Below are 57671 nucleotides of genomic sequence, written 5' to 3'. Positions count from 1 at the left end.
TCGATGCCCAGGCTCATGTCATCCAGACGCCCCGCCGCGTTCAGGCGCGGGCCGACGATGAAGCCCAGGTCGGTGGAGGTGATGCGTGTGTGATCACGCTTGGCCACTTCGAGGATCGCTTTGATCCCCGGTCGGGCACGTCCGACGCGAATCCGTTCCAGGCCCTGATGCACCAGAATCCGGTTGTTGGCATCCAGCGGCACCACGTCGGCCACGCTGCCCAAGGCCACCAGATCGAGCAGTTCGCCGATATTCGGCTGCGGCTTGCTTGTGTACCAGCCAAGTTCGCGCAATCGCGCGCGCAAGGCCATCAGCACATAAAAAATCACCCCGACACCGGCCAGTGCCTTGCTCGGAAACTCGCAACCAGGCTGGTTGGGATTGACGATGGCATCGGCCAACGGCAGCTCGTCACCGGGCAAGTGGTGATCCGTAACCAGCACCTTGAGTCCGGCCTTTTTCGCCGCGGCCACGCCTTCGACGCTGGAGATGCCGTTGTCGACGGTGATCAGCAAATGCGGCTGACGCTCAAGCGCCACTGCGACGATCTCCGGTGTCAGGCCGTAGCCGTAGTCGAAACGGTTTGGCACCAGATAATCGACATGCGCCGCGCCCAGCAAACGCAGGCCCAGCGTGCCCACGGTGCTGGCCGTCGCGCCGTCGGCATCGAAGTCGCCGACGATCAGAATGCGCTGGCGCTGTTCGAGCGCCGTCACCAGCAGATCCACGGCGGCATCGATGCCCTTGAGCTGCTGGAACGGAATCAACCGCGCCAGGCTCTTGTCCAGTTCTGCCTCGGATTGCACACCCCGCGCCGCGTACAGGCGGGTCAGCAGCGGCGGAATATCACCGAGGAATGGCAGGGTGTCGGGCAGCAGGCGAGGTTCGATGCGCATGGGGTGAAAGATGCTTCTCTTCAATACGTAGGATAAAACCGGGTGATGCGCTAAAGCAGCGAAAAATCAGCCGCGCTCACCGGCCAGCCACTGCAACTGGACTTCGTGCTGTCCACGGTCGTCGGTGACGAAGATCGTCCCTTCGCTGATCATCACGTCCCACTTGATAACTCGGGGCATGTCTTTGGCCAGGGTTTCCAGGACTTCCTGAGGCACGGCAGCGATGTTGACGTTCTTCAGGTTTTTCACCGCCGGCACCACTTTGCCTTCCCACACGCGCAAGCTGCCATAGGCCAGCAGGCTGGTACGTTCAGTGCGACGCGAACACCAGGTCAGGCGCTCGGCATCCGGCTGGCCGACTTCGATCCAGTGCAGGACGCGGTCATCCAGGCTTTTTTCCCACAAGGCAGGTTCATCCACTTCCGACAGACCACGGCCAAACGACAGCTGCTCGTTGTACCAGAGGGCGTACGCCAACAGGCGAACGCTCATGCGCTCTTCGGTTTCCGAAGGGTGACGGGCAATGGTCTGCTTCACGTTCTCATAGACGCTGCGGTCAAGGTCGGTGAGGTTCAGTTCAAACTTGTAGGTCGTGGACGGCTGGGCCATGAACGGGCTTCTTGATACTAGGAAAGGCGGCAAGTCTAACCGATGCGCAAGGCAATCCACGAATTGAAGATGATCAACCTGAAGCGCCTGACAGTCGGCTATGTTAAAACGCTCTAATCGCTCATCCCTTGTCCTGCAGGATCCCGCATGCCGCTCACCGCCAAACCGCTTTCCGGTCTGAAAGTCATCGAATTGGGTACCTTGATTGCCGGCCCGTTTGCTTCGCGCATTTGCGCTGAATTCGGTGCCGATGTGATCAAGGTCGAGTCTCCGGACGGCGGTGATCCATTACGTAAGTGGCGCAAGTTGTATGAAGGCACTTCGTTGTGGTGGTTCGTCCAGGCCCGCAATAAAAAGTCCCTGACCCTCAATCTCAAGCACCCCGACGGTCAGGCGATCCTGAAACAGCTGCTGGGTGAAGCGGACATTCTGATCGAAAACTTTCGTCCCGGCGTCCTGGAAAAACTCGGCCTGGGCTGGGACGTCCTGCACGCCTTGAACCCGAAGCTGGTCATGGTGCGGCTGTCGGGTTTCGGCCAGACCGGTCCGATGAAAGATCAGCCCGGCTTTGGTGCGGTTGGTGAATCCATGGGCGGTCTGCGCTACATCACCGGCTTCGAAGACCGGCCACCGGTGCGCACCGGCATTTCCATCGGCGACTCGATTGCCGCGCTCTGGGGCGTGATCGGCGCGCTAATGGCCTTGCGCCATCGCGAAGTCAACGGCGGCCAGGGGCAAGTGGTGGACGTGGCGCTGTATGAAGCCATCTTCGCGATGATGGAAAGCATGGTCCCTGAGTTCGACGTGTTCGGCTTCATTCGCGAACGCACGGGCAACATCATGCCGGGCATCACCCCGTCCTCGATCCACACCAGCGCCGATGGCAAGCACGTGCAGATCGGCGCCAATGGCGACGCGATTTTCAAACGCTTCATGCTCATCATTGACCGGGAAGACCTGGCCAACGATCCTCTGCTGGCCAGCAACGATGGCCGCGATGCCCGACGCGACGAGATTTATGGCGTCATCGATCGCTGGGTCAACTCGTTGCCGCTGGACACGGTGCTGGCGCGGCTCAATCAGGCCGAGGTGCCGGCCAGCCGGATCTTCAGCGCCGAAGACATGTTCAATGACCCTCAGTACCTGGCGCGGGAAATGTTCCTGCAGGCCAAGCTGCCGGATGGCAAAGACTTCAAGATGCCGGGCATTGTGCCGAAACTCTCAGAGACACCCGGTGAATGTGAATGGGTCGGGCCACAACTGGGTGAGCACAACGCACAGGTACTCCAGGAACTTGGCTATGACGCGACGCAGATCGCAGAGTTGCGCAAAGACGGAGCCATCTAAACTGAGGCGCCTGCCTCGATGCTGCCCGTCGCGCGGCGGGCAGTTGCTGTGCATGCTGGCGATTTTGCTCTTGCTCCTTGAAACGGTTCCATCAGCCCTGGCGCAAACCAGGGAAACCCTGATCTGGCTCAAGCGCGACCTGCCGCCGCTGACGATCTTCGACGGCCCGAAAAAAGGACAGGGCGTTATCGATCAACTGCTTCCACTGTTGATTGCCGGCATGCCGCAGTACCAGCACAACGTGATGAGGGTCAATCGCGCGCGTGGATTGCAAATGCTCCACGAACCGTCCCTCGTTTGCGACGCGGCGCTGAACTGGAGCAAGGAACGGGAAAAGTGGATCGCCTTTTCCATCCCGGTCTTCCGCGCCATGAGCAATGGCCTGGCCGTGCGGCGCGTCGACCAGAAAGTGTTGGCGCCCTTTATCAAGGACGGCGAAGTGGACCTGGCGGCGCTGCTTGCCAGCGGCAGCGAAAAACTGGGGATTATTGCCGAGCGCAATTACGGCGAATACCTCGACGGACTGCTCAAGCAAGCACCAGCCGACGCGCTGACCGCTCATTACGGCAATGACGCCTTGGGCAGCCTGCTGCAAATGCAGCGCCTGGGACGCTTGCGTCTGCTGCTGGGTTATCGCCCGGAAATTCGCTACCAGGCCTCACTGCAAGGCATTGCCGAAGATGAATTGCAGTTCTATCCAATTCGTGGCACGGGCAAATACTTGTCCGGTTACATCGGCTGCACCGACACGCCAGAGGGCCGGCGGGCCATTGTCGAGATCAACCAGGTGCTGCGCACCCTTCCCCGTGAACGCCTTGACGAGGCCTACGCCGCCTGGCTGGATCCGGAGAGTCGCAGCGATTACCTGAAAGACACCAAGGCGTTTTTTGACAATCTGGCGCAACCCTGACAAATCCCGGGCAAAAAGAAACCCCGGGAAGTGGGGAGACGACCCGGGGTTAAACGTGGTCTACCTGGAGACCAGTAGCAGCAAGCTACAAGCACCGGAGCACAATGCTTGATCCTGCTGTTATAGAGTCTGACTGACCTGGGCGCGGGAAGGTTCCCACAAAAATCCCTTCAATTGCGGCTGGCCAGAAGCTTGTCCTGCGCCGCATTACGCAATGCCGCGATGACACAAGGCTCAAGGCGTCCTTCAGCGATCAGCACGTCGCGATGCAAACCGTCGACCACATCCGTCAGTAGCCGTTTGTCATCCAACTGGACCTGATTGAACTCGTGCTCGACCACCGTCGCGCCGATAGCATTCTTCAGGGTTACCCGGCATTCGCCACGAATGCCTGACGGGGTCAACGTGACCTGATACGGGCTCAGCGCCTCACCGAGCAACAAACTGATACTTTCCATCCCGATCACCACTCAATAGTCCGAAACAACGTGCCTGGGGCATGCCTGAAAAAGATGACCGCTGACCCGAGAAGAAAGTTCTGGATACTGACCGCAAGCGAACCTGCAGCCCAGTCAAGAGAGCATGCACGTCGAACATGACAGAGAAAAAACGCAACCATCACGTCTGTCGGGTACGTCGGGCGATGTCGGCCCAGCCCCCCAACAATCCTCGTAGCTGGCCATCCGCCGTGTAAAACGGCACCGTCCACTGGTAAATATCCCTGACGCCGTCCTTGAACATCAATTGACGCTCGAAGAAGCGCGTCCTGCGCGTACTCAACTGCGCCAGAAACTCGGCGTGCAGCAGTTCCGCGGTTTGCCTGGGCATGACGTCGACCTCGATCAACTGCCGCCCCTGCATCCGGTCAAAACGTGTCGACAAAGCGTCCTCATAACTTTTGTTGCACATGATCAAGCGCCCTTGCAGATCTCGGACAAACATCGGGTCAGGCATGGCATCCATCAAGGCATGCTGGAAGGCGAGCTGATCGCGCAGACTGCTTTGGGCCTCGACCCGTTGCCTGACCACCACCGCCAACCGCCGATTCCAGAGCAGGGACAACAGGCCGAACAGGCTGAGCACAAACATGCCCCAGCAGACCCACTGGTCAATCCGCTGCCAAAGACCAGGCGGCTGTGGCACGGTAGCGCCGCCGAACCACTTCAGGCGAAGGTCGCGCAGCTCCTGCGCAGGAAACGCCTCAAGCGCCTTGTTGAGGATACTCAGCAACTGCGGCTGACCTTTGCGCAACGTCAGATAATCCGCATCCCATTTGCCCGGCACCACAGCCCCGATCTGCAGCCGACCCGACGGAAAATGCTGGGCGCCGATTTCGTTTTCGATGGTGACGCAGGCTTCGTCGCTTTCAACCCAGGCACGGGCTTCGGCGTAGGTTTTGACCGAACGCAATTCGATGGACGGATAATCACGGCGGATCACCGCTTCCAGTGCATGCCGGGTCGGCAGCACCAGTACCCGCTTCGCCATATCCTCCAGCGACTGCACCGGCGGCGTCCCAGCCTGCCCGACAAAGACCCATCCGGCACCGCCGAACGCATGGCTGAAATCGAGAAATACCTTGCGTTCGTCATTCATCGCCAAGGTCGTACTCAAATGCGCCGCTCCGCTTTCCAGATGGGCCAGCATCTGTTCGGTGGAAAAAGACTGTTCGTAAACGAACTGCAACCCCGTCATGTCACTGATGCGTTTGAGCAGGTCACTGTTCAAGCCCGTCCATTGACCATGTTCATCCTTGAACAGGTACAACGGATATTCCAGTGCCGTGACCACGACCCGTGGATGGCTGGCCATCCATTGCAACTCCTGGTCATTCAGCACGACCTTTGAGCGGGGGGCAGACATCCCGCGTTCCGGAATCGATGCAGGGTTCGCCCCTCCCCATTCGGCGATTCCCAGCATGCCGAATAAAAACAGCCAGCGTGCAACTGGCTTGAACACACTTGTAAACAGCATTCCCACTTCCTTGGTGATCCATTCGCCTGTCCCTTCGCGGCGATAACACGACAAGTGTGCATGCAGAAATGAAAAAGCCCGTCATGAGACGGGCTTCAAAATGTTACAGCGCTGACCGGTTACAGCGGCTTGCCGCGATTGCCATGCTGACTGACAAAGGCCTGCACGGCCTTCAGGTCATTTGGCAATACGGTGCAACGTTCGTCTCGTTCAAACAAATCAGAAAGATGTGCAGGCAACTCGAGCTCTTTTCCTACGCCGGCTTTTTCCACGGCATCCGGGAATTTGACCGGGTGGGCAGTGCCCAGGATCACCATTGGAATGTCCAGGCTGCGACGGCATTCCCGCGCAGCTTTCACGCCGATGGCCGTGTGTGGATCCAGCACTTCGCCAGTCTGCTCGTAGACTTCGGCGATGGTTTCGCAGGTTTGCGCGTCATCCACGGCCAGCGAGTCGAACAACTTGCGGGCTTCGGTCCAGCGCTCTTGCTCGACGCTGAAACCGCCGCCCTGCTTGAACGAATCCATCAGCCCGGCGATGGCCGCGCCGTTGCGACCATGCAGGTCGAACAGCAAGCGCTCGAAGTTCGACGACACCATGATGTCCATGGACGGCGACAGCGTGGCGTGCAGGGTTTCCTTGACGTACTGGTTGCCGCTCATGAAGCGGTGCAGGATGTCGTTGCGGTTGGTGGCGACGATCAACTGGTTGATCGGCAGGCCCATGTTGCGCGCCAGGTAACCGGCGAAAATGTCGCCGAAGTTGCCGGTCGGCACCGAGAACGACACCGAACGTGCCGGGCCGCCCAGTTGCAGGGATGCGTGGAAGTAGTAAACGATCTGGGCCATGATCCGCGCCCAGTTGATCGAATTCACCGCCACCAGGCGCGTGCCCTTGAGGAAGCCCTGGTCGGCGAAGCTCGCCTTGACCATTTCCTGGCAGTCATCGAAGTTGCCTTCGATGGCGATGTTGTGGATGTTCTCACCGAAGATGGTGGTCATCTGCCGACGCTGCACTTCGGACACCCGGTTGTGCGGGTGCAGGATGAAGATGTCGACGTTTTCGCAATGCTTGCAGCCTTCGATGGCGGCCGAGCCGGTGTCACCGGAGGTGGCACCGACGATCACCACGCGCTCGCCGCGCTTTTCCAGCACGTAGTCGAGCAAACGACCGAGCAGTTGCAGGGCGAAGTCCTTGAACGCCAGAGTCGGGCCGTGGAACAGCTCCAGCACCCATTCATTGCCGTTCAGCTGACGCAGCGGCGCAACGGCGCTGTGGGCAAATACGCCGTAGGTTTCTTCGAGGATCTTTTTGAAATCGGCATCCGGAATGCTGCCGGTGACGAACGGGCGCATGACGCGAAAAGCCAGTTCGTGATACGGCAGGCCGGCCCAGGAAGCGATTTCTTCCTGGGTGAATCGTGGCAGGTTTTCCGGGACGTACAGACCGCCGTCGGTGGCAAGACCTGCCAGCAGGACGTCTTCGAAATTCAGGGCCGGTGCCTGGCCGCGGGTACTGATGTAACGCATGACTGACTCCAATGGACAGTGTTCGTAGTGCCGGGCCCGCAAGCGAGCCCGGTCAACGATATCGGCTTAGTTCAGGTGCTCGACACGGATCCGTACAACCGGACCGACCACACCCGCCAAGGCTTCCAATGCAGCGATGGCATCGTTGATGTGCTGTTCCAGCACGCGGTGGGTCAGCAGGATCATCGGCACCAGGCCGTCGTGCTCCTCGGCTTCCTTCTGCATGATCGACTCGATGTTGATGCCGCGCTCCGAGAGGATGCTCGCGACCTGAGCCAGTACGCCCGGATGGTCCTTGGCCTGAATACGCAGGTAGTAGGCGCTTTCGCAGGCTTCGATCGGCAGGATCGGGTGAGCCGACAGCGAATCCGGCTGGAACGCCAGGTGCGGTACGCGGTTTTCCGGGTCGGAAGTCATGGCGCGGACCACGTCCACCAGGTCGGCGATCACCGACGAAGCGGTCGGTTCCATGCCGGCGCCAGCGCCGTAGAACAGGGTCGAACCGGCGGCATCGCCATTGACCATCACCGCGTTCATTACGCCGTTGACGTTGGCGATCAGGCGATCAGCCGGGATCAGCGTCGGGTGCACGCGCAGTTCGATACCGGCCGCGGTGCTGCGCGCCACGCCCAGGTGCTTGATGCGGTAACCCAGCGCTTCGGCGTAGTTGACGTCGGCGGTGGTCAGCTTGGTGATGCCTTCGGTGTAGGCCTTGTCGAATTGCAGCGGGATACCGAACGCGATGGACGCCAGGATCGTCAGCTTGTGAGCGGCGTCGATACCCTCGACGTCGAAGGTCGGATCGGCTTCGGCGTAACCCAGTGCCTGGGCTTCGGCCAATACGTCTTCGAAGGTGCGACCCTTCTCGCGCATTTCCGTCAGGATGAAGTTGCCGGTGCCGTTGATGATGCCGGCTACCCAGTTGATGCGGTTGGCCGACAGGCCTTCGCGGATCGCCTTGATCACAGGGATGCCACCGGCCACCGCCGCTTCGAACGCAACGATCACGCCCTTCTCGCGAGCCTTGGCGAAAATTTCATTACCGTGAACGGCGATAAGTGCCTTGTTCGCGGTGACCACATGCTTGCCATTCTCGATGGCCTTGAGTACCAGCTCGCGGGCAACGGTGTAGCCGCCCATCAGCTCTATGACGATGTCGATCTCAGGGTTCGTGGCCACTTCGAAGACATCGTTGGTAATCGCAATACCGGTCGTTTGGAACTGAGGCTTTGGCGTGCGCATGGCGATTTGTGCCACTTCGATCCCACGCCCGGCACGACGAGCAATTTCCTCGGCGTTGCGCTGAAGTACGTTGAAGGTACCGCCACCGACGGTCCCTAACCCACAGATGCCTACTTTGACCGGATTCACTGTGAACTCCCCATAAAACGGCCGACTCGAGGCCGGCCGTGAAAACAACCGCAGACTCGCGGCTCTCTATTGATGGCCCGGCGAATGTCGCTACCGGACCATGATCGTCAAGGCTTGCCGTGACGATGCGAATTACTTCGCGCCCAGTGCCAGTTTGGCGACTTGTGGCGCAGGCTGGTAGCCCGGAATGACCTGACCGTCGGCCAAAACGATGGCCGGTGTGCCGTTCACGCCGATCGACTGGCCGAGGGCGAATTGTTTGGAAACCGGGTTATCGCACTTGGCGGCCTTGATTTCCTTGCCGTCGACCATTTTGTCCATGGCCGCTTTCTTGTCTTTCGAGCACCACACCGCTTGCAGCTGTTCGTCACCCGGCGAGCCCAGGCCCTGGCGCGGGAACGCGACGTAACGCACTTCGATGCCGCGCTTGTTCAGCTCAGGCACTTCGGCATGCAGTTTGTGGCAGTACGGGCAGGTGGTGTCGGTGAATACGGTGATGTGCGACTTGGTTTCGCCAATGGCCGGGTAGACAACGGTTTCGGCAACCGGGATGTCGTTGATCAGCTTGGAGATCCCCAGGCGCTCGGTCTTCTCGGTCAGGTTGACCGGCTTGCCGTCCTTGAGATCGAACAGGTAGCCCTGAACCACGTACTGGCCGTCGGCACTGGCATACAGCACGCGACTGCCTTTGAGCTTGACTTCGTACAGGCCGGGCAACGGGCTGGCGGTGATGCTTTCCACTGGCACTTCGAGCTGGAGATTTTCCAGGCTTTTACGAATGGCTTTGTCTGCCGCGTCATCGGCGACGGCAAAGGTGCTGACCAACGCAATGGCTGCGGCGGCGAAAATCTGGGTCAGACGCATGAGAACTCCTGAAGGCGAACATATGGGACGATCAGAACGCCCGTGCCGAAACACCGGGTCATAACCGCCCATCGTGCAAACCGGTCCAGCCTATCACATAAGGTCCGCAGGGCCGAATGCACCTGTCGCAAGACATCTCGGTGCAGGCGAACAACAATTATTCCTGTGGCGAGGGAGCTTGCTCCCGTTCGGCTGCGAAGCAGTCGCAATCAGGAAAACCTTAGGGTTGCTGCGCAACCCAGCGGGAGCAAGCTCCCTCGCCACAAAAGCTGCCCACTAACCCCGTGGGTGATGTTTGGCATGCAAATCCTGCAGGCGCGCCCTGGCGACATGGGTATAAATCTGGGTCGTCGACAAGTCGCTGTGCCCCAACAGCATCTGCACCACCCGCAGGTCTGCACCGTGGTTGAGCAGGTGCGTGGCGAAGGCATGACGCAAGGTGTGCGGCGACAGCGACTTGCCGATCCCCGCCACCTTGGCCTGATGCTTGATTCGGTGCCAGAAGGTCTGGCGGGTCATCTGCTCGCCACGCTGACTGGGAAACAACACATCGCTGGGACGCCCACCCAGCAGTTCACTGCGCGCATCACGCATGTAGCGCTCGACCCAGACAATCGCCTCCTCGCCCATTGGCACCAGTCGCTCCTTGCTGCCCTTACCCATCACTCGCAACACACCCTGGCGCAAATTGACCTGTTCCAGGGTGAGGCTGATCAGCTCGGTCACCCGCAAGCCGCAAGCGTAAAGCACTTCGAGCATGGCGCGGTCGCGCTGACCGATGGCTTCGCTCAGATCCGGCGCCTTCAGCAGCGCTTCCACGTCTGCTTCCGACAGGGATTTCGGCAACGGTCGTCCGAGCTGCGGCATATCGACGCGTAACGTCGGATCGACTGCAATCAACTTTTCCCGTAGCAAGTAGCGATAAAAGCCACGCACACCCGAGAGAAATCGCGCAGTGGAACGGGGCTTGTAGTTTTGCTCCAGACGCCAGGCCAGATGATCAAGGATCAACTCGCGCCCGGCGCTGATCAACTCCAGCCCATTCTCCTGCAACCAACCGTTGAACAGCGCGAGGTCACTGCGATAGGCGTCTCGAGTGTTATCGGAGAGACCTTTCTCCAGCCAAAGAGCGTCGAGAAACTGGTCAATCAGGGGATGATCAATGGCAGGCATAAAGGCTCAGGCAAGACCGGCAATACGGCCTGGGAAGATAAATCGCGGGCAACAAAAAAGCAGCCCGCAGGCTGCTTTTTTTTGCATCGGAAGCTGGACTTAAGCCAGTTTTTCCTTGATGCGAGCTGCTTTACCCGACAGGTCGCGCAGGTAGTACAGCTTGGCTTTACGTACGTCACCGCGACGCTTGACAGCCATGCTGTCGATTTGCGGGGAGTAGGTCTGGAAAGTACGCTCTACGCCAACACCGTTGGAGATTTTACGAACGGTGAATGCACTGTTTACGCCGCGGTTACGCTTGGCGATAACAACACCTTCGAACGCTTGCAGACGCGAACGGTCGCCTTCCTTCACTTTCACCTGAACGACAATGGTGTCGCCCGGGGCAAAGGTAGGGATCTCTTTGGTCATCTGCTCTGCTTCGAGTGCAAGGATGATTTTGTTAGTCATGCTGTGCTCCTAAGGTAAATCGTCTGATCTACCATCGATACGTTGTTAACTATCGTCCCGCTCGCGGATGTATTCCTCGAGCAGCTTCTTCTCTTCTCCAGAAAGCGAGCGGCTTTCCAGAAGATCGGCGCGTCGTTCATAGGTCCGACCAAGGGACTGCTGTAAACGCCAACGCCGGATGTGCGCGTGATTGCCACTTAGCAATACGTCGGGAACACGCTGATCCGCATACACCTCCGGTCGGGTGTAGTGCGGGCAATCCAGCAAACCATCCGTAAAGGAATCTTCCTCGGCGGAGTCCGCATGCCCTAAAGCTCCAGGCAGCAGTCGTGTAACCGCATCGATCAGGACCATCGCCGGCAGCTCGCCGCCAGACAGTACATAGTCGCCAATCGACCACTCTTCATCGACATGAGCATCAATAAAACGCTCGTCAATGCCTTCATAGCGGCCGGCAATCAGGATCAATGCATCCAGATTCGCCAACTCGCGTACCGCCGACTGAGTCAGTTGACGGCCTTGGGGGGACAGGTAAATCACCTTCGCCGCCTCCCCGGCTGCTGCCTTGGCCTGAACCAGAGCATCTTCCAGGGGCTTGATCTTCATCACCATGCCCGGACCACCGCCAAACGGGCGATCGTCCACAGTGTGATGTCGATCCGTCGTGTAGTCTCGCGGATTCCAACAGGTGAGCTGCAAGAGCCCCTGTTTCACCGCACGACTGGTGATGCCGTACTCGCTGATGGCAGAGAACATCTCGGGAAACAGACTGATCACTTCTACGCGCAAGTTAGCCACGTTAGAAATCCGCGTCCCAATCCACCTTCATCTCGCCTGCTGCCAGGTCGATGGCCAACACGCATTGCTCGGTATAGGGCAACAGGCGTTCGCGATCATCCAGGCTGCCAGCGCAAGGCTTGACCACCATGACATCGTTCGAGCCGGTCTCCAGCAGGTGATCGATTTTCCCGAACAGTTGCCCGAGAGTGTCGATGACCTTGAGACCTTCCAGCTGGTACCAGTAGTACTCGCCGTCGGTGAGTTCAGGGAACAGGTTGCGCGGCACGCAGATCTCATAACCGGCCAGAAGACGAGCTTCTTCGCGATCATCGAGATCCTTGAGCTTTGCGACCAGGAACTTGTCGTTCCCGCGTCCGCTGACCAGCTCTACCTGCTTTACATTGCCGTCACGCTTGAGCGTCCAGGTTTTGTAATCCAGCAGGTTCTTGATCGGATCAGTAAAGGAGTACACCTTCACTTCGCCGCGAACGCCGTGAACAGAATAAATCTTGCCGATAACGATCAAATCATCAGCAATGGCTGGCGTCGCGTTCATATCGCTCAGGCCGCAGCCTTAGCAGTTTCCTTCAACAACTGAGCAACGCGCTCAGAAGGTTGTGCACCAACGCTCAGCCAGTAGGCTACGCGCTCTTGGTTCACGGACAGACGAACTTCCTGACCACGAGCAACAGGGTTGAAGTAGCCAACCTGTTCCTTGTGCGAACCGTCGCGCGGGTTGCGGCTGTCGGTTACGGTCAAGTGGTAAAACGGGCGCTTTTTGGAGCCGCCAAGGGCAAGACGGATTGTTAGCATGTGAACATCGTTCCTGTAGTCGGTGCTGCAAATCTAAAGGCACAGCGGGCATGGGTGCCCGAAAGGCCGCATATTCTAAGGAATATCCGGACTTTTGCAAATGACTTTTTCCAGCGGTCTATCGGCCGCCATGCAGATTTGCTATAGAGCCGTCGTTGAAAACGGCCGATCAGCTCCCGCCAAGTGCGGGTTTGCTGTGTATCCCACGTCCGTGTGGGTTAGCGCCGGTGCGACGACCAGCGCCAATTTTTTACATTTTCGGCATGCCGCCGCCGGGCAACATACCGCCCATGCCGCGCATCATCTTGGCCATTCCGCCTTTCGCGGAGAATTTCTTCATCATCTTCTGCATCTGCTTGTGCTGCTTGATCAAGCGGCCGATGTCCTGCACCTGGGTGCCGGAGCCCATGGCGATCCGGCGCTTGCGCGAACCGCTGATCATCTCAGGGTCGCGGCGCTCGGCCGGGGTCATGGAGTTGATGATGGCTTCCATCTGCTTGAATTGTTTCTCTGCCGCGCCCTGGGCGTTGCCCATCTGCGCCAGGTTCACGCCGCCCATGTTCGGCAGCTTGTCCATCAGGCCGCCGAGGCCGCCCATGTTTTTCATTTGTTGCAACTGATCGCGGAAGTCTTCGAGATCGAAGCCCTTGCCCTTCTTCAGTTTCTTGGCCAGTTTGTCGGCCTTGTCCTTGTCGAGGGTCGCTTCCGCCTGCTCGATCAGGCTGAGCACATCACCCATGCCGAGGATGCGCGAGGCGATACGCTCAGGATGGAACGGATCGAGCGCTTCGCTCTTTTCGCCCATACCGATGAACTTGATCGGCTTGCCGGTGATCGCACGCACCGACAGAGCGGCACCGCCACGGGCGTCGCCGTCGACCTTGGTCAGGATCACACCGGTCAGCGGCAGAGCATCGCCAAAGGCCTTGGCCGTGTTGGCGGCGTCCTGACCAGTCATGGCGTCGACCACGAACAGGGTTTCGACCGGGTTGATCGCGGCATGCAGGGCCTTGATCTCGCCCATCATCTCTTCATCGATGTGCAGGCGACCGGCGGTATCGACGATGACCACGTCGATGAATTTGAGTTTCGCTTCCTTGATAGCCGCTTGCGCGATCTCGACCGGCTTCTGGCTCAGGTCGGACGGGAAGAAGGTAACGCCGACTTCACCGGCGAGCATTTCCAGCTGCTTGATCGCCGCGGGACGGTAAACGTCGGCGGACACGACCATGACCGACTTTTTCTTGCGCTCTTTAAGGAAGCGCGCGAGTTTGCCGGCGGTGGTGGTTTTACCAGCGCCCTGCAAACCGGCCATCAGGATGACCGCTGGCGGCACGGCGCTCAGGTTCAAGTCTTCGTTGGCCGCGCCCATCAGGCTTTCAAGTTCGGCCTGGACGATCTTCACGAAGGCCTGGCCCGGCGTCAGGCTGCGCGACACCTCGGTACCGACGGCACGTTCCTTGACCGAATTGACGAAGTCCTTGACCACCGGCAGGGCGACGTCGGCTTCGAGCAACGCCATGCGCACTTCGCGCAGGGTGTCTTTGATGTTGTCTTCAGTCAGCTTGGCCTTGCCGGTGACATGGCGCAGCGTCTGCGAGAGACGGTCGGTTAAGTTTTCAAACATTGCGCGATCCTTTCAGGCCCTGTGTAGACCGGGATAATGGCGGCCCGGACCGGACTAAACGTGTGCTCGGCGAGCCTGCGGCGTGGGCAGGTCGCGGATTATAGCGAAGACTGTGGCCGGCGGACACCTCGCTGTCGGGTTGCGCGGACTTTCGTGTGGCGGGGGTTCTATGCCAAACTCAGCGACTTTCGGGCTTGCCTAACAGGATTTATGCTCCCCTTGTCACCCAGCTTGCTAACTACCCTCGCCGCCGCCTGCTTGTACGCCGCTGCGACCATTTACCAGGGCACTCGCCTGGCGTCCGGCGCCAAGGTCAACGAACGCCTGCTGGTCATGCTCGGCGTGCTCGCCGTATTGGCTCACAGCGTCAGCCTGCTCACCCACCTGCTGACCCCGACCGGCCTGGCTCTGGACTTCTTCAGTGCCGCCAGCCTGATTGCCGTAGCGGTCATCGCATTGACCCTGCTGGCCTGCTCGCGGATTCCGGTAGAGAACCTGCTGATCCTGCTGTTCCCGCTTGGGGCCTTGACCGTGTCGCTGGCGCATTTCGCGCCGGCCGGTACGGTACAGGTCATCGATGAGGAGCCGGGCATCCTCGCCCACATCCTGCTTTCGATTCTGGCCTACGGCATGTTCACTATCGCGGTGTTCCAGGCCTTGCTGCTGCTGGTTCAAGACCATCAGCTCAAGCACAAGCACCCATCCGGGCTGATCAAGAACTTCCCGCCACTGCAAACCATGGAAAGCCTGCTGTTCGGCTTCCTCTGGGCCGGCTGGACGCTGTTGTCGCTGTCACTGATTTCCGGCTGGCTGTTCGTCGAAAACCTGTTCGCCCAGCATCTGGTACACAAAACTCTGCTGGCCTGCCTGGCCTGGATCGTTTTCAGCGTGCTGCTGTGGGGACGCAATCGCCTCGGCTGGCGCGGACACAAAGCGATTCGCTGGACCCTGGCCGGTTTTTGCCTGCTGATGCTGGCGTATTTCGGTAGCAAACTGGTTCGTGAATACATCCTGCATATCTGACGGGCGGCATTAATGGACGACTTGCCCATAGGGCCGATGCTCGCGGTAGTGACCCTGCTGATTTTATGGTCGGGGCTGTTTACCGCCATCGAAGCGGCGCACCAGCACTTACTGGCCCAGCGCACCGCAACGCGTTCCAGCGACAAACCGGTGGCAAAGCTCAGCTTCCCCCTGGCCAGCCTGATTTTTTGCAACACCCTCTGTCGTGCACTCGTGGTGGTCATCAGTACCTTGCTGGCCATTTTCACCTGGGCCGAGAACGGCCCGTGGGTCGCTTGCCTCGGGGCGGGCGCCATGTTGCTGGTGTTTTCCGATTACTTGCCACGCGCTCTCGCCGCTCGCTATCCGGATGCGATCCTGGCCCAGGGCAACAACCTGCTGCGGCTACCGCTGAAAATCATCTATCCCGCGGCATGGCTGCTCAATAGCATCAGTCAGTTGCTGGCGCGACCATTCGCCCGTAAAGCCAAGGTAGTGCAACAAAGTGAGGACGAAGCACTGACGGAGCGGCATGCGCCCTCCGAAACCGTAAGCCGCCCTCATCCGCTGCCAGGCATCCACGCGCTGGACAACATTACCGTCAATGACATCCTGGTACCGCGCAGCGACGTGGACGGCATCAATCTCGATGACCCCCTCGAAGAAATCATCGAGCAATTGCGCCACAACAGACGTACTCGCCTGCCGGTGTTCCACAGTGACATCAATCAGGTCGAGGCCATCCTCAACACCCGGCACATCCTGCACTTGCTGCCCGATGCGAGCCTGACCAGGGAAGCGTTGCTGGCGGCCAGCCACGAGCCGTACTTCGTGCCGGAAAGTACCCCGTTACAGTTGCAACTGCTCAATTTCCATAAGCAGCAGCGGCGCCTGGGCATGGTGGTCGACGAATACGGCGAAGTGCTGGGCATCGTCACCCTGGAAGACATTCTCGAAGAAATCGTCGGTGAGTTCGAAAGCCAGCACAGCGTGGACAATCCGCACATTCATCCGCAAGCCGACGGACGCCTGGTGATCGACGGTGCAGCCTCCATTCGCGATCTGAACAAGAGCCTCGGCTGGCACTTGCCCAGCGATGGCCCGAAAACCCTGAACGGCTTGGTCACCGAGGCCCTGGAAACCATTCCCGAAAGCGCGGTGTGCCTGAAGATCGGCCGCTACCGCCTGGAAATTCTCGAGACCGAGGACAACCGTGTCACGCGGGTGCTGATCTGGCAGACCAGCTCGATGCCTGTGGTTATCTAAAACCCGACACAGCCCCCTCGCCACAATGTCCTCGCAAGCCCTCTTGTTCGATCGTTAGCCACCTTCCTATAATCGAACCGCTTACCCAAGCCTCGCCGGCCCCGTGCTTACCCCGCACTTCGCAGCTTCCGGCCCGACCATCAGTAAGAACCGCAGCAATCCGACGACTGTTCCTACCTGAAACAGCGACCGCGCCCTCACCCACATCCCTGGGTTCTCGACCATAATAATTCGCTCCACTGGGGCACATGACTGTCAGGGATAACCGCATGACGACCAGCACGACTTACAACGACTCCACACCTGCACAACCGACGAACTCCGCCACCCGCGTGGCCACCGCAAGCTTCATCGGTACCGCCATCGAGTTCTACGATTTCTATGTCTATGCCACCGCCGCTGCGCTGGTGATCGGCCCGGTGTTCTTTCCACAGACATCCGGCACCGCCCAGATGCTTTCGGCATTTCTCACGTTCGGCATCGCGTTCCTTGCACGACCACTTGGCTCGGCACTGTTCGGCCACTTTGGCGACCGTATCGGTCGCAAATCGACCCTGGTTGCCTCGCTGCTGCTGATGGGCGTGTGCACTACACTGATCGGCGTACTGCCCGGGTACGACAGCATTGGCGCCTGGGCACCGATCCTGCTGTGTGTCCTGCGCTTCGGACAGGGCTTGGGACTGGGCGGCGAATGGGGTGGCGCGGCGTTGCTGGCCACGGAGAACGCACCCAAAGGCAAGCGCGCGTGGTTCGGCATGTTCCCGCAACTCGGCCCTTCCATCGGTTTTCTCGCAGCCAACGGTCTGTTCCTGACCCTGGCCGTGCTGTTGGACGATGAACAATTCCGCTCATGGGGCTGGCGTATTCCATTCCTGCTCAGCGCCGCGCTGGTGATGGTCGGCCTGTACGTGCGCCTCAAGCTGCATGAGACCCCGGTGTTCGCCAACGCCATGGCGCGTCAGGAGCGGGTGAAGATCCCCCTGTTCGAGTTGTTCGGCCAATACTGGGCTCCCGTCTTGCTGGGAGCCGGCGCGATGGTGGTGTGTTACGCGCTGTTTTACATCTCCACCGTGTTTTCCTTGAGTTACGGCGTGGCAACGCTCGGCTACAGCCGTGAAACCTTCCTCGGGCTGCTGTGCTTCGCCGTGCTGTTCATGGCAGCCGCCACCCCACTGTCGGCCTGGGCCAGTGACCGTTACGGGCGCAAACCGGTGCTGATCATCGGTGGCGTGCTGGCGATCCTGTCAGGGTTCCTCATGGAGCCGCTGCTGACCCAAGGCTCGACCTGGGGTGTGGCACTGTTCCTGTGCATCGAGCTGTTTCTGATGGGCGTGACGTTTGCGCCGATGGGTGCGCTGCTGCCGGAGCTGTTTCCCACCCACGTGCGCTACACCGGCGCCTCGGCGGCCTACAACCTGGGCGGCATCGTCGGTGCTTCGGCGGCGCCGTTCTTCGCGCAGAAGCTAGTTGCGATGGGTGGTTTGAGTTATGTCGGCGGGTACGTGTCCGGGGCAGCGGTGTTGAGTTTGATTGCCGTGCTGTGTCTGAAAGAAACTCGACATAACGATTTGAATCGCGTCGCCTGACAGATCGCTATCGCGAGCAGGCTCGCTCCCACAGGGAGATGTATCCCTGTGGGTCGAATTGCCACAACTTTCCCTCCACCCATTGTCACCTCGCTCTACGCGCATCGGCTCATCCCCGCTATACTTCCCGGCTTTTCCTGAATAAATGCCAATAGGGTCCCGCCGCGCATGGATAAGACCTACCAGCCGCACGCCATTGAAACTTCCTGGTACAACACCTGGGAGTCAGAGAATTACTTCGCCCCGCAAGGCGCGGGCGAGTCCTACACCATCATGATCCCGCCGCCGAACGTCACCGGCAGCCTTCACATGGGGCACGGTTTCAACAACGCGATCATGGACGCCCTGATCCGTTTCCGCCGCATGCAGGGTCGCAACACCCTGTGGCAGCCGGGTACCGACCACGCCGGTATCGCCACGCAGATGCTGGTAGAGCGTCAGCTCGAAGCCAAGGGCCAGAGCCGCCATGACCTGGGCCGCGAGAAATTCCTCGAGAAAGTCTGGGAGTGGAAGGATGAATCTGGCGGCAACATCAGCCGTCAGATCCGTCGTCTCGGTTCGTCCGTAGATTGGAGCCGCGAGCGCTTCACCATGGACGACGGTCTCTCGGAAGCCGTTAAAGAGGCTTTCGTCCGCCTGCACGAAGATGGCCTGATCTACCGCGGCAAGCGCCTGGTCAACTGGGACACCAAGCTGCACACGGCGATTTCCGACCTTGAAGTGGAAAACCACGACGAGAAAGGTTTCCTGTGGAACCTGAAATACCCACTGGCCGACGGCGCCAGGACCGCTGAAGGCAACGATTTCCTGATCGTCGCGACCACTCGCCCGGAAACCATGCTCGGCGACTCCGCCGTGGCCGTTAACCCGAACGATGAACGCTACAAAGCCCTGATCGGCAAATTTGTCGAGCTGCCGCTGGTCGGCCGCCGCATCCCGATCGTAGCCGACGATTACTGCGACCCTGAATTCGGCACCGGCTGCGTGAAAATCACCCCGGCCCACGACTTCAACGACTACGAAGTCGGCAAGCGTCACAACCTGCCGCTGCTGAACATCTTCGACAAGAACGCAGCCGTTCTTCCAGCGTGCCAGGTGTTCAACCTCGACGGTACGCTGAACGAAACCATCGACGGCAAGATCCCGGCCGAATACGCCGGTCTCGACCGCTTCGAGGCGCGCAAGCAGATCGTGGCCGCGTTCGACGCTGCCGGCCTATTGGTCAGCGTTGACGATCACGCCCTGAAAGTACCGAAAGGCGACCGCTCCGGCACCGTCATCGAGCCGTGGCTGACCGACCAGTGGTACGTGTCCACCAAACCTTTGGCCGAGCCTGCGATCGCCGCCGTTGAAGACGGCCGTATCCAGTTCGTGCCGAAACAGTACGAAAACATGTACTTCTCGTGGATGCGCGACATCCAGGATTGGTGCATCAGCCGCCAGCTGTGGTGGGGCCACCGGATTCCGGCCTGGTACGACGAGTCGGGCAAGGTCTATGTCGGTCGCGACGAAGCCGAAGTGCGTGCCAAGCACAATCTCGGCCCGGACGTTGCGCTGCAACAGGACAACGACGTTCTCGACACCTGGTTCAGCTCGGGCCTGTGGACGTTCTCCACCCTCGGCTGGCCGGAAAAAACCGAATTCCTGAAGAAATTCCACTCCACCGACGTCCTGGTGACTGGCTTCGACATCATTTTCTTCTGGGTTGCCCGGATGATCATGCTCACCATGCATTTGGTGAAAAACGAAGACGGCACGCCGCAGGTTCCATTCAAGACCGTGTACGTTCACGGCCTGGTGCGTGACGGCCAGGGCCAGAAGATGTCCAAGTCCAAGGGCAACGTCCTCGACCCGCTGGACATCATCGACGGCATCGAACTCGAAGCGCTGGTGCAGAAACGCACCTCCGGCATGATGCAGCCGAAACTGGCGAAGAAGATCGAGAAGCAGACCCGCGACGAGTTCGCCGAAGGCATCGCCAGCTACGGCACCGACGCCCTGCGCTTCACCTTCTGCTCGCTGGCGTCCACCGGTCGAGACATCAAGTTCGACATGGGCCGCGTCGAAGGCTATCGCAACTTCTGCAACAAGATCTGGAACGCGGCGCGCTACGTGCTGGACAAGGGCGAAGACTGTGGCCAGAACGGCGAAGCCTACGAGCTGTCGCTGGCCGATCGCTGGATCATTTCGCAGCTGCAACGCACCGAAGCCGAAGTGACCCGCCAGCTCGACCAGTTCCGTTTCGACCTGGCTGCGCAAGCCTTGTACGAGTTCATCTGGAACCAGTATTGCGACTGGTACCTGGAACTGTCCAAACCTGTGCTATGGGACGAAAATGCACCGGTCGAACGCCAGCGCGGCACCCGTCGCACCCTGGTGCGTGTACTGGAAGTCGCCCTGCGTCTGGCGCATCCGTTCATGCCGTTCATCACCGAAGAAATCTGGCAGCGCATTGCGCCGCTGGCCGGCATCGATGGCAAGACGATCATGCTGCAACCTTGGCCAGTGGCCAATGAAACACGCATCGATCAGGCGGCCGAAGATGACATCGAATGGCTCAAGGGTCTGATGCTCGGTACTCGTAACATCCGTGGCGAAATGAACATCGGCCCGGGCAAACCACTGCCGCTGTTCCTGAAGAACGTCAGCGCCGAAGATCAGCGTCGTCTGACCGAGAACGAAGCTTTGCTGAAGAAGCTGGCGCGCCTCGAATCGATCACCGTACTGGCTGCCGGCGACGAAGCTCCGCTGTCCGCCACCGCGCTGGTCGGCGAGATGGAAGTGCTGGTGCCTATGGCCGGTCTGATCGACAAAGGTGCGGAACTGGCGCGTCTGGACAAGGAAATCCAGCGTTTGCAAGGTGAAGTGCAACGTGTCGGCGGCAAGCTGTCCAATGCAGGCTTCGTTGACAAGGCGCCAGCCGAAGTCATCGACAAAGAACGCGCCAAACTGGCCGAGGCCGAACAGGCCCTGGGCAAGCTGGCCGAGCAGCATGCGCGGATTGCCAGTTTGTAACGGCAAGTCGCAATGAAAGAGGGAGGCCCGGGTGGCCTCCCTTTTTTTATCGAAAAACACAACAAATCCCCTGTAGGAGCTGCCGCAGGCTGCGATCTTTTGACTTTGCTTAAAAAACAGGATCAAAAGATCGCAGCCTGCGGCAGCTCCTACGGGTTCGGCGCATTCGCCATCAATGTGGGACAATGCCCGCCACTTTCAGCCATACCCGAATCGACCACACCCATGACCGCCCCCCGCCCCCCCAAGCCTGCGCGCAAAAAGCCTGCTCCGAAGACTCCGGCCACGGCCGTCGCCCCGAAGGAAAAGGCCAGTCTGCATCCGCGCAATCGCCATCAGGGTCGCTACGACTTTCCGGCGCTGATCAAAAGCGCCCCGGAACTGAAGAAATTCGTGATCATCAATCCGTACGGCAAGGAAAGCATCGACTTCGCCAGCCCGCAAGCCGTGCGGGTGTTCAACCGGGCACTGCTCAAGTCGTTCTATGGCATCGCTCACTGGGACATTCCGGCCGACTACCTGTGCCCACCGGTGCCAGGCCGTGCCGATTACGTGCACTTCCTCGCCGACCTGCTGGCCAGCAGCAATGACGGTGTGATCCCCCGGGGCGCCGCCGTGAAGGTGCTGGACATCGGCATGGGCGCCAACTGTGTGTATCCGCTGATCGGTTACAGCGACTATCGCTGGCAGTTCCTCGGTTCCGATATCGATGCGACCGCCATTGCCGCGGCAAAGGCCATCATTCAATCCAATGGCCTGAACAAAGCGATCCAGGTACGCCAGCAGAGCAACCCCAAGCAGATCCTCACAGGCCTGCTGGAGCGCGCAGAGCGTTTTGACCTGACGATGTGCAACCCACCGTTCCATTCGTCGCTGGACGAGGCCACACGGGGTAGCACACGCAAATGGCGAGCTCTGGGCAAGGCCGATCCGAAACGCAAGCTGCCGGTGTTGAACTTTGGCGGGCAAGCGGCGGAATTGTGGTGTGAGGGCGGAGAAGTGCGTTTCGTCACGCAACTGGTCAACGAGAGCGCGCAGGTGGCGCAACAAGTACTGTGGTTCAGCACGCTGGTGTCGAAGGCGTCGAACCTGCCGGCGATCCAGACCGCCTTGAAAAAGGCCGGCGCATTGGACAGCCAGGTGGTCGAAATGGGCCAGGGACAAAAGCAGAGCCGCTTCGTCGCATGGACCTTCCAGACCCAGGCGCAGCAACAGGCCTGGCGTCAGGCACGATGGCCGAAGGCTACCGCTGAGTAAAACGTTGAATGCACAAAAAGCCGTGCCCCGATTACCCAAGGCACGGCTTTTTAACAAGTCTTAGTAGTTAACCGTGATATTCGGGGCTACCACAAACAACCTGACAACTTTCCTGACGATTTCAACAACAAGAAAGTTCATACATTATCGTTTCAGGGCTTTGCTGCACGAACAATCTCTTTGAACTCACAGGCACGCGCCTCTTTACTGTCGCAGTAGTACCGAGTCATCCACTCCGACCATGGAACTTTGTTGGTATCAATACTTACGATAGCACCCTCTCGCTTGTATCTCATATCCAGATTACCTCCATTTTGCAGCATGTAACCACAACGCAGGATTTCACCAACGATCATGCCAGCTTCGGCCTCTTTGCGAGGTGCGAATATTGCCACTTCGAATTCACCTACCGGCCCGCGCCCGGTTTGCGAAACACCGTACCACTCCCCCTCTCCACTCGCTGCAGGTGCTTTATAGGCACCGGCTGCCAACTCCTTGATGTCAGAAGGGCTTGGGCAGTACTCGGTAACATTTGCCAAGGCCGGGCCGGAAACCAGAAACGACACGCACATCAATAACTGTTTAACTTTCATAAAAACGTCCCTGTAACGAACAACTGAAATTTGATTTTGGCTTTTAAGTAAAGCCAAGCGCTACGCGTTGTTTATACTACCAACCCAAGGCGCACACTCAACTATCAGCTCTGTAGGAATGATCGTTTTATAAAGAGAGAAAAGTGTTATTCCGCGCAAACAGCTACCTTGTCTGGCACGCTGGTAATAAATGCTTTCAAACAACAGGATTATTTCAACGATTCACCTTGCATAAATCGTTACAGCACCCACAAAAAAACCGTGCCCGGATCGCTCCGGTGCACGGTTTTTTTTAACAAGTCTTACTTGTTGACAGCGTCGGTCAGGCCTTTGGCCACAACCAGCTTGATCACTTTCTTGGCAGCGATTTCGATGGCAGCGCCAGTCGAAGGGTTACGGCCAGTACGGGCAGGGCGCTCAGTCACTTTCAGTTTGCCGATGCCAGGCAGAGTGATTTCGCCGCCGTTTTCCAGCTGATCGGCAACGATTTGGCCCAGTTGGTCCAGAGCGTTACGCGCGGTGGTTTTCGGCGCGTCGATAGCTTCAGCGATGTCGGCGATCAGTTGGTCTTTAGTAAGAGCCATTTAGTGTTCCTTCCCTATCAAATTCATATGGATTGCAGAGTGCAATGTCAGCCATCGAGCCCGATCTTCTGGATCTGGCACCCTCGGCCAAATAACCTCGGGATCGGGGTTATAGATACCGAAATCAGGGTTTGGTTCGACCTGACAAATGCTGACTGCAGGCTTAACGCAGTGACTTCGCGCAAGACCGGGCAAAGCTAGCACACAGACGTGGAAATATCCGCCTCTAGCTACCCATTTGGTCAGCTTTATTGCTCTAAATCTGCAAAAAATCGCATAAGCGCCGCCGGTCGGCCCGCAATTACCCTTCGCACCGCGCCAAAACCAGTGGTTGCGGTACACTGGGCGCTTTTTCGGGGGAGCACGCCCTCCTCTCTCCATTCAGCCGAGAAGCCCATGCCGATCCGTCATTGCATCGTCCACCTGATCGACAAAAAACCCGACGGCACACCTGCGGTTCTCCACGCCCGTGACTCTGAACTGGCTGAGTCCGCGGCCATCGAGAACATGCTCGCCGATCTCAACGAAAGCTATAACGCCAAACAGGGTAAAGCCTGGGGACTGTTCCATCCGGAATCCGGCGCGTTCCCCTTCAGCGGCTGGCTGAAGGAGTACCTGGAGGGCGGCCAGGATTTCACCGCATTCAGCCGCGTGGCGGTCGAGCACCTGCAAAAACTGATGGAAGAGTCGAACCTGTCGGTCGGCGGCCATGTGCTGTTCGCACACTATCAGCAAGGCATGACCGACTACCTGGCCATCGCCCTGCTGCACCACAGTGAAGGCGTGGCCGTGACCGACGAACTGGACGTGACTCCGTCCCGTCACCTCGACCTTGGCCAATTGCACCTGGCAGCGCGGATCAACGTTTCCGAGTGGCAGAACAACAAACAATCCAAGCAGTACATTTCGTTCATCAAAGGCAAGAACGGGAAAAAGGTTTCGGAGTATTTCCGCGACTTCATTGGCTGCCAGGAAGGCGTCGACGGTCCGGGTGAAACCCGCACCCTGCTCAAAGCCTTCAGTGATTTCGTCGAAAGCGAAGACCTGCCGGAAGACGACGCACGCGAGAAGACCAAGACCCTGGTGGATTACGCCAGCAGTCAGGCCAAACTCGGCGAACCAATGGGTCTGGAAGAGTTGTCGGGACTGATCGACGAAGAACGCCCGAAGGCCTTCTACGATCACATCCGCAACAAGGATTACGGCCTGTCGCCGGAAATCCCGGCTGACAAACGCACCCTGAACCAGTTCCGCCGCTTCACCGGCCGCGCCGAAGGCCTGTCGATCAGTTTCGAAGCGCACCTGCTGGGATCGAAGATCGAGTACGACGAAGAAGCCGGCACGTTGATCATCAAGGGCCTGCCCACTTCACTCACCGATCAGCTGAAGCGTCGCAACTGATGCTCGGCGGCGTACTGAAAAAATTCCTGCTGATCCTGCTGGTGGTCGTGGCTTACCAGAACTGGGGCAAGATCGAGCGGGTGTTCAACCCTTCGCAAGTGATACCTGCACAGACGCAGGCCCAGGCCAACGTCGTGCTCTACGCCACCGAATGGTGTGGTTACTGCAAGCTGACCCGGCGCTTTCTCGATCAGAAAGGCATTGCGTACAAGGCATTCGATATCGAAAAAGACGCCGTCGCGCGCAAGGACTATGAGGCCCTGGGCGGTGGGGGTATTCCGATCATCGATGTGAACGGGACGCTGATTCGCGGGTATGACCCGGATGCGATTCTGGCGGCGCTGAAATAACTGATCGGATTCACACAATCCGTGTGGCGAGGGAGCTTGCTCCCGCTGGACTGCGCAGCAGTCCCTCTTCAGAGGGCCGCTTCGCGACCCGACGGGAGCAAGCTCCCTCGCCACAAGTGTGCGTCTGCGTCAGATGGCTTCAATACGGAAACCAAACCGCGGGAAGTGCACATGCACCACACCGCCACGCTCGTCCTTGCGCCGTACGATCAGCTCTTCGCTGCCGGCAAACAACAACTCCCCCGCCACCGGATCAACGCCATAGTCCGTGGCTGCGATCACTACCTGTTGCCCCGCCGTGAACCCGTTGGGATCGACGAACTGCTCATCCGGCAGAGCCGCTGGCGTGGACGTGCGCGCCACTGCCAGAGCCTCCTCGGAGCCCATCTCGCTGGACGCGCCATGACCGAAGCCCATTACCCTCGCATGCCAGGCGGCAACCGCCGGATAAGCATCGACCAAGGGTGCCGTGACCGGCGTCGCCTTGAGAAACCACAGTGAATGAGCCAAGGCGAAGTCGGCAATCGACGGTTCGCCAAACAGGTAATCGCCTTCTTCGCGCTGCAACTGTTGCTCCAGGCGAGACATGATCGTTGGCCACTGATGTTTGGCCTGTTCGACAGACAGTTTTGTCGCACTACCGCCACTGAACAAACCGGCACGGTCGGACAGAAACGCCTTGATCGCTTCCGGAGACAAATTGCCAAAGCGCACCGCTATCGATTCCGGCTGGAACACCAGGCTGACCGCATGCTGGAACACCACTGAGTCGGCCCAGGCTGCAAATGACGCGGCGATCATTTCCTGACCCTCAGGGAAGAACGCCGGCAAGGCTTTTTCCTGTTCCAGTCGCCGGGCAATCAATGCCGTGTCGCAATAGATATCTGCACCGACCTGCAACACCGGTGTCTTGCGGTAGCCACCCGTCAGCGCCGTGAGATCCGGTTTGGGCATCACTGGCGGGATCTTCACCGAGCGCCAGGACAAGCCCTTGAAGCCCAGCAACAGGCGGGCCTTCTCGGCAAAGGGGGACGTCGGGTAATGATGCAGAATCAACTCGGACATGCTCGGCTCCGCCGCTAAGGATCAGGAACCAGCAGCTTAGCGCGCAATCAGTTGGCAGCCTACAGATCTGCCTGATGGGACCTGATCAGTCAGAGTGATAAGCCAGAGGCTGCGTTCGCCACCAGGCATTCCTTGGCACTCTTTTTGAGTTTTTTGATCAGCCGTTCCTGACGCAACGCATCGCTTTTGTCACGACAACGTTCGGTGTAGACCAGGGCCATGGCCGGGCTGGAGAGAAAGAATCGTGCGCCCTTGCCGCTTTGATGCTTGGCGAAGCGACGCACGGGATCATCGCTGATCCCACAATAGAGCGAACCGTTGGCCGCGCGAACGAGGTAGACGAACCAGGTTTTGCTCGCGCAGGTGTCGGCGTCGACAGGGCTTTCGCTGAGAGTGGTCACGTAACGATCCGGGCTTGAGGGAAAACAGGCCGCGATCTTATCAGCGACTGGCCTGGAATGCCTTCAGCCCCTTCAATGCCTGGGCGCGAACGGCGTTGCGCACCAGTGGCGTCCAGCCCAGCAGCAGACCTTTGATACCCAGCGCCTGACGCGACCAGGCCCACAGATCAAAACGGTCATGATGCTCGCAGATCTTGCCATCACGAAAGACGAAACGCGCCTGGATATCGTTGACCACGGTGTTGCCGGTCTGGCTGAACAGATAGCTCGCGACCCAATGGGCACCACCGGTGCGCTCATCGGCGTGAACATGATCGAAAGTCAGGGAAAAGTCTTTGGCCCGAGTGGTCAGCATGCGCCACATGTCACCGGCATCGCGACCGCGAAGCTCGCCGAACGCCGGGTCGCAAAACACCACATCATCGGTGTAGCAGGCAGCCATGGCTTCGGCATCCAGGCGCTGGAAAGCCTGGTAGAAACGGGTGATCAAGGCGCTATGGGCTTCACTCATTTGCGGGCTCCCCAGGATTTGCATAATGGCTTCGAAAGATTGCCTGCACGATAGTCTGCAAATGCACCGAACACTATCGGCATTCATGACGAAAATAACGCGATGATTATTCCTGCCATTTCAGTACGACATTCCACTGTCCCGGGCATAGGAAAAAAGATCAACGTCCGTGGAAATACCCAACCGGTGCATGGCCATGTTCTTTTGCTTACTGATGGTCGACACGCTGCGTTTGAAATGAATGGCGATTTCGCTGACGGTCATGCCACTGGCGAGCATTCGGACCACTTCATATTCCTTGGCTGACAGAGGCGATTCGTGCAGCTGATTGCGGGTGTTGGCCAGCAGCGTGCGCAGGGACTCGCTGAGGTAGCGGCGCCCTTCCAGCACCGCGTTGATTGCCAGGGGCAGCTCCTTCGCCGATGCGGTTTTGGCGACGACGGCCATCGCCCCTTGAGCCAACGCAGCCCTTGCCGTCGCCACACTGGTAAACATCGTCACCAGAATGATCGGCAAGGCCGGGTAAAGGCGCTGAATCGTACTCAACATCTTCAAGCCATCGGCCTGCTGCCCTCCCGGCATGGAGAAATCCGTGATCAGCAGGTCGCAGGGCGTGCTTGAAAGCAGATTCATCAGGCTGTCGGCACTGTCGGCCTCACCGACGATCACACATCGTCGACTGGCGTTGATGAGTATGCGCAGCCCGACACGAACGACGGAATGGTCGTCAGCAATAACGACTCGCATTGTGGGATACCTTCTGTTTGTGGCGCGAAGGCGCGGAAAATAGCGCCGTTCTTACCCATTCCACAACGCCCCGCCCCCACCCCTAACGTCGCAGCCTCAATGTATTCAATGGGCTGACTCTTTGCCCACCTATTAAAAAGATGGTTCCTACAATGAAGCACGTGGAAGACTACACAGAAGGACTACAACCAAAGGATTGCTCGTTAGAAAACGCTACGTAGTCCGCAACATTCTTTCATACACGCCCCCCTCCCTTTTCGTATTAGTTGCATTCCTCCCGCTCCGCCTGCCCGCTAAATTGCGGCCTGCCAATTTGTCCCGCCGCATCTGTACAGAACTGCGCTCACTCACTGGCTGACGATAGAACGCCTATTACCCAGCGCACTGCATGCTTGCCCACGCAATCCCTGCACTACCTGTGTTCCGAGCCATGCCAACGGTCTTTTATCCGGGAATTTCAATGAGAGACATCAAGACAATATTGTTGAAGCAAGTGCGCCGTTTGACCCATTCGGGTATCGGTGCCTGCGCTCTGTTATGGACCGCACAGGCTCACGCCGACGGCATGGTGCCCGATACTTCAGTGGTCATCGTCAATGAAGCCAACGGGGAAATCGCTGTCTCAGTGACCAATACCGATAGCAGCCTGGCGCTGCTACACGTCACCCTCGAAGACATTCCCGAAGACACCGAGCCTTTGGTGTTCGTGACGCCACCCTTGGCACGTGTTGAAGCCTCCAGGACGCAGTTGGTGCGCTTCATCCTGCAATCAGAAAAGCCCCTGCTCACCCAGCGTTTGAAGCGGGTGATTTTTGAAGGCATCCCCCAAGGCAAATCTGCTCCCGAAGCCGGGCATGCCCGTGTCGGCGTGACGGTGCGCCAGAACCTGCCGGTCATCCTTCACCCCGCTGGTCTGGCGCCCAACCGCACACCATGGACCGACCTGAAATGGTCGCTGCAGGATGGTCAACTGACCGTACGCAACGAAACACCTTATGTCGTACGCCTTGCTCAGGAAGTGCAACTGTTGCCTGCCGGGAGCGGTGCATTGCTACCGCGAACCTACGTACTGCCTGGAGACCACATCAGCGTTCCGGTCCCCGTAAAGGCTGCCACCCAGGTTCGAATTCATCCCGCGACGGTCTATGGCTTTGCCGTGCCTCCCTATGACGCGCTGCTCGCCCCCTAGAACCGACTCCACCGATAGCGTCGTGCAGGGAAAAGCAGGCGTCGACATTTCAACGTGATGGCCTGTTTTGCCGTCGCCACATGCGTGACGGACGCCGTAGCGGATCAAGTCGGCGCCCAGGCATAACCCAAGTGAGCCTCATGAACACCGTATTGAAATACCGTGATGGCGAAGCCATGCCTGCGATTCGGCCGGCCAGCATGCCCCCACATCTGTCGCGAGTCAGGACCGGCATGGTGTTGCTGCTAAGCAACGTGCTGATAGGGCTTCAAGCCAATGCCGAAGACCTCAATGAGGCTTCGTTGCTGACTTCGTTCGACCAGAAAATGCTGAGTCAACGCGGTATCGACCCCAGTCTCGCTACCCTGCTGCTGGCGGCTCCAAGCTTCACCGCTGGCCGACATCCGATCACCCTTACGGTCAATGGCCTGCGCCGTGGCCGGGCAGACGTCACGTTCAACCAGGAAGGCGCTCCGTGCTTTGACCGTGCCCTGCTCGATGCGGCAAACCTGACCGTGCCACCCACCCCGGCCAACGACAAAGGCTGTTTCGATGTACTCGCCAACTGGCCGCAAGCCCGAATCGAACAGGACCCGGCCAACCTCGGCTTGTCATTGATCGTGCCCACCCAGGCGATACGTCCGGCGGTCCGGGATATCTCTGGTTATCAAACCGGCGGTATCGCCGGATTGTTCAACTACGACGTCAACAGCCTCCACAGCCAATACGGCAATCAATCGAACCGTTACCTCTCGGCCAATACCGAAATCGGGTTCAATGCCGGCGACTGGATTGTGCGCAGTCGTCAGGTGCAGACCTGGCAGAACGATGTGTCCAGCACCACTCACCTGGCGGCCTATGCCCAGCGCACCTTCGCCAGCCATGAGACGGTGCTTCAAGCGGGCCAGATCAATCTCTACAACCCGATACTGGCCGGCGCGCAGATCACTGGCGTCCAGGTCATGACCGAGCAGGCGCTTCAGGTCGAAGGCCAAAGCAATCCCATCGAAGGGATTGCTCGCAGCCAGGCTCAGGTCGAAATTCGCCAGAACGGTTCGCTGATCCACTCGACAGTGGTGCCGGCCGGGCCGTTTTCCCTGAGTAACGTGCGTCGGCTCGACAGTCGCTCCGATGTTGAAGTCACCGTCAAGGAAGCGGATGGCAGCGAGCAGCGCTTCACGGTCCCCGTCGCCATGCTCGGCGTTGGCCTGCCGGCTCCCGGCTTTTCGTTGGCCGCCGGCCAGGTACGCAGTCTCGGCGCGGCACAGAGCGGCGACCCATGGGTGATCAGCGGCGGCTGGAGCGGAGCACTCAACCCGTATGCCCTGCTCAGTGCCGGCGCCACGGGGACCGCCGACTACCGTGCAGCGGGCGCAGGTCTTGGCCTGCTGACGGGGCCCGGCACACAGATCCAGACCACCCTGCAAGCGGCTGACACCAGCACCCGTCAAGCCGACAGAGGGCTTCAGGCCGACCTGAATGTTTCGCAACGCCTGGGTGAGCAGTGGTCGATCACTGCCGGAACTTCGCACCGGACCTTCGGTTATCGCGAGCTGTCGGAGGCCGTGTTCGATACCCAGTCCGAGCGCAGTCAGTCGCGTTACCGTGATCGGCAAAGCCTGTCGCTGGCCTGGTCGACTCCCGGGCTTGGCGCCTTCAGCAGCGGCTTCAGTCGTTCAACGGCATTCGACGGACAAAGCAGCAGCCGCGCCCTGGCATCCTGGGGTACACAGGTCGGCGGCGTGTCGGTGTCAGCCACGGCGCAATGGCAAGTCAGTGGCACCCAACGCAGTGACGACAGCGTTTACCTGAGTTTCAGTATTCCGCTGGGTGAAAATCGTCGGGCGCGCACTTGGGTACGCAGTTCCGCAGGCGAATACCGCAGCGGTGTCGGCTTGAACGAACAGGTCAACGACCAGTTGAGTTACCGGGTCGGCGTCGAGCACGACACCCGCGACAAACAAGTGCAGTCCTCGGCGGGGGTTTCCCTGCTGCCGCGCTACAGCCAATTGGACATGAACTACACCCGTTCCGATGCCGAACGCTCCAGCTACCAGATTGGCGCGCGTGGCGGCGCGGTGCTGCACGGCGACGGTTTGACGTTATCGCCATACGCCGTGCGGGACACCTTCGCGCTGCTTTCGGTAGGCGATACGAGCGCCATCAAAGTCTCGACTCCCAGTGGTCCGGTATGGACCGATTGGCAAGGTCACGCCGTGGTTCCTCAAGTGAGCGCCTATGGTCGCAGCCCGGTTGAAGTCGACACCCGCTCGCTGCCACGCAACCTCGACATCAACAACGGACTGGCCATGGTTTCCGCAGGGCGCGGCGCCGTCGACAAGGTTGAATTCGGTGTCACGTTGACCCGCCGTGCCTTGCTCAAAGTCACCACCGACAACGGCGCCCCCCTGCCCCGTGGCGCGACGGTCAGCACTGCAAACGGCGAGTTCGTCACGCTCGCTCAAGAAGGGGGGTTGGTGTTTCTGCCCAACGCCCTGGACACCCCTGACCTGTGGATAACCGCACCGGGGCTGGAGCGCTGCGAACTGCGTTTCGAACTGCCGGCCAAGGCCAACACCCAGGTGTATTACGAGTCCGCCGCCGCCCAATGCCGGGCTCTTTAAGGATGATCCCATGAAGCTGTCCCACCCTTTGCTGTTAACACTCGGCACGCTGATGTTAAGCGCACTGACGCCACAGGCCCGGGCGCTCGCCGATGAATGCCAGCTCACCCTGAGTCAGTCGGTGCTCGATTACGGCTTGATGAATCGGGCGATCCGCACCAATGCCCCCGGAGAGCGATCCCTGGGCGAGCGCCGCCTGAGCCTGAACCTGAACTGCCCACAACCGACCGACATGACCCTGTTCTACCGCGCCATGGCTGCGACCGCCGAGCGCTTTCGCTTTGCCGAACACGGCAGCTATGCCGTGCTCATGAGTGACGCCGTACTCGATGGGCAACCGGTGGACCTGGGCCTGATTTCCGCCGTCGGCCAGGTACCCGAAGCAGCCGCTTCGAGTGTGCTTTGGCGACCGCAGCAAGCGATCGTTCCGGTTCGCGGTGGAGTGGCAATACAAGGGCAAAGTCTTTCGGCGCAACTGGAACTGACAGCCTGGGCGCAGGAAAAAGCGTCGCAGGTACGTGACGCCGTTGTCTGGGAAACCACCGGCCTGATCGATGCGGTCGCTACGGGACGCTCAAGGGAGATAACCCTGCGCGCCAGTTTTGCGCCCGCCGCGTGCAACGTGGAACTGTCCAATGGCGGCCTGGTGGATTTCGGTCGGTTATCAAAAAACGACCTGAACCCTGACAGGAACACCCGATTGCCACCCAAGGATTTAACCCTGCGGGTCGGTTGCGATGCTCCGACACAATTTGCCCTGGTCATGCATGACAACCGCTCAGGCACAGCGACGGTCAACAGCGAGATTTACTACGGACTGGGTCTGGATAACCGCAGCAACAAGATTGGACTGTATTCACTGAATGTCGATCCCGCCAACGCCAGCGCGGACAGCTTTGCCCGCGTGTATCGAACCGACTCCACCACCCAGGGCGTGGCCTGGAGCACTTCCAGTTCGAACCCCATACCGATCGCCCGGAAAAGCTACCTGGGCTTTACCGACAGCGCCGCCAGCACCACAGGGCCCGCCTCGATCCAGAACCTCACAACCAAGGTGACGGTCGATGCCGTCATTGCCCCCACCGCCAGTCTGGACCTGAGCACCGCCGTTCACCTCGACGGCTCAGCGACGATCGAAATGCTTTACCCATAACACCCACCCGGCCTTGTTGAACCCCAAGTGCAATCACGCGCTCCGGGCCATTCAAGGTCAACAACAGTAGCAAGGATGTTTCACCTATGAAAAAGTACTTCGCAGCACTCGCCACAACGGCACTGATCAGCGCCGCGCCTTTTGCTCTCGCAGCGTCGAGCACTGACCTGACGGTTACAGGCCTCATCACGCCAGTCGCTTGCACACCGACCTTCCCCGGCGGCGGTGTCATTGATATCGGCAAGATCTCGTCAGGAGACCTTAATGAAACCAGCAATACGCTGGTTGGGACACATCCAATTAAACTGGTCGTATCCTGTGATGCTTCAGCCAAGTTCGCACTCAATCCAATTGACAATAAAAACGGCACATCAACTGGTGATTGGTTTGGCCTTGGTCTGACCCCTGCCGACGAACCATTGGGCTTCTTTTTCCCCAAAATCGTGCACGTCAAAGACGCGACAACTTCGCTGGATGCAATCAAATCAGACGACGACGGATCAACCTGGGTGAAAGCAACCGATGCTCAACCCGGATATCTCCTGTCCTTTGCCACTACTGGCGGCACCGCACCGATTGCAACTGAAGTTGTCACCTTTGATTTTGAGGTCGAAACCTACATCGCCCGCGCCGACTCGCTGACCCTGACCGACGAAGTCACCATTGATGGCTCCGCGACGTTCGAAGTGAAATACCTCTAAGGACCAAGACGCTGAACCGTTCGCTGCCTGAATGAACGGGCGGTTCAGCACCTGTACCTTCTTCTCAAAAAGGAATTTATCGATGAAGCGTATCCTTACAGCCCTGACCGCAGCACTGTTGATGAGCACGACGACTGGCGCCCTTGCGGCGTCTCCCAATGCACTATTGGTCAAAGGCACCATCACCCCGGTCGCCTGCACCCCGATTTTTTCCAACAACGGTCTTGTCGACTACGGAAAAATATCCCGGCAGGACCTGAACGTAGACAAAAGGACGCAACTGCATGACCAATTCCTTGACCTCAACATCAGCTGCAACGCTGCGGCCCGTTTCGCATTGATCATGCGGGACAACCGGGAAGGCTCGGCCATCGTCAACAGTGAGATCTATTACGGCCTGAATTTCGACCGCAGCGACAACAGGATTGGTCTGTTTTCGTTGCACTTCGATCCCGCCAGAACCGTAGTGGACGCTTGGCCTGAAGTCTATCGAACCGACTCCACCACTGGAGGGCGAGCGTGGAGTACATCCAGATCCAGCCCCATACCGATTGGCGCCCAAAGCTATCTGGGCTTCACCAATGTGGCGGGCAGCACCGCAGGCCCTGTCGCGATTCAGAACCTGAGCAGTCGGGCCACGCTCGTTACAATCATTGCACCTACCTCAACACTGGACTTGAGTGACGATGCAACACTCGACGGCTCCGCTACCCTGGAGCTTATCTATTTATAGGTGTGCGTCATGGTTGAATTCTTTCACTGCTGACCTGCACATACAGCGCCCGCCCGGCACCGAGGCCGGCGATGATCGCACCCAGGCCGATGACACCGAAAATCCAGCCCACGGCCGTCCAGCCGCCGGTCCAGTCATGCACGATACCGACTGCGAACGGCCCCATGGACGCCAGGGTGTAACCGAAGCCCTGGGCCATGCTCGACAGGTTCGCCGCCACATGGGAATCCCGCGAGCGCAGCACAATCAGGGTCAACGCCAGGCTGAACGTGGCGCCCTGCCCCAACCCGAGTACGATCGCCCAGCCCCACAAGCCTTCTATCGGTGCATACAGGCAACCGAACAGACCGCCGAGCGTCAGGGCCATCACGATCACAATCGCCAGCCGCTGATCCTTGCCACGCGTCGCCAGCCATGGCGCGGCGAGGGAGCTGACCAGTTGCACGATCACCGAACCCGACAGCACCAGCCCGGCCTGGGTCGGAGTCAGACCGCGCCCGATCAGGATTGACGGCAACCAACCGAACACGATGTAGGCCAGGGACGATTGCAACCCCATGTACAAGGTCACCTGCCAGGCCAGCGGGTCACGCAATAGTCCCCGAACGCGGTAGGCGACATGATGCGCTCCGTGTTTCTGGCCGACTTGCGGCAGCCAGAACAGTGCCGCCGCAAAGGCCGGAATGCCCCAGAAGCCGAGACCCACCGCCCAGCTTTTGTCGAAATGCTCGCTCAGCGGCACAGTCGCACCCGCCGCCATCGCCGCGCCCAGGCATAGGGCCATGGTGTAGACGCCGGTCATGGTCCCGGCCTGTTTCGGGAAGTCACGCTTGACGATGCCCGGCAGCAACACGCCGATCACGCCGATGCTGGCACCGGCGAGCACGCTGCCAGCAAACAAGCCGATCTCACCGAACGAACTGCGCAGGATGATCCCGCCCGCCAGTGTCAGCAGAATCCCCAATACCACCCGTTCAGCGCCGAAGCGTCGGGCCAGCACGGGTGCCAACGGCGCAAACAGGCCAAGGCAAAGCACCGGCAACGTGGTCAGCAATCCCGCCGCGGACGCCGACAAGCCAAGGGATTTCGACACCTCACTGAGCATCGGCGCCATGCTCGACAGCGCCGGGCGCAGGTTCAAAGCCACCAGAACCAGGCCCAGCAACAACAGCCACGGCCGGCGCAGAACCGGGTGGGCTTGCTGGACCTGTTCGTCATCGGCCTCGGCGTCGATCAGCAGCTCTTCCAGCTCTGTCGAGCGTTTGGAGGCTGTGGATAACTCACTGCGGTGCATGGACTTCTCGGTTTCAAGGTTCATTGATCAACTGCCTCGACAGGGCTTTGGCCCGTTCCGGGTCGCGTTGTTCGACGGCATCGAGCAACTCGATGTGCAGGTCGAACACTGCCTGGCGGCGCGGGACGATGCTCAGGGTCTGGCGCAACTGCGCGCCGACGATGCTGGAGAAATAGCGATACAACTCGCTGAGGGTCGGGTTGTGCGCGGCGTCCACCAGACGGCGGTGGAACACCAGGTCGCAGGCGATGTAGGTATCGAGATCGCCGTGGTAGTGGCTGCCGCTGACACCCAGCGCCTCGCGCAATGCCAGCAGGTCTTCGTCGGTACGGCGCACCGCCGCCAGGCCAATGGCCTCGACTTCGAGGATGTGCCGGGTTTCCCGGGCCTGTTCAAGGGAGCAACGGGACAGCGCCTTCAAGGTATCGAGCGGATCGATCACCGCGCGCAGGTAACTGCCGTCGCCCTGACGGATTTCGATCAACCCGGAAAACGCCAACACGCGCATGGCTTCGCGCACGGTGTTGCGGCTGATGCCCAGCTCGGCGGACAACTCAGGCTCGGTGGGCAACCGCTGACCCACGGCCCAAACGCCCTGGTTGATACGCAGGCGCAGTTGGTCGAGGGCCTGATCGACCAGGGATCGTTTTACCAATGGGGAGATTTCAGACATGGAGTTCACCCTTTCATCCAATCATAGGATGAATTTCCTGACATGTTAGTCAGCTTCAGCCACCCACACAACCCCCGTAGGAGCTGCCGCAGGCTGCGATCTTTTGATCTTCGTTTTTGAAAAAACAAAATCAAAAGATCGCAGCCTGCGGCAGCTCCTACATGGATGAACACAAAATCGCAGGCAAAAATAAACCCGGAACTCGGTCCGGGTTTATTTCAATGCCTGGGTTCGATCAATGCAGGATCTGGCTCAGGAACAGCTTGGTGCGATCATTCTGCGGGTTATCGAAGAAGTCGTTCGGCGCCGCCTGCTCGACGATTTCACCCTTGTCCATGAAGATCACGCGATTGGCCACGGTGCGGGCGAAGCCCATTTCGTGGGTTACGCAAAGCATGGTCATGCCGTCTTCGGCCAGGCCGATCATGGTGTCGAGTACTTCCTTCACCATCTCCGGGTCGAGCGCCGAAGTCGGTTCGTCGAACAGCATGATTTTCGGTTTCATGCACAGCGCGCGGGCAATCGCCACACGCTGCTGCTGTCCGCCGGACAGTTGCCCCGGGAATTTATGCGCCTGTTCCGGAATGCGTACGCGTTCCAGATAGTGCATGGCAATTTCCTCGGCCTTGCGCTTGGGCATCTTGCGCACCCACATCGGCGCCAGGGTGCAGTTCTGCAAAATGGTCAGGTGCGGGAACAGGTTGAAGTGCTGGAACACCATGCCGACTTCACGGCGGATCGCCTCGATCTGCTTGAGGTCGTTGGTCAGCTCTACGCCATCGACCACGATGCGGCCCTGCTGGTGCTCTTCCAGTCGGTTGAGGCAGCGGATGGTGGTGGACTTGCCGGAACCCGACGGGCCGCACAGCACGATACGTTCGCCCTGCTTGACGTTGAGGTTGATGTCTTTGAGCACGTGGAACTGGCCGTACCACTTGTTTACGCCCTGCATCTGAATAATGCCTTCAGGGCTCACAGGCTTTTTGATTGCTTCGCTCATTGGAGAACTTCCTAAATTAGGTAGCGACTTAGCGCTTGTGGCCTGTGTCGAGCTTGCGTTCCAGATGCATGGAATAGCGCGACATACCAAAACAGAAAATCCAGAACACCAGGGCGGCGAACACATAGCCTTCGGTGGCCATGCCCAGCCATTTCGGATCGGCGGCGGCTTGCTTGACGCTGTTGAGCAGGTCGAACAGGCCGATGATGATCACCAGGCTCGTGTCCTTGAACAGCGCAATGAAGGTGTTGACGATGCCGGGGATCACCAGCTTCAGGGCTTGCGGCAGAATCACCAGGCCCATGCTGCGCCAGTAGCCCAGCCCCATCGCGGCAGCGGCTTCGTACTGACCTTTTGGAATCGCCTGCAGACCACCGCGCACCACCTCGGCCACGTAGGCCGACTGGAACAGGATCACGCCGATCAGCGCCCGCAGCAGCTTGTCGAAGTTCATGCCTTCGGGCAGGAACAGCGGCAGCATCACCGAGGACATGAACAGCACCGTGATCAACGGCACGCCGCGCCAGAATTCGATGAAGGTCACGCAGACCACGCGAATCGCCGGCATGTTCGAACGACGGCCCAGGGCCAGGACAATCCCCAGAGGCAGCGCGCCGGCGATACCGACAGTGGCGATCACCAGGGTCAGCATCAGGCCGCCCCACTGGCTGGTCGCCACGCTGGTCAGGCCAAAAATGCCGCCATTGAGCAGGAAGTAGGCAAAGATCGGGTACAGCACCAGGAAGCCCAGCCCGTACACCGCTTTATGGTGAAAGCGCGAGATGAACAATGGCGCCACGCCGACGATCGCCAGCCACACCGTCAGGTCCACGCGCCAGCGCAGTTCCGGTGGGTAGTAGCCATACATGAACTGGCCGAAACGCTGCTGGATGAACACCCAGCAGGCGCCTTCCTTGGTGCAGTCGGCACGGGTCGTGCCCACCCAGTTGGCGTCGAGAATGGCCCAGCTCAGGATCGGCGGAATCACCAGGTAAATCAGATAAAACGCAAACAGAGTCAGCAAGGTGTTGAGCCAGCTGGAGAACATGTTCGCGCGCATCCACGCCACCACGCCGATGCTGCGGCCCGGTGGAGGCATGTCGGGTTTGAAAGTGTGAGTGCTCATGCGCTTTTCCTTACCGCTCGATCAGCGCAATGCGCTTGTTGTACCAGTTCATCAGCAGGGAAATGCTGATACTGATCGCCAGGTACACGCTCATGGTGATCGCAATCACCTCGATCGCCTGCCCGGTCTGGTTCAGCACCGTACCGGCAAACAGCGAGACCATTTCCGGATAACCGATACCGGCCGCCAGCGAGGAGTTCTTCGCCAGGTTCAGGTATTGGCTGGTCAGCGGTGGAATGATCACGCGCAGGGCTTGCGGGATGATCACCTTGCGCAGGGTCGGACCGTTACGCAGCCCCAGCGAGTGCGCCGCTTCGGTCTGGCCATGGCTGACCGACTTGATGCCCGAGCGCACGATCTCGGCGATAAACGCCGCGGTGTACACAGTCAGGGCCAGGGTCAGCGCCAGCAGTTCCGGGATCAGCACCCAGCCACCGACGAAGTTGAAGCCTTGCAGCTTCGGCATTTCCCAATGCAATGGTGCGCCGAAGATCAGTGCACACAGTGCAGGGATTACCAGGAACATCGCCAGGCCCACCCAGAACTTGTGGAACGGCACACCGGTGGCTTCGAAGCGCTTGGTGGCCCAGCGGCTCATCAGCACGATGGCGACGATCGCCACCACAATGCTCGCCACAAACGGCCAGAAGCCGTCCGCCATCAACGCCGCCGGCATGTTCAGGCCGCGGCTGCTGACGAAGAAGGTGTCGCCGAAGTTATGGCTGTTGCGCGGCCCCGGCATGGTCAGGAACACCGCGAAATACCAGAACAGGATTTGCAGCAGTGGCGGAATATTGCGGAAGACTTCCACATACACCGTCGCTACCTTGCTGATGATCCAGTTCTTCGACAGCCGTGACACGCCGACGATGAACCCGAGGATCGTCGCCAGGATCACGCCGATGAAGGTCACCAGCAGCGTGTTGAGCAGGCCGATGACAAACACTCGGGCATAGGTGTCCGATTCGGTGTAGTCGATCAGGTGTTGAGCGATGCCGAAACCGGCACTGCGCTCCAGAAAGTCAAAACCGGAGGTAATGCCCCGGTGTTGCAGGTTGGTCTGGGTGTTATCGAACAGATACCAGCCCATCGAGACCACCGCCACAATGGTGATGATCTGGAATAGCCACGCACGCACTTTAGGATCGCTGAGGCTGAGCCTCTGCTTTGGTGCGCCGATTGAATTTTGCATGAAGTGCCCCGCAAATAATGGAACAGAACATCACCCGGCGGTTGGCCCACCGGGTGATAGAACCATCAGCGCACTGGTGGTGCGTATTGAATGCCGCCAGCGTTCCACAGAGCGTTCAGCCCGCGGTCGATTTCCAGCGGAGTGCTCTTGCCGAGGTTTTTCTCGAACACTTCGCCGTAGTTACCCACTTGCTTGACGATCTGCACGACCCAGTCTTTCTTCACTTTCAGGTCTTTGCCGTATTCACCGTCGGTACCCAACAGACGGGCTACGTCCGGGTTTTTGGTGCCCTTGGCTTCGGCTTCGACGTTCTTCGAAGTGATGCCGGCTTCTTCAGCGTTGAGCATGGCGAAGCCAGTCCAACGCACGATGGCCAGCCACTCGTCGTCGCCATTACGCACGACCGGGCCCAGAGGCTCCTTGGAAATGGTTTCCGGCAGAACCACGTAGTCCTTCGGCGAAGCGAGCTTGCTGCGCTGGGCGAACAGCTGAGACTTGTCGGAGGTCAGTACGTCGCAACGACCGGATTCCAGCGACTTGGCGCTTTCGTCGGAGGTGTCGAAGGTGATCGGGGTGTATTTCAGGCCGTTGCCGCGGAAGTAGTCGGAAACGTTCAGTTCGGTGGTGGTACCGGCCTGGATGCAGATGGTTGCACCGTCCAGTTCCTTGGCGCTCTTGACGCCCAGCTTGTTGTTTACCAGGAAGCCGATGCCGTCGTAGTAGGTGATGAAGCCAGGGAATTTCAGGCCCATGCCCGCGTCACGGGAGCTGGTCATGGTGGTGTTGCGCGACAGAATATCGATTTCGCCGGATTGCAGCGCGGTGAAGCGCTCCTTGGCGTTCAACTGGCTGAACTTGACCTTGGTCGCGTCGCCGAAGACAGCCGCCGCTACTGCGCGGCAGTAGTCAGCATCGATACCCACGATCTTGCCGGTGGAGTCCGGAACCGAGAAGCCTGGCAGGCCATCGCTGACGCCACACTGCACGAAACCTTTCTTCATCACTGCATCCAGGGTTGCACCCGCCTGGGCAAACCCGCTGACACCGAGCACTGCGGCTGCAGTCACGATAGCCAGGGTGGATTTCAACATCTTCATTCAAACCTCCAGTTTTGCTCTTGTTGTGTCGGAGCGTGAGTCCTGTCGCACCCTTTTGAGGCGTAGTCGACCCGTGTTGGTTTTTTTTGGGGTCAACCGACGTAAGACGTTAGCTATGTGTCTAGTAGGAGAAAATCCACATCATGGAAAACTCACTCTCACCAGTCGGCCGAACGGGCTGTAGCCCTTTCACGTTCGCGAAGCCCCGTAGCGGCCCTTGGCGAACATCCATCACCGGATTCATTGCTATCCCACAGTCGGCAGTACACTGATAGTGTTACCGCCGGGCGCGAGATGTGTTGCACCGCTTCTCCATAGCAAAGCCCGTACCACACCGCCCGCGGAAGCGCTTCAGCTGCAGGTCAATAGCAAAACTTGTACCCTTGCGACATCTTCTTAACGGATCAACCTGACGCGCACTTGGATCACGCACTTAATGAGCGCGCACGCACAACATTGGAGCAGCCATGACCAACCCCTTGATTCTTGAACCCGTCAAGACCGCAGACGCCTGCGTCATCTGGCTGCATGGCCTGGGCGCCGACCGCTATGACTTCCTGCCGGTGGCCGAAGCGCTACAGGAAAGCCTGCTGAGCACCCGCTTCGTTTTGCCCCAGGCACCGAGCCGCACCGTGACCATCAATGGCGGTTACGAGATGCCGAGCTGGTACGACATATTGGCCATGAGCCCGGCGCGCGCAATCAATCGCGAACAACTCGAAGAGTCGGCCAACTGGATCATCGAACTGGTTGAGACGCAGCGCGCCAGCGGAATAGACGCCTCGCGGATTTTTCTGGCAGGTTTTTCCCAGGGCGGTGCCGTGGTGTTCCACACCGCGTTTCTGAAGTGGCAGGGACCACTGGGTGGCGTAGTTGCCCTTTCTACTTATGCACCGACCTTCAGCGATGGACTGGAGTTGTCCGCCAGCCAGCAGCGCATTCCGGTGCTGACGATGCACGGCCAGTATGACGACGTGGTGCAAAACTCGATGGGACGCAGCGCCTACGAGCATTTGAAACTGCGTGGTGTCACCGTGACATGGCAGGAATACCCAATGGGTCACGAAGTGTTACCCGAAGAAATTCGCGACATCGGCGTCTGGCTCGCCGAGCGCTTGCGCTGAGCGTTCAGGATTAAAAGCGCCCTTTGATCCATCCCCCTACGCCGCGCCTGATTCTTGCATTACACTGGCCGGCGTACATTCCTTAACCAATTGATGAGATGACCGTGCTCAAAGCACTCAAGAAAATGTTCGGTAAAAGCGAGACTGAGCAACTCGCGCCAGTTCCCAGCGCTGCGTCTCACGCTCCCGGCCACCGCACCGACGGTAATCAGTCTGAACGGGCCGCCCCCACCGCGCCACCCAAGCATGAGCCGAAGACCGCACAAACTGCCCAGCCTGCGGCGATAACACCCCCGGAACAGCCACGCAGCGAAACGCCGAAACCCGCCAAACCGCGTCGTGAACCCAAGCCGAAGGCGCCGGTCATCCCATGGAAACTCGAAGACTTCGTCGTCGAACCCCAGGAAGGCAAAACCCGCTTCCACGATTTCAAACTCGCCCCTGAGCTGATGCACGCCATCCAGGACCTGGGCTTCCCGTATTGCACGCCGATCCAGGCCCAGGTGCTGGGCTTCACCCTCGCGGGCAAAGACGCCATCGGCCGCGCCCAGACCGGTACCGGCAAAACCGCTGCGTTCCTGATCTCGATCATCACCCAGCTGCTGCAAACCCCGCCGCCGAAAGAGCGCTACATGGGTGAGCCGCGGGCGCTGATCATCGCACCGACCCGCGAACTGGTAGTGCAGATCGCCAAGGACGCCGCCGACCTGACCAAGTACACCGGCCTCAACGTCATGACGTTCGTCGGCGGCATGGACTTCGACAAGCAACTCAAGCACCTCGAAGCCCGCCACTGCGACATCCTCGTGGCCACACCGGGCCGTCTGCTGGACTTCAACCAGCGCGGCGACGTGCATCTGGACATGGTCGAAGTGATGGTACTGGACGAAGCCGATCGCATGCTCGACATGGGCTTCATCCCGCAAGTGCGCCAGATTATTCGCCAGACGCCGCCGAAGTCCGAGCGTCAGACGCTGCTGTTCTCCGCGACCTTCACCGAAGACGTGATGAACCTGGCCAAGCAATGGACCACCGACCCGTCGATCGTCGAGATCGAAGCGCAGAACGTGGCCAGCGAAAACGTCGAGCAGCACATCTACGCGGTGGCCGGTGCCGACAAATACAAACTGCTCTACAACCTGGTCAACGACAATGGTTGGGAGCGGGTGATCGTGTTCGCCAACCGCAAGGATGAAGTGCGACGCATCGAAGAACGCCTGGTGCGCGACGGCATCAACGCCGCGCAACTGTCCGGCGACGTGCCGCAGCATAAGCGCATCAAGACCCTGGAAGGTTTCCGCGAAGGCAAGATCCGCGTACTGGTGGCCACCGACGTGGCCGGCCGCGGCATCCACATCGACGGCATCAGCCACGTGATCAACTTCACCCTTCCGGAAGTGCCGGACGACTACGTGCACCGCATCGGCCGGACCGGTCGTGCTGGCGCCGACGGCGTGTCCATCAGCTTTGCCGGTGAAGACGACTCCTACCAGCTACCGTCCATCGAAGAACTGCTGGGGCGCAAGATCAGCTGTGAAACGCCACCGACGCATCTGTTGCGGGCGGTTGAGCGCAAGCGTCCTCATTAAGCGACGCTGAAAAGACAAGCGCAGCCGGAAACGGACTGCGCTTTTTTTTCGCCCGGCTTTTTTTCAACAGGAGCTTGCTGTAGATATCTAAAAGTCCATAATAGACAAATTAGTTTACTTCCAACTCCGGAGCCGGCCATGTCCAGTACGCCCCAAGTGATCCCCCAAGCCCAGGCTCGCGAGCTACTGGCGCAGGTCGATGTGCCGCAGATCCTGCGCAAACTGTTCCGCGACCTGGCCGCCGGGCAAGCAGTGCAACCGGCGCAGCAACTGGTGGAATTTCCCCAGGGTGCCGGCGACTTCATCAATTACCTGGGCGTGTTGGCCGAAGACGGCGTGTACGGGATCAAGACTTCGCCGTACATCGTCCGTGAACAGGGGCCATTGGTGACGGCGTGGACACTGCTGATGTCGATGCAAACCGGCCAGCCGCTGTTGCTGTGCGATGCGGGTGAGCTGACCACGGCCCGCACCGCCGCGACCACCGCCGTGGCGGTCGATGCCCTCGCGCCGCTCACAGCCAAGCGCCTGGCCATCATCGGCAGCGGCAAAGTGGCCCAGGCGCACCTGCATTACGTGAAAGGCCTGCGCGACTGGCAGAGCATCAGCCTGTATTCGCCGAGCCTGAGCGAAGATGCCGAAACCGTGAGCCTGCTGAAAAACATCGAGCCACGCCTGAACATCGTCGACAGTCGCGAAGCTGCCGTTCAGGACGCCGACGTGATCATGCTCTGCACCTCATCCGCCGGTCCGGTGATCGATCCGTCAAACTTGCACAAACCGGCGCTGATCACCTCCATCAGCACCAACGCGCCACGCGCCCACGAAGTGCCGCCGCAGTGCCTCAACGACATGCAGGTGTTCTGTGACTATCGCCTGACCACCCCGGGCTCGGCCGGTGAAATGCTGATCGCCGCCGAACAGCACGGCTGGGACAAGGGCGCGATTGTCGGCGACCTGCCCGATCTGCTCAGCGGAAAGGTCCTGCGCCCTGATTACGATCGCCATGTGTTTTTCCGCTCCATCGGCCTGGGCCTGGAAGACATTGCGCTGGCCAATGCGATCTATCGCCTGTCGCACTAACACCTCGGCTCCTACGGGGGATCACCATAATTCCGGCATTGTGCTTCACAGGAGACGTTCATGAGCCAGGCAGATTTCATCATCATCGGCGGCGGGATTGCCGGTGCTTCCACGGGTTTCTGGCTGTCGCAGCACGGCCGCGTGATCGTGCTCGAACGCGAATCCCATCCGGCCTATCACTCCACCGGTCGCTCGGCGGCGCTGTACACCGCCGCCTACGGCACCCCACAAGTACGGGCGTTGACCCTGGCCAGCCGGGACTTTTTCGACAACCCGCCCAGCGGTTTCTGCGAACACCCGCTGCTGACCCCGCGTGGCGAAATGACCGTGGACTTCACCGGTGACCCGGACGAGCTGAACAGGCAATACCAGAGCGCAAAAACCACGGTGCCAGAGATGCAATTGCTCGGCGTCGACGAGGCCTGCACACTGGTGCCGATCCTGCGCCGGGAAAAGGTCCACGGCGCCATCTACGACCCGACCGCCAGCGACATCGACACCGATGCCCTGCACCAGGGCTATTTGCGCGGTATCCGCCGCAACCAGGGCGAAGTGCATACCGACAGCGAAGTCGTCAGCCTGAGCCGCGACGGCCAAGGTACATGGCATGTCCAGACCGGCAGCCAGACGTTCAGCGCGCCGATCATCATCAACGCCGCCGGCGCGTGGGCCGACAAGATCGGTGAATTGGCCGGCGCCAAGCCCTTGGGCCTGCAACCGAAACGCCGTGCCGCGTTCATCTTCGCCGGCCCCGAAGGCGTGGACATCCACCATTGGCCGATGCTGGTCAGCCTCGACGAGTCCTTCTACATGAAACCCGACGCCGGGATGTTCCTCGGCTCGCCGGCCAACGCCGACCCGGTCGAACCCCACGACGTACAGCCCGAAGAGCTGGACATTGCCATGGGCATCTACCAGATCGAAGAGGCCACGACCCTGACCATTCGCCGCCCGATCCGCACCTGGGCCGGCCTGCGCAGCTTCGTCAGCGACGGCGACTTGCTGTCTGGCTTCGATCCACAGGTACCGGGGCTGTTCTGGGTCGCGGCACAGGGCGGTTATGGCATCCAGACCTCGCCTGCCATGGGCCAGGCCAGCGCGGCACTGGTGCGCGGTGCAGCGTTGCCCGAGTCACTTGGCCGTTTCGGCCTGAATGCCGAAATGCTCTCCCCTGCCCGCCTCGGCTGATCCTGATCCTCAGGTGACGCGCCCACACGATTACGGCACACTTTCAGAGCCCCTTTGATGGGGCGCTGACGCTGCCTGGAGTTCCACTGTATGAACGCCCCCGAAAAAGACTCGGTCCCGAACACTGCGTCGCTGGATAACTTCCGGGCGATCGCCGATGCCATCGCCACACTGTTCTTTCCCCACGCCGAAGTGGTGCTGCACGACCTGCGTACGCAAAAGGTCGACTACATCGCCAACAACCTGTCCAAACGGGAAATCGGCGACGACTCGGCGCTGGAAGACATGCTCAGCGACGATGTCAGCGAACGAAACATCGGGCCGTACGAAAAGCTCAACTGGGATGGTCAGAAGATTCGCAGCCTCAGCACGGTGCTACGCGACAGCGAGGGTCATCCGTTGGCGGTGCTGTGCATCAACCTGAACATTTCGTTGTTCGAAAATGCCAAGGCCGCTTTGGACCTGTTCCTGTCGCCGACCAAGCTGATCCCGCAACCGGATTCACTGTTTCGCGATGACTGGCAAGAGCGGATCAACACCTTCCTCCACGCCTGGCTGCGCGAACGCCAGCTGAGCCTGAATCTTCTGACCCGCGACCACAAGCGTGAACTGGTGCTGGCGTTGCACGCCGAAGGCGCGTTCAAGGGCAAAAGCGCATCGAACTACGTGGCCAATGTGCTGAACATGGGCCGGGCGACGGTGTACAAGCATTTGAAGGAATTGAAGGGCTGAAAATCAAAAGATCGCAGCCTGCGGCAGCTCCTACAGGAGAATGCGTTCCACTGTAGGAGCTGCCGCAGGCTGCGATCTTTTTGATCAGTCGCCGTAGATATCCGACTTGAAATACTTGTCCGAAATCTTCTGGTACTGACCACTGCTGCGAATGCCATCAATGGCCGTGTTCAGCTCGCTGACCAGTTCGGTATTGCCCTTGCGCACGGCAATCCCGGCACCCTCGCCCACATATTTCGGATCTTTCAGCTCCGGCCCGACAAAGGCGTAACCCTTGCCACGGGGCATCGACAGGAAATCATTGAGCGGAATAGTGTCGGCAAAAATCGCGTCGAGGCGACCAGCGGCCAGGTCCATGTAGATTTCTTCGTTGTTGCTGTAGCGCTTGACGTTGATGCCCTTGGGCTCGAACACCTCTGTGGCGTAACGGTCGGTGGTGGTGGCGCGCTGCACGCCGACGGACTTGCCCTTGAGGCTGGCGTACTGGTCATCCACCACCGCGCCATCCTTCATCACCAGACGCGACGAAGTGAAATAGTACTTGTGGGTGAAGTCCACCGACTTCTTGCGGTCTTCGTTGATGGTCATGGACGACAGCGCCATGTCGATTTTCTTCACTTTCAGGGAAGGAATCAGACCGTCGAACTCACCTTCGACCCACACACACTTGACCTTCATCTGTGCGCACAGGGCGTTGCCGATGTCATAGTCGAAACCGACGATTTCGCCTTTGTCGGTTTTCGAGGCGAACGGCGGGTAAGCGGCTTCAATGCCAATGCGCAAGGTTTTCTCGGCGGCGAATACAGAACTGCACGCCAACAGGCTCAAGGCCAGACCGGTGATGAGGGGGAACTTCTTCATGTTCGTTTTCTCGCGGTTGTTGTTGGTTTGGCAAGACAGAAGAAAAAGCTGAAACGGGTGGAAACCTTTTTTGTACTTATAATTCCATACTGGACTTTTACGTATAAATCGTCAATGAGGCAAATGCAGCCCGTGCAGGCCGGTGGTCGGGTGGTGGTTCATCAAGAATTTTGCTGATGCAGATGACGCCATCGCGAGCAGGCTCGCTCCTACATTTGAACTGTGAACACAGATCTACTGTAGGAGCGAGCCTGCTCGCGATGGCTTAATCAGAGACGCCGCAGAAACTACTGTTTCCAGCGATCCGCCGCCGCATGATCACTGTCACGCCCCTCGACCCAGCGCGGCCCGTCACTGGTGTTTTCTTTCTTCCAGAACGGCGCACGGGTTTTCAGGTAATCCATGACAAAGGCGCAGGCGTCGAATGCCGCCTGACGATGGGCGCTGGCCGCGCCGACGAAGACAATCGGCTCGCCCGGTTCCAGGGCGCCGACGCGGTGCAGCACTTCCAGCTTGAGCAGCGGCCAGCGCTGCTCGGCCTCGATGGCGATCTTGCCGAGGGCCTTTTCGGTCATGCCGGGATAGTGTTCGAGGAACATCCCGGCAACGTCGAGGCCGTCGTTGAAGTCGCGCACATAGCCGACAAAACTCACCACCGCCCCCACGCCGACGTTGGCGTCGTGCATGGCGTTGACCTCGGCACCCGGGTCGAACGGCGTGGACTGCACGCGAATGGCCATGGTTCAGCCTCCGGTCACAGTCGGGAAGAACGCCACTTCATCGCCCTCGCTGACCGGCTCGTCGAGCTGGCAGAGGTCTTCGTTGCGGGCGCACATCAGGTTTTGCTCGCTCAATACCTCGGCACCGTCACGCTGGGCCAACAATGCGCGAACGTCGTCGACGGTGGCGAAATCGCCTTGAACCTTCACCGAGTCCAGCCCCAGCGCTTCACGATAACGGGCGAAAAACTTCACGGTAATGTTCATGACGGCTCTGCCTGGAAATGACCACTCTTGCCGCCGACCTTCTCCAGCAGACGCACGCTTTCGATGGTCATGCCGCGGTCCACGGCCTTGCACATGTCGTAGATGGTCAGCGCGGCGACACTGGCAGCGGTCAGCGCCTCCATCTCGACGCCGGTCTGCCCGGACAGCTTGCAGCGCGCCACGATGCGCACCGAGTCGTCGCCTTCGGCACTGAGCTCGACCTTGACGCCGGTCAGCATCAGCGGATGGCACAGGGGAATCAGATCGCTGGTTTTCTTCGCTGCCTGAATGCCGGCAATGCGCGCCACGGCAAACACATCACCCTTGGGGTGGCCGCCACTGACGATCATCTGCAGGGTTTCGGGCAGCATGCGCACCAGCGCTTGGGCGGTCGCCTCACGGAACGTCACGGCTTTTTCAGTGACGTCGACCATGTTGGCGCGACCTTGGGAATCGAGATGAGTCAGCACGGGATTACTCCTGATCAGGAGCGTCGATTGTAAACCTGCAGGTCAATTTTCCGCACGCACGATTGTCGGCCCACCACAGTCCCTGTAGGAGCGAGCTTGCTCGCGATGCTGTGTCAGTCTACGCAGCGTTGCCTGATCCACCTTCGTGAGCAAGCTCGCTCCTACAGAGAATTTGTGTCGGGCATAAAAAATCGGGCGGCTGTAGGGCCACCCGCTTCCGGTGGACAGTTACAAATGCGATTCCTTATTAGTGTTTAAAAACACCGATGGACGCCATGCCCAAGAACAAATAAATGTAACAAAACCCTACTGCAAATTCGTTTTTTTGACGTTACCGAACAGCTTAAATTTGTGCACCAACCAATAATTCACTGATTACTTTATAATAAATCTCGACGTAAGAACTCTCCGTAGGCTCGTAACCATGACCTGCTGTGAAACTCCCTACAACTGAATGATTGACCGAGTTACTCATTCGATAAAAACTGACCAGCAAAACTAACGACTCTACAAATTTCAGTACAGAGGTATCACGTAATGTTTTTTCCTGCTGACCTCTGGCAGGAGCTCAACGGGGAAGGCCCTACCCGTTAACCACAGTTGGCACATGGGAGGCTAGTCATGTCAGCGCGGACAATTTACTCAGGAAAACGCATCGTAATCTCTCATTGTCGGGACTGTGACATCCCTGGCTACATGATTATTTCTCTTAAGCGGGACATATCAAGACTCGAAGAACTAAGTTCGGCGGAGAGTGCTGAACTGATGAAAGGCTTGGCATTTACGGAGCGAGCCTTAAACACGCTATTTTCTCCTGAAAAAATATACATAATGCGTATTTCCGAGCTCAATCATGAACTGCATTTTCATATTTTCCCCAGGTATGCCTCCGTGACCCAGTTATATTTGGCGGAACACAATGAACGCATTATTGATGGCCCCTTCTTTTTCAGCTGGACGCGAAAAAAGTTCAGTAGCTCACAGCCTGAGCCCACCCAAGAGGTATTGGACGCTCAATCAATTCTGACGGAAACCCTCAAGGGCTATTTTTCGCAATCTCTGTAAACAAGACTGCTTTCGCCCTCAGGTTTTGCAGAAATACATTCATCGGTATTGGGTCTGCCCAGAGGCACGGCCTTTTCGTCACGTACAAAAAACCGGGCGACCTCGCGGCTGCCCGGTTCCGGTGGACAGTTACAAATGCGATTCGGCGTATTCGGCCAGGATCGAGCGTGGTACCCCTTGCAAGGTGATGTGCACCCCGTTCGGGAAGTCCTTGAAGCGTTCAGTGAGATAGGTCAGCCCGGAGCTGGTCGCGGACAGGTAAGGGGTGTCGATCTGTGCCAGGTTGCCCAGGCACACCACTTTGGAACCGGCGCCGGCACGGGTGATGATGGTTTTCATCTGGTGCGGCGTGAGGTTCTGGCATTCATCGATCAAAATCAGGCTCTGCTGGAAGCTGCGGCCCCGGATGTAGTTGAGGGATTTGAACTGCAACGGCACTTTGCTGAGGATGTAGTCGACGCTGCCATGGGTACTTTCGTCATCCATGTGCAAGGCTTCGAGGTTGTCGGTGATGGCGCCCAGCCACGGCTCCATTTTTTCCGCCTCGGTGCCGGGCAGGAAGCCGATTTCCTGGTCCAGGCCCTGCACGCTACGGGTGGCGATGATGCGGCGATAACGTTTGCTGACCATGGTCTGCTCGATCGCAGCGGCCAGCGCCAGGATGGTTTTACCCGAACCCGCCGCACCCGACAGGTTGACCAGGTGGATGTCCGGATCGAGCAAGGCGTACAGCGCCAGGCTCTGATAGATATCACGCGGCTTGAGGCCCCAGGCTTCCTGGTGCAGCAGCGGTTCCTGGTGCAGGTCGAGGATCAGCAAGCGGTCTACTTCGATCTCCTTGATCCAGCCGACAAAGCCCTGCTCATCAATGATGAATTCATTGACGTGCACCGCCGGCAGGTTGTCGATCAATTGCACCTGATGCCAGGTGCGGCCGTGGTCCTGGCGGGTTTCGACCTTGCTCACGCGGTCCCAGAAGGAGCCGGTCATGTTGTGGTAGCCGTTGGGCAGCAAGGACACGTCGTCGACCAGTTGGTCGGTGCTGTAGTCCTCGGCCTCGATCCCGCAGGCGCGCGCCTTGAGGCGCATGTTGATGTCTTTGGTGACCAGCACCACGGGTTTTTTCGGGTCGCGCGCGTGCAGGTCGATCAGTTGGTTGATGATTCTGTTGTCGTTCAGGTGCTCGGGCAGAATCAGATTCGGCTCGGCATTCCTGATCATCAGAATTGACAGCAAACCCTTGGGTCCGCTTTTGCCACGCTGGATCGGCACACCCTGCTCGACGTCCTCGGGTGAGGCATCGCCCAGGGTCTTGTCGATCAGGCGGATGGCCTGGCGGCATTCGGCGGCAACGCTGTGATGCCCGCTCTTGAGCTTGTCGAGCTCTTCAAGCACGGTCATCGGGATCGCGACGTGGTGTTCTTCGAAGTTGAGCAGCGCGTTTGGATCGTGAATCAATACGTTGGTATCGAGTACATACAGGATTGGCTGGTTGGAAGAAGAGCTACGTCCGTGATCATCCATACTCGGTCACCTTTGTGGGAGCCAGTCGACGCAATACCTTGGCGGTGCTGCGCCTCGAAGGGCCGCCGAATCTTACCTGCGAAGACTCAAGTGACTGCAAACAAACGGGTCTTGGGAGACGCCACCTGTGTTGCAGGTTTCGGCGGTCTGTCTTCGTAATACTCCAAAACGTGTGACAGAAAAAAGTACTTTGACGCTTTTTTGAAGTTTATTTTTCAGAATGACCAATAGCACTTGGCGGACTGCCATCACCCGTTTACAGTCATAAGTCGACCTGCAACGAATCCCCTTCCAAAATCGCCAAAAACCCGATGTTTACGGGGTTTTGTCGTTTTCAGCGAAACGCATCCTGGCAATCTTCCCAGCCGATTCCGACAGGCGCCGTTTGTGTTACCAGCCACGGCAACGCCGTTTTCACCCCATCCTGCTTCACATTGAAATTGATCACCCCGTGCCGCCACAGCAGCATCAGGGTCAGCACCCGTTGCGCACTCGGGTTGCCCTTGAGTTTGCCGGCGCCGTCCTGGGCGTCGATGTCCCACAGCGCGACCTGCACCCCCTGAGCCTTGAAGAAGCCTTCGGCATCGGAACGGCGCTGGCCATCCGGTGGACGGAACAGTGGCACGTAGTTCTCCGGCAGCTTGCTCTTGACCAGTTCGGCGCTGCGGCGCACCGAGTCCTGCCAGTCCTGCCAGTGGCTGTGGGAACGGAACTCCCAGCCTTGTACGCCAATGCACTGGGTCGAGTAGGTCGCTTGCAGGTTGCTTACCGAATGCTCGGCCAAACGGCCCTGGATGTCCTTGCCGAGGACGAAGAATGTCCCGCTCATGTTCGATTTGCGCAGGTACTCGGTGACCCAGGCGGTATTGTCCGGGGCGGCATTGGCAGCGCTGTCGAAAGTCAGCAGAAACAGCCGGTCATGCATCTCGTCGCCGGTGCGCTCATAGTCGCCAAAACGATCGACTTCGCTGCTGGTTTGCGGGAACAGCGCGGCCTTGCGCAACTGCTCGTCCAGGTATTGGGTGTGAAACACACGGCTCGGCTCGGCCCACTTGATGTAGTAACTGTCTGCGCTGACCTGGAACCTGGCGGCCTGTTCGTGCAGGGTCGGCATGTCTTCGACCAGAAAACAGAAGGAGGCATCCTGGTCGCAGCTCTGTTGGGCGAAGTTGTAGTTAACCAGCAGCCGTTGCCACAGACGCTGGCGAACCCGGTTAACCGATTCCAGATTGATCGTGCGCAGGCCCAGGCGTTGGGCCAGGGCGGGTTCATCCAGCGACTCGCTAGCCAACAGCACACTGGAAAACATGAGGATCTCGGCCCTCGACGCCACGTCGAACAGTGTCGGGTTGCCGAGTTTTTCTGGCCAGGTGCTGCGATCGAGCGTCGCCACATCGCCCGGTGCCGCGAGGGCGCCGAAGCTCAGTAGGCAGATCGAGATGAGAAAAGCGATGCGCAATGGGATGTCTCCATAACAAAACCCGCGCGGCACTATAGCTGATAAGGCACCCACTCCTCCTGAGGCATGAATGCTTTCTGTGGCGAGGGAGCTTGCTCCCGCTGGGCTGCGAAGCAGACCTAAACCTGTCATCACATTCCTTCAGCCAGACCCCGACTACCGGTTTTGCGACCGCTTCGCGCTCGAGCGGGAGCAAGCTCCCTCGCCACAGAAGCCCATCCAGGCAAAATCCGTGCTCCATCGGCCATCACCTATGGACGCCATAGCTGGAGTCAACGAGGACAACCCCCTAGAATCGCCGCCACGATTAAAGGAGACGACTTCATGCTGATGGTGATTTCACCCGCCAAGACCCTCGACTATGAAACACCGCCGGCGACCCAGCGCTTCACCCAGCCGCAGTACCTCGACCACTCTCAGGAGTTGATCCTGCAATTGCGTGAGCTGTCCCCGGCGCAGATCAGCGAGTTGATGCACGTTTCCGACAAGATCGGCGGGCTCAACGCCGCGCGATTCGGCAGCTGGACGCCCGCGTTCACCCCGGAAAACGCCAAGCAGGCGCTGCTGGCCTTCAAGGGCGATGTGTACACCGGCATGAATGCGCAAACCCTCAGCGAAGCCGATTTCGATTACGCCCAAAAACACCTGCGCATGCTCTCGGGCCTCTACGGCCTGCTGCGCCCGCTGGATCTGATGCAACCCTACCGCCTGGAAATGGGCACCAAGCTGGCCAACGCCCGGGGCAAGGATCTGTATGCCTTCTGGGGCACACGCATCAGCGAATGGCTGAACGAAGCCCTGGTCGATCAAGGCGATGACGTGCTGCTCAACCTGGCGTCCAACGAGTACTTCTCGGCGGTCAAGCGCAACGCCTTGAACGCGCGCATCGTCAATACCGAATTCAAGGATCTGAAGAACGGCCAGTACAAGATCATCAGCTTCTACGCGAAAAAGGCCCGCGGCTTGATGAGTCGCTTCGTCATCGATGAACGCATCAATGACCCGGCCACCCTCAAGCAGTTCGACGTTCAAGGCTATCGCTACAGCGCCGAACAATCCAAACCGGACAATCTAGTGTTTCTGCGCGATCACGCACCAGAGTGATGCATCCAGTCGGCGCACGACCTCCACATCCTCTCGTGCGCTGACCCTTGATTCACTTCAACCTTCCCCGTCATTTCGCCATTTTTATGGCGCCAAGAAAACATCGGCCGATTTTTTAACTTTAGTTTCACTCGACTTCGAACATTTTTTTGCGTAGTGGCACTGACTTTTTTTAACAGTAGTGGCAAAAAAATATCCCACCCAATGATCCGCCTATATATAAAGGGCGAAACGGCAAGTGCTATCAATTTGAGAGCAGTGCCATCTCTCTCAGTATTTCAAGAAATTTCAGATTTCACGATGAGCGGACTGGAACTATGTCCAAACGCGCCGCTCATACCACCGGTAACGATTCTCTCCGAACGTGTACGAGATAACTTACGCAGATAAGCGATTCATGTAGCGAAGTTGAAACACTAACTTGCGCTGAATAATCACTGATTTGGACAACAGCAATCGGACAGGAGATAACGCGGTATGACTATCCCCTACAAGGCCACGGCAGCGCCCCTATAAACGTGCTCACCCGAGCACCCAACCGCTTGATCCACGGGCTTTCGGCCTGACATCAAGCGTGCAAGGCCGTTGCACCTGCATCCTTCTGAAAGGAGGATCGGCTACATAACAGGGCAAATCATAACAACAAGGCCTAGTTGCGCACACCTTGAGTGCATTTATTTAGACACTCGTAACTTATATGCCAGCACAGGGCATCGTTGTGCCTGTAAGGCACACTTGCGAGTGCACTAAAACACGCTGAACACCATTAACTCCGGCCATCTAATGGCTTGATGTATACAGGCTTGATAACAGAGAGGTAATTGCGATGCGCATCAGCATTTTTGGTTTGGGTTACGTCGGCGCAGTCTGTGCCGGTTGCCTGTCTGCACGGGGCCATGACGTCGTTGGCGTCGATGTGGCCAAAGACAAGATCGATATGATCAATGCCGGCAAATCGCCGATCGTTGAACCAGGCCTGGGCGAACTTCTGGCACAGGGCATCCAGACGGGGCGTCTGCGTGGCACCACCAACTTCGCCGAGGCGATTCGCGACACCGACCTGTCGATGATCTGCGTGGGCACGCCGAGCAAGAAGAACGGCGATCTGGAACTGAACTACATCGAGGCCGTGTGCCGCGAAATCGGTTTTGTCCTGCGTGACAAGACCACCCGCCACACCATCGTCGTGCGCAGCACCGTGCTGCCGGGCACCGTGGCCAACGTGGTCATCCCGATTCTCGAAGACTGCTCCGGCAAGAAGGCCGGCGTTGACTTCGGTGTGGCCGTGAACCCTGAGTTCCTGCGCGAAAGCACCGCGATCGCCGACTACGACCAGCCGCCAATGACCGTCATCGGCGAATTCGACAAAGCGTCCGGTGACGTTCTGCAATCGCTGTACGAAGAGCTCGACGCACCGATCATCCGCAAGGACATCGCCGTCGCCGAGATGATCAAGTACACCTGCAACGTGTGGCACGCCACCAAGGTCACCTTCGCCAACGAGATCGGCAACATCGCCAAGGCGGTCGGCGTCGACGGTCGCGAAGTGATGGACGTGGTCTGCCAGGACAAGACCCTCAACCTGTCCCAGTACTACATGCGCCCAGGCTTCGCCTTCGGCGGTTCGTGCCTGCCCAAAGACGTGCGTGCACTGACCTACCGCGCCGGTTCCCTGGACGTGGAAGCGCCGTTGCTCAACTCGCTGATGCGCAGCAACGAATCCCAGGTGCAGAACGCTTTCGACATCGTTTCCAGCCACGACAAACGCAAAGTCGCTCTGCTGGGCCTGAGCTTCAAGGCCGGTACCGACGACCTGCGTGAAAGCCCACTGGTCGACCTGGCGGAAATGCTGATCGGCAAGGGCTATGACCTGAGCATCTACGACAGCAACGTCGAGTACGCCCGCGTTCACGGCGCGAACAAGGACTACATCGAGTCGAAGATCCCTCACGTCTCGTCCTTGCTGAACTCCGATTTCGACGCGGTGATCAACAACTCCGACGTGATCATCCTCGGCAACCGTGACGAGAAATTCCGCGCCCTGGTGCAGGACGTTCCACACGGCAAGCAGGTGATCGACCTGGTTGGTTTCATGTCCAAGGCCACCAGCACCAATAGCCGGGCCGAAGGCATCTGCTGGTAACGCGGTATCTGTAGGAGCTGCCGCAGGCTGCGATCTTTTGGCGCCGGCGTGATTGCTGAAGATCAAAAGATCGCAGGCTTCGCCAGCTCCTACAGGGATTCTGGCGTCATCCAGAGCGGGTGCCGCCAGTTTTCACAGGCCTGCCTTAACCCCATCGGGCCACCCCAAAGGCTCGCCCGAGATCGAGACGGATGCAGATTATGCACAGGCTAAAACACGGCCTACTCCAGGCCGCCGGTTGGCTGTTCTACCTGAGTTTACTGATGGGCCTCGCCATGGCGCTGCCCGTGTCCACGTTCGACTCCGAGTCGAAGGACTTCATTTTCCTGATTGGCGCCGTGGGTATCTGGCGCTACTCGATGGGTGCCACGCACTTTGTGCGCGGCATGATCTTTCTGTACATCGTCTACCCGTACCTGCGGCGCAAAGTGCGCAAGCTGGGTAAAGCGGCTGACCCGTCCCATGTGTTCCTGATGGTCACCAGTTTCCGTATCGACGCCCTGACCACTGCGCAGGTCTACAGCTCGGTAATCCGCGAAGCCATCGACTGCGGCCTGCCGACCACCGTGGTCTGCTCCATCGTGGAAATGTCCGACGAGCTGCTGGTGAAAAGCCTGTGGAGCCGGATGAATCCGCCGTCCCGGGTCAAGCTCGACTTCGTACGCATTCCCGGCACCGGCAAACGCGATGGCCTGGCCTACGGCTTCCGCGCCATCTCCCGGCACCTGCCGGATGATCGCGCCGTGGTCGCGGTGATCGATGGCGACACCGTGCTGGCCGAAGGCGTGGTGCTCAAGACCGTGCCGTGGTTCCAGATGTTCGGCAACGTCGGTGGCCTGACCACCAACGAATTCTGCGAGGTGCGCGGCGGCTACATCATGAGCGAATGGCACAAGCTGCGTTTCGCCCAGCGCCACATCAACATGTGCTCCATGGCCTTGTCCAAGCGCGTGCTGACCATGACTGGCCGCATGTCGGTGTTCCGCGCCACCGTGGTCACCAACCCGGAGTTCATCGCCGACGTGGAAAGCGACTCGCTGCAACACTGGCGCCTGGGTCGCTTCAAGTTCCTTACCGGCGATGACAAGTCGAGCTGGTTCAGCCTGATGCGCCTGGGCTACGACACGTTCTACGTGCCCGACGCGGCGATCAACACCGTTGAACACCCGCCGGAAAAGAGCTTCATCAAGGCCAGCCGCAAACTGATGTTCCGCTGGTACGGCAACAACCTGCGCCAGAACTCCCGTGCCCTGGGCCTGGGGATCAAACGCCTCGGCGTGTTCACTTCGGTGGTGCTGTTCGACCAGCGCGTGTCGATGTGGACCTCGCTGCTGGGCCTGACCGTGGCGTTGATCGCCAGCTTCAAGTATGGCACCGCGTTCATCCTGGTGTACCTGCTGTGGATCGGCATCACCCGGTTCATCCTGACCTTGTTGCTGT

Annotated in this window: 54 protein-coding genes (2 of these 54 cut by a window edge); 23 read left to right on the top strand and 31 right to left on the bottom strand. The window is 59.0% G+C overall.

All coding sequences use genetic code 11. The features are described from left to right. Both recJ and KW849_RS01065 read right to left on the bottom strand, forming a co-directional pair. A protein-coding gene (recJ, locus tag KW849_RS01070; RefSeq protein ID WP_218426889.1) for a single-stranded-DNA-specific exonuclease RecJ crosses the window boundary here: on the bottom strand, nucleotides 1-896 show its 5' portion. 814 nt of this gene lie to the left of the window's left edge; the window shows 896 of its 1710 coding nt (coding positions 1-896); its start codon is at nucleotides 894-896; the stop codon falls past the left edge of the window. Nucleotides 897-962: 66 nt separating this feature from the next. Next, the gene (locus tag KW849_RS01065) at nucleotides 963-1505 is read right to left on the bottom strand and encodes a YaeQ family protein (protein ID WP_218426887.1); all 543 of its coding nucleotides are present in this window, start codon (nucleotides 1503-1505) and stop codon (nucleotides 963-965) included. A gap of 147 nt (nucleotides 1506-1652) precedes the next feature. Between KW849_RS01065 and KW849_RS01060 the strand changes: the two genes are divergently transcribed. Together KW849_RS01060 and KW849_RS01055 are read left to right on the top strand one after the other, a co-directional pair. Beyond that, nucleotides 1653-2852: a CaiB/BaiF CoA-transferase family protein gene (locus KW849_RS01060; RefSeq protein WP_218426885.1), complete on the top strand. Its 1200-nt coding sequence runs from the start codon at nucleotides 1653-1655 to the stop codon at nucleotides 2850-2852. After that, nucleotides 2806-3762, top strand: coding sequence for a TIGR02285 family protein (locus KW849_RS01055; RefSeq protein ID WP_218426882.1), 957 nt, complete (start codon nucleotides 2806-2808; stop codon nucleotides 3760-3762). The genes KW849_RS01060 and KW849_RS01055 overlap by 47 nt, the downstream gene beginning before the upstream one ends. 170 nt (nucleotides 3763-3932) lie before the next feature. Here the strand turns inward: KW849_RS01055 and KW849_RS01050 are convergent, their stop codons facing one another. The 11 genes from KW849_RS01050 to ffh all read right to left on the bottom strand — a co-directional run bounded on the left by KW849_RS01050 (nucleotide 3933) and on the right by ffh (nucleotide 14343). Beyond that, a complete protein-coding gene (locus tag KW849_RS01050) occupies nucleotides 3933-4220 on the bottom strand; it encodes a DUF3509 domain-containing protein (protein ID WP_218426880.1) in 288 nt (95 codons plus the stop codon). A 160-nt stretch (nucleotides 4221-4380) separates the two neighbouring features. Continuing rightward, the gene (locus KW849_RS01045) at nucleotides 4381-5736 is read right to left on the bottom strand and encodes a transporter substrate-binding domain-containing protein (protein WP_218426878.1); all 1356 of its coding nucleotides are present in this window, start codon (nucleotides 5734-5736) and stop codon (nucleotides 4381-4383) included. Between the two features lie 119 nt (nucleotides 5737-5855). Further along, nucleotides 5856-7265: a threonine synthase gene (gene thrC / locus KW849_RS01040; protein ID WP_218426876.1), complete on the bottom strand. Its 1410-nt coding sequence runs from the start codon at nucleotides 7263-7265 to the stop codon at nucleotides 5856-5858. A gap of 66 nt (nucleotides 7266-7331) precedes the next feature. Next, entirely contained in the window at nucleotides 7332-8636 is a 1305-nt protein-coding gene (locus tag KW849_RS01035; protein WP_108214986.1) for a homoserine dehydrogenase, read from the bottom strand. A 132-nt stretch (nucleotides 8637-8768) separates the two neighbouring features. Then, nucleotides 8769-9500, bottom strand: a complete 732-nt coding sequence (gene dsbC, locus KW849_RS01030; protein WP_007990033.1) for a bifunctional protein-disulfide isomerase/oxidoreductase DsbC — start codon at nucleotides 9498-9500, stop codon at nucleotides 8769-8771. A 276-nt stretch (nucleotides 9501-9776) separates the two neighbouring features. After that, nucleotides 9777-10673 (bottom strand): site-specific tyrosine recombinase XerD, encoded by an 897-nt coding sequence (xerD, locus tag KW849_RS01025; protein ID WP_218426874.1) that lies wholly within the window; start codon nucleotides 10671-10673, stop codon nucleotides 9777-9779. A 99-nt stretch (nucleotides 10674-10772) separates the two neighbouring features. Continuing rightward, nucleotides 10773-11123, bottom strand: a complete 351-nt coding sequence (gene rplS, locus KW849_RS01020) for a 50S ribosomal protein L19 (RefSeq protein WP_003175895.1) — start codon at nucleotides 11121-11123, stop codon at nucleotides 10773-10775. 45 nt (nucleotides 11124-11168) lie between these two features. Next, entirely contained in the window at nucleotides 11169-11921 is a 753-nt protein-coding gene (gene trmD, locus KW849_RS01015; RefSeq protein WP_007941398.1) for a tRNA (guanosine(37)-N1)-methyltransferase TrmD, read from the bottom strand. Between the two features lies 1 nt (nucleotide 11922). Further along, nucleotides 11923-12459, bottom strand: a complete 537-nt coding sequence (gene rimM / locus KW849_RS01010; protein ID WP_046041991.1) for a ribosome maturation factor RimM — start codon at nucleotides 12457-12459, stop codon at nucleotides 11923-11925. A gap of 5 nt (nucleotides 12460-12464) precedes the next feature. Continuing rightward, on the bottom strand, nucleotides 12465-12716 hold the full coding sequence (gene rpsP, locus KW849_RS01005; RefSeq protein ID WP_108214983.1) for a 30S ribosomal protein S16: 252 nt from the start codon (nucleotides 12714-12716) through the stop codon (nucleotides 12465-12467). 250 nt (nucleotides 12717-12966) lie between these two features. Further along, nucleotides 12967-14343, bottom strand: coding sequence for a signal recognition particle protein (gene ffh / locus KW849_RS01000; RefSeq protein WP_056726162.1), 1377 nt, complete (start codon nucleotides 14341-14343; stop codon nucleotides 12967-12969). A gap of 210 nt (nucleotides 14344-14553) precedes the next feature. Here ffh and KW849_RS00995 point away from each other — a divergent pair, with 210 nt between their 5' ends. The 5 genes from KW849_RS00995 (at nucleotide 14554) to rlmF (ending at nucleotide 22469) form a co-directional block, all read left to right on the top strand. Beyond that, entirely contained in the window at nucleotides 14554-15366 is an 813-nt protein-coding gene (locus tag KW849_RS00995; RefSeq protein WP_218426872.1) for an inner membrane protein YpjD, read from the top strand. Nucleotides 15367-15378: 12 nt separating this feature from the next. Continuing rightward, nucleotides 15379-16611, top strand: a complete 1233-nt coding sequence (locus KW849_RS00990) for a transporter associated domain-containing protein (RefSeq protein ID WP_218426870.1) — start codon at nucleotides 15379-15381, stop codon at nucleotides 16609-16611. Nucleotides 16612-16880: 269 nt separating this feature from the next. Next, nucleotides 16881-18197, top strand: a complete 1317-nt coding sequence (locus tag KW849_RS00985) for an MFS transporter (protein ID WP_218426867.1) — start codon at nucleotides 16881-16883, stop codon at nucleotides 18195-18197. Nucleotides 18198-18365: 168 nt separating this feature from the next. After that, nucleotides 18366-21212 (top strand): valine--tRNA ligase, encoded by a 2847-nt coding sequence (locus KW849_RS00980; protein ID WP_218426865.1) that lies wholly within the window; start codon nucleotides 18366-18368, stop codon nucleotides 21210-21212. Nucleotides 21213-21437: 225 nt separating this feature from the next. Beyond that, nucleotides 21438-22469, top strand: coding sequence for a 23S rRNA (adenine(1618)-N(6))-methyltransferase RlmF (gene rlmF / locus KW849_RS00975; RefSeq protein WP_218426863.1), 1032 nt, complete (start codon nucleotides 21438-21440; stop codon nucleotides 22467-22469). Between the two features lie 152 nt (nucleotides 22470-22621). Here rlmF and KW849_RS00970 read toward each other — a convergent pair whose 3' ends face one another. Next, the gene (locus tag KW849_RS00970; protein ID WP_218426861.1) at nucleotides 22622-23062 is read right to left on the bottom strand and encodes a DUF3757 domain-containing protein; all 441 of its coding nucleotides are present in this window, start codon (nucleotides 23060-23062) and stop codon (nucleotides 22622-22624) included. Between the two features lie 302 nt (nucleotides 23063-23364). Beyond that, a complete protein-coding gene (locus KW849_RS00965; protein ID WP_007905514.1) occupies nucleotides 23365-23646 on the bottom strand; it encodes an HU family DNA-binding protein in 282 nt (93 codons plus the stop codon). Nucleotides 23647-24042: 396 nt separating this feature from the next. On the opposite strand from KW849_RS00965, the gene yejK reads away from it, so the two are divergent. Then, entirely contained in the window at nucleotides 24043-25047 is a 1005-nt protein-coding gene (gene yejK / locus KW849_RS00960) for a nucleoid-associated protein YejK (protein ID WP_008018580.1), read from the top strand. Continuing rightward, nucleotides 25047-25397 carry a glutaredoxin domain-containing protein gene (locus KW849_RS00955; protein WP_218426859.1) on the top strand — a complete coding sequence of 117 codons (351 nt, stop codon included), beginning with the start codon at nucleotides 25047-25049 and terminating at the stop codon, nucleotides 25395-25397. The genes yejK and KW849_RS00955 overlap by 1 nt, the downstream gene beginning before the upstream one ends. 129 nt (nucleotides 25398-25526) lie before the next feature. Here the strand turns inward: KW849_RS00955 and KW849_RS00950 are convergent, their stop codons facing one another. The 4 genes from KW849_RS00950 to KW849_RS00935 form a co-directional block, all read right to left on the bottom strand. After that, nucleotides 25527-26462: a glutathione S-transferase family protein gene (locus tag KW849_RS00950; protein WP_218426857.1), complete on the bottom strand. Its 936-nt coding sequence runs from the start codon at nucleotides 26460-26462 to the stop codon at nucleotides 25527-25529. An 89-nt stretch (nucleotides 26463-26551) separates the two neighbouring features. After that, nucleotides 26552-26863, bottom strand: coding sequence for a GIY-YIG nuclease family protein (locus KW849_RS00945; RefSeq protein ID WP_218426855.1), 312 nt, complete (start codon nucleotides 26861-26863; stop codon nucleotides 26552-26554). A gap of 40 nt (nucleotides 26864-26903) precedes the next feature. Continuing rightward, entirely contained in the window at nucleotides 26904-27374 is a 471-nt protein-coding gene (locus KW849_RS00940; RefSeq protein WP_218426853.1) for a nuclear transport factor 2 family protein, read from the bottom strand. A 120-nt stretch (nucleotides 27375-27494) separates the two neighbouring features. After that, nucleotides 27495-28121, bottom strand: a complete 627-nt coding sequence (locus KW849_RS00935) for a response regulator transcription factor (protein WP_218426851.1) — start codon at nucleotides 28119-28121, stop codon at nucleotides 27495-27497. 460 nt (nucleotides 28122-28581) lie between these two features. Here KW849_RS00935 and KW849_RS00930 point away from each other — a divergent pair, with 460 nt between their 5' ends. From KW849_RS00930 to KW849_RS00910, 5 genes are all read left to right on the top strand, one after another. Continuing rightward, nucleotides 28582-29310 (top strand): fimbria/pilus chaperone family protein, encoded by a 729-nt coding sequence (locus KW849_RS00930; RefSeq protein WP_218426849.1) that lies wholly within the window; start codon nucleotides 28582-28584, stop codon nucleotides 29308-29310. A 140-nt stretch (nucleotides 29311-29450) separates the two neighbouring features. Beyond that, a complete protein-coding gene (locus KW849_RS00925) occupies nucleotides 29451-31934 on the top strand; it encodes a fimbria/pilus outer membrane usher protein (RefSeq protein WP_218426847.1) in 2484 nt (827 codons plus the stop codon). 10 nt (nucleotides 31935-31944) lie between these two features. After that, a complete protein-coding gene (locus tag KW849_RS00920; protein ID WP_218426845.1) occupies nucleotides 31945-33087 on the top strand; it encodes a DUF1120 domain-containing protein in 1143 nt (380 codons plus the stop codon). Between the two features lie 86 nt (nucleotides 33088-33173). Further along, on the top strand, nucleotides 33174-33788 hold the full coding sequence (locus KW849_RS00915) for a DUF1120 domain-containing protein (RefSeq protein ID WP_218426843.1): 615 nt from the start codon (nucleotides 33174-33176) through the stop codon (nucleotides 33786-33788). An 82-nt stretch (nucleotides 33789-33870) separates the two neighbouring features. Further along, nucleotides 33871-34521 carry a DUF1120 domain-containing protein gene (locus tag KW849_RS00910; protein ID WP_218426841.1) on the top strand — a complete coding sequence of 217 codons (651 nt, stop codon included), beginning with the start codon at nucleotides 33871-33873 and terminating at the stop codon, nucleotides 34519-34521. A 7-nt stretch (nucleotides 34522-34528) separates the two neighbouring features. Here KW849_RS00910 and KW849_RS00905 read toward each other — a convergent pair whose 3' ends face one another. The 6 genes from KW849_RS00905 to KW849_RS00880 all read right to left on the bottom strand — a co-directional run bounded on the left by KW849_RS00905 (nucleotide 34529) and on the right by KW849_RS00880 (nucleotide 40903). After that, complete coding sequence (locus tag KW849_RS00905) at nucleotides 34529-35839, bottom strand: CynX/NimT family MFS transporter (RefSeq protein WP_218426839.1); 1311 nt, start codon at nucleotides 35837-35839, stop codon at nucleotides 34529-34531. Beyond that, nucleotides 35829-36488, bottom strand: coding sequence for a FadR/GntR family transcriptional regulator (locus tag KW849_RS00900; protein ID WP_218426836.1), 660 nt, complete (start codon nucleotides 36486-36488; stop codon nucleotides 35829-35831). The genes KW849_RS00905 and KW849_RS00900 overlap by 11 nt, the downstream gene beginning before the upstream one ends. Before the next feature lie 235 nt (nucleotides 36489-36723). Then, nucleotides 36724-37488 (bottom strand): amino acid ABC transporter ATP-binding protein, encoded by a 765-nt coding sequence (locus KW849_RS00895; RefSeq protein WP_108214965.1) that lies wholly within the window; start codon nucleotides 37486-37488, stop codon nucleotides 36724-36726. Between the two features lie 28 nt (nucleotides 37489-37516). Continuing rightward, entirely contained in the window at nucleotides 37517-38614 is a 1098-nt protein-coding gene (locus KW849_RS00890; RefSeq protein ID WP_218426834.1) for an amino acid ABC transporter permease, read from the bottom strand. Nucleotides 38615-38624: 10 nt separating this feature from the next. Continuing rightward, nucleotides 38625-39806: an amino acid ABC transporter permease gene (locus tag KW849_RS00885; protein WP_218426832.1), complete on the bottom strand. Its 1182-nt coding sequence runs from the start codon at nucleotides 39804-39806 to the stop codon at nucleotides 38625-38627. Between the two features lie 65 nt (nucleotides 39807-39871). Beyond that, nucleotides 39872-40903, bottom strand: a complete 1032-nt coding sequence (locus KW849_RS00880) for an amino acid ABC transporter substrate-binding protein (RefSeq protein WP_108214962.1) — start codon at nucleotides 40901-40903, stop codon at nucleotides 39872-39874. A 467-nt stretch (nucleotides 40904-41370) separates the two neighbouring features. Between KW849_RS00880 and KW849_RS00875 the strand changes: the two genes are divergently transcribed. From KW849_RS00875 to KW849_RS00855, 5 genes are all read left to right on the top strand, one after another. Beyond that, nucleotides 41371-42027, top strand: coding sequence for an alpha/beta hydrolase (locus tag KW849_RS00875; protein WP_218426830.1), 657 nt, complete (start codon nucleotides 41371-41373; stop codon nucleotides 42025-42027). Nucleotides 42028-42125: 98 nt separating this feature from the next. After that, entirely contained in the window at nucleotides 42126-43616 is a 1491-nt protein-coding gene (rhlB, locus tag KW849_RS00870) for an ATP-dependent RNA helicase RhlB (RefSeq protein WP_218426828.1), read from the top strand. A gap of 138 nt (nucleotides 43617-43754) precedes the next feature. Then, nucleotides 43755-44699, top strand: coding sequence for an ornithine cyclodeaminase family protein (locus KW849_RS00865; RefSeq protein ID WP_218426826.1), 945 nt, complete (start codon nucleotides 43755-43757; stop codon nucleotides 44697-44699). A 60-nt stretch (nucleotides 44700-44759) separates the two neighbouring features. After that, nucleotides 44760-45887, top strand: coding sequence for an FAD-binding oxidoreductase (locus tag KW849_RS00860; RefSeq protein ID WP_218426823.1), 1128 nt, complete (start codon nucleotides 44760-44762; stop codon nucleotides 45885-45887). Nucleotides 45888-45977: 90 nt separating this feature from the next. Beyond that, on the top strand, nucleotides 45978-46619 hold the full coding sequence (locus KW849_RS00855) for a transcriptional regulator (RefSeq protein ID WP_108214957.1): 642 nt from the start codon (nucleotides 45978-45980) through the stop codon (nucleotides 46617-46619). A gap of 84 nt (nucleotides 46620-46703) precedes the next feature. Here the strand turns inward: KW849_RS00855 and KW849_RS00850 are convergent, their stop codons facing one another. The 4 genes from KW849_RS00850 to moaC all read right to left on the bottom strand — a co-directional run bounded on the left by KW849_RS00850 (nucleotide 46704) and on the right by moaC (nucleotide 48936). After that, nucleotides 46704-47480: an ABC transporter substrate-binding protein gene (locus KW849_RS00850; protein WP_218426821.1), complete on the bottom strand. Its 777-nt coding sequence runs from the start codon at nucleotides 47478-47480 to the stop codon at nucleotides 46704-46706. A gap of 287 nt (nucleotides 47481-47767) precedes the next feature. Beyond that, entirely contained in the window at nucleotides 47768-48220 is a 453-nt protein-coding gene (moaE, locus tag KW849_RS00845) for a molybdopterin synthase catalytic subunit MoaE (protein ID WP_218426819.1), read from the bottom strand. Nucleotides 48221-48223: 3 nt separating this feature from the next. After that, nucleotides 48224-48466, bottom strand: a complete 243-nt coding sequence (gene moaD / locus KW849_RS00840) for a molybdopterin converting factor subunit 1 (protein WP_218426817.1) — start codon at nucleotides 48464-48466, stop codon at nucleotides 48224-48226. Continuing rightward, entirely contained in the window at nucleotides 48463-48936 is a 474-nt protein-coding gene (moaC, locus tag KW849_RS00835) for a cyclic pyranopterin monophosphate synthase MoaC (RefSeq protein WP_218426815.1), read from the bottom strand. Before moaC ends, moaD begins: the two co-directional genes overlap by 4 nt. 621 nt (nucleotides 48937-49557) lie before the next feature. On the opposite strand from moaC, the gene KW849_RS00830 reads away from it, so the two are divergent. Then, a complete protein-coding gene (locus KW849_RS00830) occupies nucleotides 49558-50001 on the top strand; it encodes an HIT family protein (protein ID WP_218426813.1) in 444 nt (147 codons plus the stop codon). Nucleotides 50002-50130: 129 nt separating this feature from the next. Here the strand turns inward: KW849_RS00830 and KW849_RS00825 are convergent, their stop codons facing one another. Together KW849_RS00825 and KW849_RS00820 are read right to left on the bottom strand one after the other, a co-directional pair. Next, complete coding sequence (locus KW849_RS00825) at nucleotides 50131-51525, bottom strand: PhoH family protein (RefSeq protein ID WP_218426811.1); 1395 nt, start codon at nucleotides 51523-51525, stop codon at nucleotides 50131-50133. Between the two features lie 334 nt (nucleotides 51526-51859). Then, a complete protein-coding gene (locus KW849_RS00820; RefSeq protein ID WP_218426808.1) occupies nucleotides 51860-52984 on the bottom strand; it encodes a polysaccharide deacetylase family protein in 1125 nt (374 codons plus the stop codon). Between the two features lie 324 nt (nucleotides 52985-53308). On the opposite strand from KW849_RS00820, the gene yaaA reads away from it, so the two are divergent. From yaaA to alg8, 3 genes are all read left to right on the top strand, one after another. Beyond that, nucleotides 53309-54088 (top strand): peroxide stress protein YaaA, encoded by a 780-nt coding sequence (gene yaaA, locus KW849_RS00815; RefSeq protein ID WP_218426806.1) that lies wholly within the window; start codon nucleotides 53309-53311, stop codon nucleotides 54086-54088. 826 nt (nucleotides 54089-54914) lie between these two features. After that, nucleotides 54915-56231, top strand: coding sequence for a nucleotide sugar dehydrogenase (locus KW849_RS00810; RefSeq protein WP_046041959.1), 1317 nt, complete (start codon nucleotides 54915-54917; stop codon nucleotides 56229-56231). Nucleotides 56232-56431: 200 nt separating this feature from the next. Further along, nucleotides 56432-57671, top strand: partial view of a mannuronan synthase gene (gene alg8 / locus KW849_RS00805; protein ID WP_371319101.1) — the 5' portion only. The gene runs 242 nt beyond the window's last position; the window shows 1240 of its 1482 coding nt (coding positions 1-1240); it begins with the start codon at nucleotides 56432-56434; its stop codon lies beyond the right edge, outside the window.

It is taken from the genome of Pseudomonas sp. PDM26, from assembly GCF_019219185.1.
GTDB lineage: Bacteria > Pseudomonadota > Gammaproteobacteria > Pseudomonadales > Pseudomonadaceae > Aquipseudomonas.
This window is presented reverse-complemented; position numbering and strand designations above follow the sequence as displayed.

Excerpts from the sequence above, each read along its gene's own strand:
- KW849_RS01065 (WP_218426887.1), bottom strand. The coding sequence starts at position 1,505 with ATGGCCCAGCCGTCCACGACCTACAAGTTTGAACTGAACCTCACCGAC.
- KW849_RS01060 (WP_218426885.1), top strand. The coding sequence starts at position 1,653 with ATGCCGCTCACCGCCAAACCGCTTTCCGGTCTGAAAGTCATCGAATTG.
- KW849_RS01055 (WP_218426882.1), top strand. The coding sequence starts at position 2,806 with ATGACGCGACGCAGATCGCAGAGTTGCGCAAAGACGGAGCCATCTAAA.
- KW849_RS01050 (WP_218426880.1), bottom strand. The coding sequence starts at position 4,220 with ATGGAAAGTATCAGTTTGTTGCTCGGTGAGGCGCTGAGCCCGTATCAG.
- KW849_RS01045 (WP_218426878.1), bottom strand. The coding sequence starts at position 5,736 with ATGCTGTTTACAAGTGTGTTCAAGCCAGTTGCACGCTGGCTGTTTTTA.
- thrC (WP_218426876.1), bottom strand. The coding sequence starts at position 7,265 with ATGCGTTACATCAGTACCCGCGGCCAGGCACCGGCCCTGAATTTCGAA.
- dsbC (WP_007990033.1), bottom strand. The coding sequence starts at position 9,500 with ATGCGTCTGACCCAGATTTTCGCCGCCGCAGCCATTGCGTTGGTCAGC.
- xerD (WP_218426874.1), bottom strand. The coding sequence starts at position 10,673 with ATGCCTGCCATTGATCATCCCCTGATTGACCAGTTTCTCGACGCTCTT.
- rplS (WP_003175895.1), bottom strand. The coding sequence starts at position 11,123 with ATGACTAACAAAATCATCCTTGCACTCGAAGCAGAGCAGATGACCAAA.
- rimM (WP_046041991.1), bottom strand. The coding sequence starts at position 12,459 with ATGAACGCGACGCCAGCCATTGCTGATGATTTGATCGTTATCGGCAAG.
- rpsP (WP_108214983.1), bottom strand. The coding sequence starts at position 12,716 with ATGCTAACAATCCGTCTTGCCCTTGGCGGCTCCAAAAAGCGCCCGTTT.
- ffh (WP_056726162.1), bottom strand. The coding sequence starts at position 14,343 with ATGTTTGAAAACTTAACCGACCGTCTCTCGCAGACGCTGCGCCATGTC.
- KW849_RS00995 (WP_218426872.1), top strand. The coding sequence starts at position 14,554 with ATGCTCCCCTTGTCACCCAGCTTGCTAACTACCCTCGCCGCCGCCTGC.
- KW849_RS00990 (WP_218426870.1), top strand. The coding sequence starts at position 15,379 with ATGGACGACTTGCCCATAGGGCCGATGCTCGCGGTAGTGACCCTGCTG.
- KW849_RS00985 (WP_218426867.1), top strand. The coding sequence starts at position 16,881 with ATGACGACCAGCACGACTTACAACGACTCCACACCTGCACAACCGACG.
- KW849_RS00980 (WP_218426865.1), top strand. The coding sequence starts at position 18,366 with ATGGATAAGACCTACCAGCCGCACGCCATTGAAACTTCCTGGTACAAC.
- rlmF (WP_218426863.1), top strand. The coding sequence starts at position 21,438 with ATGACCGCCCCCCGCCCCCCCAAGCCTGCGCGCAAAAAGCCTGCTCCG.
- KW849_RS00970 (WP_218426861.1), bottom strand. The coding sequence starts at position 23,062 with ATGAAAGTTAAACAGTTATTGATGTGCGTGTCGTTTCTGGTTTCCGGC.
- KW849_RS00965 (WP_007905514.1), bottom strand. The coding sequence starts at position 23,646 with ATGGCTCTTACTAAAGACCAACTGATCGCCGACATCGCTGAAGCTATC.
- yejK (WP_008018580.1), top strand. The coding sequence starts at position 24,043 with ATGCCGATCCGTCATTGCATCGTCCACCTGATCGACAAAAAACCCGAC.
- KW849_RS00955 (WP_218426859.1), top strand. The coding sequence starts at position 25,047 with ATGCTCGGCGGCGTACTGAAAAAATTCCTGCTGATCCTGCTGGTGGTC.
- KW849_RS00950 (WP_218426857.1), bottom strand. The coding sequence starts at position 26,462 with ATGTCCGAGTTGATTCTGCATCATTACCCGACGTCCCCCTTTGCCGAG.
- KW849_RS00940 (WP_218426853.1), bottom strand. The coding sequence starts at position 27,374 with ATGAGTGAAGCCCATAGCGCCTTGATCACCCGTTTCTACCAGGCTTTC.
- KW849_RS00935 (WP_218426851.1), bottom strand. The coding sequence starts at position 28,121 with ATGCGAGTCGTTATTGCTGACGACCATTCCGTCGTTCGTGTCGGGCTG.
- KW849_RS00930 (WP_218426849.1), top strand. The coding sequence starts at position 28,582 with ATGAGAGACATCAAGACAATATTGTTGAAGCAAGTGCGCCGTTTGACC.
- KW849_RS00925 (WP_218426847.1), top strand. The coding sequence starts at position 29,451 with ATGAACACCGTATTGAAATACCGTGATGGCGAAGCCATGCCTGCGATT.
- KW849_RS00920 (WP_218426845.1), top strand. The coding sequence starts at position 31,945 with ATGAAGCTGTCCCACCCTTTGCTGTTAACACTCGGCACGCTGATGTTA.
- KW849_RS00915 (WP_218426843.1), top strand. The coding sequence starts at position 33,174 with ATGAAAAAGTACTTCGCAGCACTCGCCACAACGGCACTGATCAGCGCC.
- KW849_RS00910 (WP_218426841.1), top strand. The coding sequence starts at position 33,871 with ATGAAGCGTATCCTTACAGCCCTGACCGCAGCACTGTTGATGAGCACG.
- KW849_RS00905 (WP_218426839.1), bottom strand. The coding sequence starts at position 35,839 with ATGAACCTTGAAACCGAGAAGTCCATGCACCGCAGTGAGTTATCCACA.
- KW849_RS00900 (WP_218426836.1), bottom strand. The coding sequence starts at position 36,488 with ATGTCTGAAATCTCCCCATTGGTAAAACGATCCCTGGTCGATCAGGCC.
- KW849_RS00895 (WP_108214965.1), bottom strand. The coding sequence starts at position 37,488 with ATGAGCGAAGCAATCAAAAAGCCTGTGAGCCCTGAAGGCATTATTCAG.
- KW849_RS00890 (WP_218426834.1), bottom strand. The coding sequence starts at position 38,614 with ATGAGCACTCACACTTTCAAACCCGACATGCCTCCACCGGGCCGCAGC.
- KW849_RS00885 (WP_218426832.1), bottom strand. The coding sequence starts at position 39,806 with ATGCAAAATTCAATCGGCGCACCAAAGCAGAGGCTCAGCCTCAGCGAT.
- KW849_RS00880 (WP_108214962.1), bottom strand. The coding sequence starts at position 40,903 with ATGAAGATGTTGAAATCCACCCTGGCTATCGTGACTGCAGCCGCAGTG.
- KW849_RS00875 (WP_218426830.1), top strand. The coding sequence starts at position 41,371 with ATGACCAACCCCTTGATTCTTGAACCCGTCAAGACCGCAGACGCCTGC.
- rhlB (WP_218426828.1), top strand. The coding sequence starts at position 42,126 with ATGACCGTGCTCAAAGCACTCAAGAAAATGTTCGGTAAAAGCGAGACT.
- KW849_RS00865 (WP_218426826.1), top strand. The coding sequence starts at position 43,755 with ATGTCCAGTACGCCCCAAGTGATCCCCCAAGCCCAGGCTCGCGAGCTA.
- KW849_RS00860 (WP_218426823.1), top strand. The coding sequence starts at position 44,760 with ATGAGCCAGGCAGATTTCATCATCATCGGCGGCGGGATTGCCGGTGCT.
- KW849_RS00855 (WP_108214957.1), top strand. The coding sequence starts at position 45,978 with ATGAACGCCCCCGAAAAAGACTCGGTCCCGAACACTGCGTCGCTGGAT.
- KW849_RS00850 (WP_218426821.1), bottom strand. The coding sequence starts at position 47,480 with ATGAAGAAGTTCCCCCTCATCACCGGTCTGGCCTTGAGCCTGTTGGCG.
- moaE (WP_218426819.1), bottom strand. The coding sequence starts at position 48,220 with ATGGCCATTCGCGTGCAGTCCACGCCGTTCGACCCGGGTGCCGAGGTC.
- moaD (WP_218426817.1), bottom strand. The coding sequence starts at position 48,466 with ATGAACATTACCGTGAAGTTTTTCGCCCGTTATCGTGAAGCGCTGGGG.
- KW849_RS00830 (WP_218426813.1), top strand. The coding sequence starts at position 49,558 with ATGTCAGCGCGGACAATTTACTCAGGAAAACGCATCGTAATCTCTCAT.
- KW849_RS00825 (WP_218426811.1), bottom strand. The coding sequence starts at position 51,525 with ATGGATGATCACGGACGTAGCTCTTCTTCCAACCAGCCAATCCTGTAT.
- yaaA (WP_218426806.1), top strand. The coding sequence starts at position 53,309 with ATGCTGATGGTGATTTCACCCGCCAAGACCCTCGACTATGAAACACCG.
- KW849_RS00810 (WP_046041959.1), top strand. The coding sequence starts at position 54,915 with ATGCGCATCAGCATTTTTGGTTTGGGTTACGTCGGCGCAGTCTGTGCC.